This window comes from Heyndrickxia camelliae, assembly GCF_002844575.1.
Taxonomy (GTDB): Bacteria; Bacillota; Bacilli; order Bacillales; family Bacillaceae_C; genus Margalitia; species Margalitia camelliae.
Map to the genome: position 1 here is coordinate 1 of NZ_PIQO01000015.1, position 57,671 is coordinate 57,671.

The following is a 57,671-nucleotide window of genomic DNA, read 5'->3' on the forward strand; positions in this document are numbered from 1 at the left end:
TCTTCTTTAGTATTTAGTTTTGAGGGAATAAACCTCACAACAAATGAAAGTTATTTTGCCCTTGGCAAAAAACTCAGGTCTGGTAATAATGGCGAGAAGGTCACACCCGTTCCCATCCCGAACACGGAAGTTAAGCTTCTCAGCGCCGATGGTAGTTGGGGGCTGTCCCCCTGCAAGAGTAGGACGTTGCCAGGCACGTATGGAAGAGGCATCCCATTTGGATGCCTCTTTTTGTCTTTTGAAATCTATGGGTGTTTTTTCCTGAATCGTTGATAAAATAATAGAATGGAAAATGACAAAAAAGTAATAGGGGGATTATAAAATTGAGAAACAATTCGAATGAAGCTATTCCGCTGATCCTTGATTTTTGCCATTGGTTAAAAGAACAAAAGAAATCTCCAGGAACTATTACAACATACAAGCGGGAAATAGAAAGATTTCAAGAATGGCTTCAACAGAAACAAAGTAATCTGGAGGACCTAACAAAGAGCGATATTCAAGACTATATTCTTTTTTTAGAACAACAGCAAAAAAGCTTAGCAACGATTGATAAAACAATGGGTGCAATACGTACGTTTGCAAAATTTTTAGAAAAACCAGACTTAACTTTTGGCATAAAATTGGAGCCTGTTGTAAAAGAAGATATTGAGACGTTGTCAGACGAGCAATACGAATTATTACTGAGGGAAGTAAAAGAGGACGGTAATCTACGGGATATAGCTATTGTTTACATGCTATTGCACACAGGAATACGCGTCTCGGAGCTATGTAGTTTAAATCGCAACAATGTTGACTTTTTAAAAAATCAGTTAATCATTGAAAAGGCTGAAAATAAGCGAAGTATTCCTCTTTCAAAAGAGTTAAGCATGCACCTAGAAAATTATCTAACTTTTCACTCATCGGAAGATGCTATTTTTATTACAAAATCAGGTGAACGCATCACGGAACGAGCTGTTCAATACATGCTGAAGAAATACAATGTCAATCCGAATAAGTTACGACATACCTTTTGTCAACGACTTGTCGATGCTAGGGTTGATTTAGATATTGTTTCTAGACTTGCTGGGATTAAAGACCTTAATGTAATTAAAAGATATGTAAAAAGGTCGTCATTAAACAGAAGTAGGTTGGAAGAGGTAATAAATAATACGTTTATAAACGATACACTAGGATAGGTTGCCTATCCTTTTTCACTATTGTATATTAAACGAAAGAATTATGTTCCTCCGTCTACGCCAATAATACTCTGTAAATGGAATGTAAAAGTAAGCAAATTCATTAATCCATCCCAATCAAGGAAGAGCAAAAAATGTAAATAAGTATATGATTTTTAATGTAAATACTTAAGTGGAGGGATGAACAATGCAGAAGCTTACACCAATTCATTTCACATCTAAGAGCTTAAGTTCCAATGCTCCTTTACCTCTATAGAAATGCAAAGCTTTGGGCTACCTATATGGGAAATAGTTTGTCAAAGCAAACTCTGTTAAACATGTTGAAGATCCGAATATTAAATATTACTTGGAAATGCATTAAACTTGTCTCTGGGATTTTTGCAAATGATGGTGGATTTTTTTAAAATGGAAACTCCCCATCCTTATTGGCATTACGGAAGAAGATGTAAATTTAGTTACCCCATTTGAAAAGGCAGATATGTGTTCCATGAAAATTCTAAAGCGGTAAATGGCAGAAGGGATATAGGTTTAATGTACGGAAAATGTTTTCTTATTAAATTGATGACGGTGTTAGTCTCGAATTAAAAATGGTTGGATGCAGCAGCCTCTAAATGCAGTTGATAGGGAATAGCAAGCTTCACGTAAAAAGGGGACTAACTAATTAAATCAAGTGTTAACCGTTTGCAGGAAAAAAGGGCCTTCTTGTTGAAATAATTGATTCACAGCGAATGGTGAATGAATATTGGAGGCTCTGTATGAATTATATTATGGATTTAAGAAAAGTAGTTGGAACTCGACCCCTAATAATGGCTGGAGCATGTGTTATTGTGGCGGATAAGAATAGAAGAATTTTATTGCAACTGCGTAAGGATAATAATTGCTGGGCTATTGCCGGCGGGGCTTTGGAGTTAGGAGAGTCATTAGAACAAGCGGCAAAACGAGAATTATTTGAAGAGACTGGGTTAGTTGCAAAGAATTTAACTCTGTTTAATGTTTATTCCGGAGAAGATTTTTACTATAAATATCCGCATGGAGATGAGGTATATAATGTTGTGACTGCTTACATATGTACTGAATATGAAGGGGAATTGAGGAAACAGGAAAGCGAGGTTCAGGATCTACAGTTTTTTAGTTTGAAAGAACTGCCTTTGAACCTTAGCCCTGTTGACAGGCCAATTATTAGAGAATATATTCAATCTGTTAAATCAAATAATAAAGCCCCCTTCTAAGCTAGAGGAGGCTTCCTGCCTATTAAATGGTACCCCAAATACTTTCAGCAATTTCAATCACGTGTTTAATCTTATTCCATTGATTCTCTTCCGTTAATTTATTGCCTTCCTCGGTACTGGCAAAACCGCATTGAGGACTTAGCGCTAGATTTTCTAAAGGAATAGATTGGCTTGCTTCTTTTATTCTTTTTCGTATTTTATCTGCTTCTTCAAGTTCTGGAAACTTAGATGTTATGAGCCCTAATACAACAGTTAGATGATCCCGTTTGAAGCTTTTCAAAGGCTCAAAATCACCTGAGCGATCATCATCGTATTCAAGAAAAAGGCCGTCAACATTTAAATTGGCAAATATAGCATCGGATATCGTATCATATCCGCCACTTGTGATATAAGTTGACCGGAAGTTTCCCCTGCAAATATGCATGGTAATTAACATATCATCAGGCTTTTTAGAAATGGCATCATTTAAACATCGAACCCTGCTATCGATTATGTCATGTACATCCTTGCCGTGTTTTTCAACTACTGCTTTTATACGCTCTTCCGAAACAAAATCAATCCATGAAGTATCATCTAATTGAAGATAACGGCAGCCTGCATCATAGAAAGCTTGAATGGCCTTTTGGTATGCGGAAACTGTATCATGATAGAACTGCTCTTGGTTATCTTGATAATATTCATCTCCCTGAATTCTAGTAAAAAGCATATTCGGGCTAGGAATCGAGAACTTAGCAACCTGGCTTCCATCGCCGTATTTGTCTACTGCTTGTTTTAAAAACGTAAAATGTTCTAACATATAGTGACCATTAAAATCTACTTTGCCCACAACTTTAATGGCATGATTTTTGGGCTTGTCGCCTTTAAAATTATTGATATATTCCGCTTCAAACTGATCTACGCCATCTAATCCTGCCAAAAAGTCCAGATGCCAATACGAGCGTCTAAACTCACCATCTGTGATAGATTTTAGCCCAACTTCAATTTCCTTTTGAACAAGCTTTTCGATTTCAGCATCTTCTACGTTTTTAAGAGTATCTTTATCAATCTCTCCATTTAAAAAAGCCTTTCTTGCCTCTTTGATGGGTTTTGTTCGCAGAAAACTACCTACGTGATCTGCTCTGAATGGTGCTTTAACAATTGTTTTAGTCATATTTTTTCCCTCTTTCCTATAAAAAATAAAAAACTCTTCTTACCAATAAGAAGAGGGTCAATAAATAATCCGTTCTCTTCTTATCTTCAAGCGTTCGCTACTGGAATTGGCACAGTACTAATTTAGTCTGTTGCCGAGGCTTCAAAGGGCCAGTCCCTCCACCTCTCTGGATAAGAATATTCAAAAATATTTAACTATAAGTTAAGTTACACCTGATCTGATATTCTGTCAACTATTAATCATTTACTTATATGTCTTAGTTTCGTATAATTTTAAATGTTATAAAAATTTTGCGAGGAGGGGATTAATAATGACATCCTTGAATTGTATATCAAGAAAGTATTACGATGGTGAGTGCCCCTCGGGATTAAGTTAAGAAGTATAGAAAAGATGTATAAATCTAAGGCCTTCGTAGTTTGCAAAGGTCTTATTTAGTTTAATTAATTATGGGAAGAGGAGCAAAATTATGAAGATTAGACCATATGAAATATGCGATGAAATTGGATGGGTTAGATGCAGAGTCCTGTCCTTTTTGGATACTGCCTACTTTGACAATGTATTAAAGGAAAAGGAAATTTATAGTAATCCAGCAATCGAATTAGTCGCTGAGGAAGAGGGACAAATTGTAGGATTAATAGATGTGGAGTTTGAAATAGAAGAAGGGACTGTATGCTCGAGAGGAACAGGACTTGGTGGAATGATTTGGCATATTGCGGTGCATCCTGATTTTAGAAGAAAGGGGATTGGTACAGAACTTTTATTAGCAGCAGAAAAGCAAGCAAAATCAAAAGGACTTAATCGTTTGGAAGCGTGGACAAGGGATGATAGATGGGTGAATGCTTGGTATGAGAATAGCGGATTTACGAAAGTAGAATCCTATTTTCATGTATATATAGATGGCGGACAGGAATTAGCAGGTGCAATCAAGAGTGAGGTTCCTAATCTTTACCCTGTCCAAGCATTTGCTCATTACGTAGGAAATGAGTTAGGAGCAGTAAAAGGTAAATTTAAAAGGGTGCACGAATGTATTTGTTATGAAAAAGCTTTGGATTAATTTTTATAGGGGTGCGTTTTATGGAAAAGCCATTTCACCATTTAGTAAGAGGAATATTGTTGCAGGATGGCAAGGTATTACTGGCAAAAGCAAAGGGAAATAGGAACTCATTCCTGCCGGGGGGCCATATTGAATTCAGAGAAAGTGCAAAGGATGCATTAAGCAGAGAGATGGCTGAGGAATTAGGGATAGCTTGTGAGGTCAGCAACTTTATTGGTATCGTAGAGCACAAATGGGAGAAAAAAGGGGCAGTAAATTGTGAGGTGAATCAATTATTTGAGGTAACAACCAATGAATTAAACTGCGTTCTAAATCCTAAATCAAAAGAAACCCATATCGAATTTTTTTGGTGTCATATTGACTGCATAGAGGAAAGTAGTTTACAGCCATATCCACTAAAGAAAATCATAAGAAGTTATTGGACGAATAGGAATATGACTTTTTGGGAATCCACTCTCCACGAGGAGATTGACGAATTTAATAGGAATTAAGGATTTCTTGGCAAAATAGAATTCTTGTAAGCAAGTGTAAAAATTTTATGACAAGGAGGGTGACGATACATGAACATAGAAGCAGTGTTTACTGACTTCCCAGTATTAAAGTCAGATCGTATAACGCTAGGTAAAATTAATGAAGGTCATCTGGACGAAGTTTTCGACATTTATCATAACGACCGAGTATTTGAATTCTGTGGAATTATACCTAAGCATAAAAAAGAAACAGTTAGGAAGATGATTGGACATTTTGAACGGGATTTTCATAAAAGATCGAGAGTCAAATGGGGAATATTGAATAATGAGGATCAAAAATTAATTGGAATAATCGAAGCTCTAGACTTTAACCAAAAAGTAAATATGATCACCATCGGATATTTTTTAGCCGAAGCTTTTTGGGGCAGAGGATTTGCAACAGAGTCGGTTAAAGTATTGCTAGAATTTCTTTTCGAGAAAGTTCATATAAATAGGGTTCAGGCAGAGGTAATGCCATCAAATAACCATTCAAAGAAAGTTCTGTTGAAAAATGGTTTTATTAAAGAGGGCACTTTACGACAAGCAACTCTTTGGTCCGGGAAGGGAATAGTAGATTTAGAAATCTATGGGCTTCTAAAGAAGGATTATGCAAAAGGATGAAGGGTAAATAGATTTTTGAAAAACTAATTTTTGGAGGGTGTTCATGAGAAGCGAAAAAGAGATGTTCGAGCTAATCCTAGGAATAGCGAAGGAAGATGAAAGAATCCGTGCTGTATATATGAATGGTTCTAGAACAAATCCCAATGTTCCGAAAGATGTTTTTCAAGATTACGATATTGTTTACGTAGTGACCGAAACGGCCTCATTTATAAAGGATGAAAACTGGATTGGAATTTTTGGAGAATTATTAATACTTCAAGAGCCTGACAAAGTTGACAAGAGCCTTGGAATGGATATGAATTATGAACGGTCCTACGGATATTTAATGCTTTTCACAGACGGAAATCGTATCGATCTTCATATAGAAACGAAGGAGAGTATGGTGGAAGGGTACACCAAAGATAAGCTCACAATTCCTCTTTTAGATAAAGATAACATATTGCCGCCTATCCCTGCTCCTACAGATAAAGACTATCATGTGAAAAGGCCAACAGAACCAATGTTTATGGGGTGCTGTAATGATTTTTGGTGGTGTTTACAAAATGTTGCAAAAGGGATATGGAGAGATGAATTGCCATACGCAAAGCAAATGTTTGAGTATGTCATAAGGGGAAGATTGGATGAGATGGTATCATGGTGGATAGGAATCAAAAATGATTTTCAAATTTCTGCTGGAAAAATGGGAAAGTATTTTAAAAAGTATCTTCCTGAATCCTATTGGAAGAAGTATGAAATGACTTATTCAGATTATCACTATAATAACTTCTGGAATTCTATTTTTGTTACATGTGATTTATTTAGAATACTAGCGAAGGAAGTTGCAAATACTCTCTCTTTTGCATATCCATTCAAAGACGATGAAAATATGACAAAATATCTAGAGCACGTTCAAAAATTGCCTTCTGACGTTAATGAAATATTTTGAACCTTGTAAAGGTGGTTCCCATTGGAAGATAAAATGCACATGATATTAAGAGAAATTGCAAGAATTGAAGCAGGGCAACGGTATATTCTCGGAGTAGATGGCTTAAGCCGTTCAGGGAAAACAACTTTGGTAACAAAGCTCAAACAATGCTTCCTGGAGGAAAATATAGCTGTCTTTGTTTTTCATATAGATGATTATATTGTAGAAAGAAAAAGGCGATATAACACTGATTATGAACAATGGCACGAATATTACCATTTGCAATGGGATGTTGAGTGGTTAAAGGAAAATTTCTTCAAACAACTAAGCTGTGGAGAAATATTATCTCTTTCAACCTATGATGATCTTTCTGATACGCATGATTTACAGGAGATTAAAACCCCTAAAACTGGTCTTATTATAGTAGAAGGAGTATTCCTGCAAAGAAAAGAGTGGAGAAGCTACTTCGACTATATAATTTATTTTGATTGCCCAAGGGAAACGAGATTTAAGCGAGAAAAGGAAGAAACTCAACAAGATATTGAAAAGTTTAGACACCGATATTGGAAGGCGGAAGATTATTATTTGGAGACTGAACTACCTTTGGAAAAGGCCGACCTTATTATACAATGCTAGAGCAGTCGATAAGTAAATCAAAGATTGCAATAGAAGTATAACTTATTGGACATACATTCCGCTAATAGTGAAAAGCGGGTCCATTTTCCGTAAACTTTGGCAAATAGCAGACACATGGTCTGAAAACACCTTGAAATTTATGATTTTGATTATTATATTTCGGGTCCCCAGAGTGATATACTGGTGAAAGCTGTAGAATGAAAGACAAATTTTAAATATAAAATATACGAAAGAGAGGGAGACGAATGTGAAAATCGAATGGAAAGAAATACTTTCTAAAAAAATCCTGACGGAAGCAAAAGGATATTTAGATGTTGGATTTACACATTCATTGAATCCTTACAGTGGTTGTGCATTTTCTTGCAAGTACTGTTATGTAAGGGAAATGCCGATTCAAAGATTTAAAGATACTCCTTGGGGAGAATGGTTAGAGATAAAAACAAATGCAGCGGAAAATTACCGAAATGAAATGATAAAACTGCGTAAGAAAAACAAGCCCGTAAATATCTTTATGTCCTCCGCAACAGATCCATACCAGCCAATGGAGCGGAAGGCAGCCATAACTAGAAGGATATTAGAAGAAATGATGGAGCATCCCCCTGATTTTCTGCAAATTCAAACGCGGAGCCCACTTATTACACGAGATATCGATTTAATAAATCAATTGAAAGCTAAATGTGATGTCCTAGTATCGATGACCATTGAAACGGATAGAGAAGATGTAAAAAGAATATTTGCTCCATATGCACCAGGTATTAAAATCCGTCTAAAAGCTTTAAAGGAAGTTCATGATAAAGGAATATCTACCCAGGCATCTATTTCTCCTGTATTGCCATTTACCCCTGATTTTCCAAATGTATTAAATGGAATAGTGGATCATATTTGGATAGATACTCTAAGTATTGGGGATGGTGCCATGGGGAAACGCTCCGAAAGATTAGGGATGCCTAAATTGTTTCAGGAACACGAACTATCGAAATGGTATCAACAAGAAATCCATGTAAAGGTCGAAAAATATTTTAAACAATATTTTCCAAGTGACATGATTCGAGTATCTAAAAACGAGGCTTTTCTAAAATAAATGATTCATCTTAAGTTTCTTCATATGCCGAGCTATAACAATACGGAAAAATGAATAAAGCATTTGAAATGATATTAAAAGTTGACTTTTAAATGCAATTGGAGATATTATAGATATATTAAATCTATAATAGAAGGTGAAAAAGTGAAATATACTAAAGCAACAAATTATGCCCTTCATACAATTGTTTATTTAGCTGTTTTACCTGCCGGAAAAACGATAGGTGTAAAACCTTTGGCTGAAATTCAAAAGGTGTCACCAACGTATCTTTCTAAAGTTTTAACGAATTTAGTTAAATCTGGCTTTATTGAATCAGTTACGGGGGTGAATGGCGGATATAAATTAATAAAAGCGCCAAAGGAAATAACGTTCTTAGAAATCATTCATGCCATTGAAGGGACGACTTCACTGTTTCATTGTAGTTTAGATAATGATATCCATGACAGACAAAATTGCTTAATCGAAAAAGTAATGAACGAGGCCGAAGAAAAAATGGAAGACTATTTAAGGACACAGACAATTGAACAGGTAGTGGAAAAAGTCCATGACAATATGGTACAACATATCAATTCTGTAGCAAATTAAATTTTTTTAATTTAATTATAGACTATAAATATCTTTAATATCTATAATACAGCAACACAAAAAAATATAATGAGGTGAAAAAAATGATGTTAGATTGCGCAATAATAGGTGGGGGTCCTGCAGGATTAAATGCTGCTCTTGTTCTAGGCAGAGCTAGAAGAAAAATTATCCTTTTTGACAATAACCAGCCGAGAAACGCTGTTACACATGAGTCTCACGGATTTATTACAAGAGATGGTGTTTCACCGCGAGAGTTCCGAGCCTTAGCTCATCAAGATATTAGGAAATATCCCTCCGTACAAATAAATGAAAATAAAATTGTAAAAATAAAACAAGCTAGCAATTCTACCTTTGAATTAATTACACATGAAGGGGAAACATATTTAACAAAGAAGATTATTTTGGCCATAGGCCTGAAAGAAAGCCTACCCAAGGTGAATGGAATATGGGACTTTTATGGAAAGAGTTTATTTAGTTGTCCATATTGCGATGGTTGGGAATTAAAAGATCAGCCACTAGTATTAATCTCTGAAAACAAACACGTAATTCATATGGCAAAAATAATCTATCAATGGAGCAGAGACCTAGTTATTTGTACAAACGGAAATAAAATTATTTCCGAAGCAGATGCGCAGTTACTTTGCAGTAAAGGAATTAGAATAAAAGAAGAAAGAATATTAAATTTAATTGGCACACAAGGAAAATTAGAAAAAGTGATACTGGAAGATGGAACAGAGATTTGGCGCTCAGGTGGATTTGTTATGACGGAACTTGAACAGCCAAATAATTTTGCTAAGATATTGGGATGTTCCATGAAAACAAATGGTGGAATTGTGGTGGACGATTTAGGCAGAACGAATGTTGAAGGCATATATGCAGCAGGGGATACATCGATAGTTGGACCGTCACAGTTAATTATCGCTGCTGCTCACGGATCTCGTGTTGCAATGGGAATAAACTATGATCTAACAATGGAAGAATTTTAATCCGATCGTTTATAAAATCAGGTGTGGAGAAGTCTTTCCATGCCTTTTATATTTCTTTAATAGATTTTATGACGAGCGGAAATTTGCTATCTCGAAGCCTTTAAAAAGTATAATGCCTTCGCTTGAAAAATTAATTTAATAATGGTTACTGTATTTTGCCCGTGTAAGATAATTAGAGTACTTTTTAGGGAAGAAAGTGAGAGTATCTGGAAAGTAGAAGCAATTATAAAGAGGCAGTAAAGTGTGAAAGGTCCGGGCGGATGTATTGATCGCTGCTCTTTTTTATTTTGCTTTAGTAGGTACAGACTGTCTCAATAGAAAGATTCTAATTTTAATTTTATTGTTCTGGCCAACGATAAACCTCCTCATATCTCGTATTATGAATACTAGAATAAATATAATATTGATAGCTATTAGAAAACGTATTACATACTCTGACAAAAAGTTACTTTTCTACTATTGTGACTCAAATTTAATATTGTTATATTGGAAATATCTGAAAGAAATATACTTTTCGTACGACAATAGCAAACCCACTGAAAAGTGGCGACGCAAAGCTACAGGGGCTAAAGTGGATATAAAACAATTAATCACTATGCTTGCCAGCTGCCGAATACGACGGGAAACCTCCGTCTTTTAACTCAAAATACGGGGGGTTTTTATTTTTGTTTAATTTGTTATCGGTAAATTATCCTTCAGTATTCAGAATAGTCGTAATTTAAGTACTCGTTTCTGATATTTGCTCTTCATGCATTAAATCAAAAATTTCCTTTTTAGAGCAATGAAACCAACTAGAGAAGGTGAATTACAATGGAAAAACTATTATTTGTAACTGATTTATATTATAAGGCCAAAGGAGCACGGCTTTATTATGAGGAGGATTTGTATCTTACATCCCAACTAAGAAAAGAGTTTCAAATAGCGATTTGTCATCCTGAGGATACAGAAGTATTTGAAAAGGATGTCGATTTAATCCTAGTTAGAAATATTGGTTCCGTAATGAAGTTCAAAGAGAAATATCAGGCATTTCGCCGCAGAGTGGTTGCTAATAGTTTGAAAACTTATAATTCCTTCAACGGAAACGGAGATATGAATGGAAAAGAATACTTAATTGAGTTAACAAAAGCTGACTTTCCTGTTATTCCAACTATTGACTCTCTTGATTTATTAGACAGATTGCCAAATTCAGACATGTATACGATAAAACCAAAATACGGAGCAGATTCGATAGGTCTAGAGTTTGTTTCTAAAAATGAACTCACTGCTAAAATAGATTCAAATACAAACAGTATTTTAGTACAGCCTTTTATTGACTTTGAATATGAGGTCTCCTTCTATTTTATTGATAAAGAGTTTCAATACGCCCTTTATACACCGGATAAAACGAAAAGGTGGGAACTAGAGGAATATGTTCCTACTAAACAAGACTTATCGTTCGCCAAGCAGTTTATTGATTGGAACAATCTTGATTGGGGAATTGAACGGGTGGACGCTTGTCGAACGAAAGATGGAAATCTTTTACTGGTCGAACACGAAGATCTAAATCCTTATTTGTCTCTTGCAATGCTATCACCTGAAAAACGTGATAACTTTGTGGGGACACTGAAAAAAGCATTACATAAAGCACTTCAAACAAATCTTAACCAAAATCTTTATATAACTTTATGATGTTGCTTTCTTTTTTCTATTTTGAACATGTCATGGAGACTCGCTAAAAAAGGAGTCTCCCAATGAATCATTTTTCCTATTAGGAAAAAGATGAGATGTTTTACATAATACATTCCAACCTGAAAGGCAGAAGCAACGGCATCGGCTGGTGCTGAGCCTGTACAAATCTTATGTAGTTAAGCTAGCTATTTTTAGGTTGACCATTTTTTATAATGATATACGAAAACGGTAGCCAAGGTAGAACGTAAGCCCTTGTGAATCTGCGAGCGTAAAGAACAATCGGAATCTTATAAATAGCGAGAAATATAATTGTTAAACTTACGTCATCTTAGTAAAAAATATGGTTACGAGAATTTTATGATAAAAAATGTGAAGAAGGAAAACCCTTCACAATAAACTCTTACATTAGATCTATGTACTTTTAAAAAGTATAGAAACTATTAATATAAAAGTTTATCTAAACAAGCAAAATGTTGACATACTATTAGCTGGTTTAAGATGAAAATTTGATTTCACCAGTTGCAACTCCTACAATGATAGTCGCAATAAGAATAGCTAATATTGAAAATAATATCTTATTGACTAAGCGAACAGGTTTTAGCCTTTTTTTTGCCTTATCGTTTAGATTTAAAACAATAATATATACTACTACGCCAATGATTATTGCTACTAAATCTTTTAAAGTAAATGGTTTGCTAATATAGCTGTCCAAGTAGAAAACAGTTAGGATTATTACACCAAATAGCATTAACTGTAAAATGAAATATTTAATAAGATTCATTTGTATAATCTTCCTTGGATTTCTCTATATTTCCCAAATGCAACTTTTTCAAAAAACCTGGCCTTTACTTGAATAAGACAAACGCATCCTTTATTAAGAATCGCTGCCTATCAGTTAAAGAAGGTTTTACTTTTTTCATTTATTGAGATTACTGTCATAAGGATCAGTATACAAGTCTATATCAAATTCAGCTACAATACTTGAAGCAAATTCTATAATTTCTTTATCTATATATAAACTAGCGGTATTTTCCTCTTCAATGTTAATAACGACAAAGAATTTACACTCCAATGAATAATCCTTTTTATTTCGTTAATGACTGATATTTTATTATGTAATTTACCTATTATTCGCTTTAGTTGATCATCTACATCTAGTGAATCTTGATAGCCTCTCTTTCCTATATCCCAACTTGTCTCCTTTCTATAACAAACTGTCGATCGGCTTGGAATTAAATCACCTTTTTTATATCTCAGTAGGTATTACTTTTAACTTTTGGGTAACCACATTGAATGGACAGTTATCCCCAAGCTGAAATAAACATTTACCTGAGTTTTATTCAAATATATTGCATCTCCTATCAATGCTCATTTTAACATATTCCAAATATTATCTTTCCTTCTTCTACTAATCTTGTTGGTCGAATAAGAAAAAAGAGTTGCAGATGCACACTGAATATACCATTCTAGCCCCCTTTCATTACCTATATTTCGTTCATTTTTTCGCGAAAAGTAATAACATAATACCCGTATCTTTTTGTCTATATAATTCGTTTATTATTAGAAAGACAGTTCATTTCAAGTCTGCTGATAAACAATAGATACCTTTTATTAATCAGGAGGGTGTAGCATGAAAATTGCAGCGCTTTATGATATTCACGGAAATTTGCCAGCTCTGAATGCAATACTAAAGGATTTAGAAAAGGTCAAACCAGACTTAATTATTTTTGGAGGAGATATCGTCTCTGGGCCTATGCCTAGGCAGACATTGGAACGAATTTTCTCTTTGACCGATAATATACGCTTCATTCGTGGAAATGGAGACAGGGAAGTGGTGACAGCTTTTGACAACTATCCCCTTCCACCGACTATGTCCGAAAAAGGTCGCCAAAAGACTCAATGGGTTGCAGAACAGTTGACTAGGCCACATCGAGATTTTTTATCTGAATTACCAGAAACTCTAACAATCGAAGTTGATGGTTTGGGAGATATTCTATTTTGTCATGCTACACCAAGAAGCGATGATGAGATTTTTACACCTGTTACTTCGGAGGAACGGCTTAGCAAGATTTTTGCAGATGTTAAGCAAGAGGTTGTTATTTGTGGACACACCCATATACAATTTGAACGACAATTAGGTAATATTCGTATTCTTAATGCTGGGAGCGTAGGGATGCCGTTTGCGGAACAGCCAGGAGCTTACTGGCTCCTAATTTATCCAAAAGGTTATAAATTTTGTCGGACAACATACGATTTGAAGTCAGCTGCAAAAGAAATTATAAAAAGCGGAGACCCGCAAGTAAATGAGTTTGTTGAAAGGAACTTGCTTAATATACCAACCGTGACGCAAGCCACTGAATTTTTAGAACGTATGTCAAGGAGAAAATAATAAAGGCAGCAAATACGAAGCCGTTATTTTAAAATGGAAGGGACAAGGTCCCAAGTCGGAGGAAAGTTATCAATATTGTTGAGGGAAAAAATAATACTAGAAAATTATACAACCAATGAATGGATCCAAAAATAAAGAGTACTTTATCCCAATTTGTAGGAATGACACAGATCAAATAGTGTTATTTGAAGGGGAAGAAATAGGCGTCTACTTTCTAAGAAGCTCATGTAATAATTTTTTTCATCCTACCCATCAAACCAATGAACTTTCATGAGTGTATGATGGAACCAGATATAAAATACGCACCGGAACTATAATTGATTGTTGTGATTTGTTATAACTAATCCGCAATGAAACAATGGTATATAACTTGGTTTAAACTGCTTTATTATACGTAGACAAAAAACAATTAACTTAAAGTCACAAAGCTTTGTAAAAGGCGATAAAAGGGAGGACATTTTATGTCTTTATAATAAAGATTGATAAAGACTTTCTTCAATCCCATATACAACGACAAATGGAAAACCGTTATTTCGCGAAAATCATGGTTTTCCATTTAAATAAAAATTGTTTATATATAAAGTTTGAACAAATCTTATTGAGCTAAAGTCTTCACTAGTTTAAGTGCACAGATAGCAGAAGAGCATCAATTTAATCTTATTGAAGTCAGGCAATCTATTAGCTAGAGTAAACCCTTATGATGTTAAAATTCCAAAAAGTTTTATCACCATTGGAGCAGTTTGTATGTAAAAGCAATTCCTTTCTATAAAAAAGTTAAAAATCTATTATTCCAGAGATTCTCATGATGCTCAATGATGGTTTTAGCCCCTAGAAGGTCACTATTAAGGGTGGTAGTTAATCCTTTTTTCATAAATAATTTATATCCTAATCCGTGAGCCATTCTAATAGTTGTATCTACACAATATTCCGTCTGTGCGCCACAGATTTCAAGTGAATTTATATTTAATTTCATTAGTTGATCATTTAAGTCAGTCTTGAAAAATGAGTTTGCATGTGTTTTGTTGACATAGATATCTGTATCTTTATTATCTAGTTCACGAAACAGTTGCCATTTTGGAGAATTAAGGACCAGATCACCATCATTATGTTGAATAAAAATTATAGGATTGTTTTTTTCTCTATATAAACGAATTCTTTGATTAACCCCATCTAGTACATTCGCTAAGTTATAAAGTGGAACATTTTCAGGCTGAACACCAATTTGCAAGTCAATAATTATTAATGCTGTATTTTCCATAATTATTATTCTCCTCAATCATAAAATTTCCTTATGTTTATTTTCTTATCGCAATTTCTCTTTAACATAAGGGAACAGCTCAATTTTTCAGTAGAATTGATTTGTTATTCTAGATATGCACCTCAATCTTTTAAAGCTAGTTGAATATGTGCAAAATGGTGGTTACCATGCCATGCGTAAAGTGCGATACTTTGTTCAATTCTCATTTTATTACCATCAGGATATTGATATGTACGCTTTAATTGGGTATCTGTTAAATTTTCAAGTAAATATGTCCAGCGTTCATGGAGACTTTTCAAAAGCTGTAATGAAACTTTAACAGGCAGATTATAATCTGTTAACCCTGCCCATTCACTTTCTTCATACGTTTTAACTACTGGATTTTCTTCCGTCAAAGCTAAATTTATTCGCATATATCCATTTAGATGGCTATCGACAATATGATGAATAAGCTGACGTACATTCCAGCTATTTTCCCTATATGTTTTTGTTAATTTTATTTCATCAAGGGATACAGTTAGTGCATTCAAACGACTAGGAAGTGTGGAAATTTCCTTAATCCACATTTGAATATCTTTTTTTTGTACTTCATTAGGACACTCGAATTGACCGATTGGGTATCTATTATCCATTAAAAATCCTCCACTTTTCTGACCTCTATCATAATTATTTCAAACTACTATTATTTTCACAATATGTTACTCAGTTAAATTGCCCGAATGTTGTTAAACATATATTTTCAACAAAACTGCTCCTGTTGTTCAATAAGAAAAGCTGCCGAACTGGCAGCTGGATCTTAAACTATTGTCCCTGTAGTAGGAGAAGAAATTTTTATGATACGAGGAAAAGAAGTAAAATCCAGTTTGACTTGCTCGAATGTCTCACTCATCCGGCCAACTACCTAATAGCTCTTCGAAAAAGAGTCTCGGTGCAGATTGCTGGTCATTTTGTAGATGACTTTTTGTCACAGCCATAATATTTAACTTTGGAACAATAAAAATATATTGTCCAAATATGCCATTAGCATAGTAGTAATCAATCGGGGTGTTAGTGTTAGTATTAGTTTTTTCATAAGTCCATAGCTGAAAACCATATCCAAATGTTCCTTCTGCTGTGGTTTTAACTTCTTTATATGTTTTTTTTGCCTGAAGGAGCCAGTTGGATGAAATCACCTGATGGGAATTGAATCGCCCTTCATTTAAGAATAGTAATCCAATCTTCACCATATCCTCTAGATTCAATGACATACTGAATCCACCGCCATGAATTCCTTGTGGGTCCATATGCCAAACGTATTTATTTATCCCTAATGGACGGAATAGATATTTTTCAGCAAATGAAGCGGTAGGAATTCCAGAAATTTTTTGTATTATCGCACTTAGTAAATGGGAGTCTCCCGAATTATACTGAAAGGTTGAACCTGGTTTATGTATAATAGGTTGTCCTAGTATGAATTTAACCCAATTTTTTGATCCTTGGAAATTTCCTACTTGTAACCCTGAAGTCATGGTCAGCAAATGAAATATTGTAATTTCTTTCTTTTGCGGATCGTTAGACTCTAATATTTCTGGAAAATAGTTTTGAATGGGTTCGTGAATATTTTTAATTAACCCTTTGTCGGCCATAATTCCAATTAATATAGAAACAATGGTCTTAGTAATGGAATTAACCTTTAAGGGCTTTTTTACCACCTTTTTATTCTTCACGTATTCGAAGATTTGGGTATTCCCCTTGTAAATGAGAAAAGCTTCAATTCTAATACTTTTAAGTTTCTTTTCTAACTCATTAAAAGATATTTTACTCATGTCTCTAATCTCCTTTCAAAACAAATTCTTCATTTACAACTTATTTCCTTCTTAATTATGCTAACCCAGCCCATTAGTAGAATAACTTTGTACCCTTCGCTCACTTAATAGGTTTCAATTTAATCAATGTATCGTAGATATGGTGCACTCGGTATTTCATCAATTGTTTAAAAGTGAACCGCTCCTGATTGACATACACCCACACTTGTTTGCTTTTCTCACTAGTTAGGTGGTTCAAAATGAGTTGCATACTTAAGACCGCCGCTCGCTTCTTCGTTATGGATCCCAAAAACAACTGCATCATGTTTCCTTATCCAGTTATTCATTGTTCTTCGCAAAATATATTTTCGCGAAAAAGGAGTACTATATCTCTTGGAGAATATAAATCTTATGGATAATCATAAGCGGAAATTTCATAAAATGAGGTGATTGGATGGAGAAAGAAACACAACTGTACTTTACATCCCAAATCGGCAAACAAAAGCCTGTAACGGTAACGAATAAAACTGCATCATGTCCATTTTGTAATGTAGCGGAACTAGAGAATATTATAGATCAAGAGGATTCCATAATCCTCTTGAAAAATAAATACCCAACCTTACAAAATACACTCCAAACCGTTCTGATTGAAACGGAAGAGTGTAAGAGTGAGCTGTCAGAGTATTCAAGAGAACATCTACATAAAGTAATGAGATTTGCGGTTCGTCATTGGTTTGAACTCGAAACTAGCGGCGAATTCACATCTGTTATTTTTTATAAAAATCATGGTCCGCTATCAGGTGGGACGATTCGGCATCCGCATATGCAAATAGTAGGATTAAAAGATGTAGATTATAAGGACACAATTAAATTAGAGAATTTTAAAGGAGTGACCATCTATAGAGATAAATCGCTGGATTTTAATATTTCAACAAGACCAATTATGGGGTTTCGCGAAATGAATGTAAATTTGTATGATGGGAAGGAAATCAATCGAATGGCTGATTTTATTCAAGCTGCTGTTCAATATTTGCTGTATCATGCCTCATATCGGTGTGAGAGCTATAATTTATTTTTCTATCATATGGAAGATACCATTAGTTGTAAAATTATTCCTCGATTTGCAGTGTCACCTTTGTTTGTTGGTTATGTCATCCCGCAAGTATCGGATGATCTACAATTCGTAGCCAAGCACGTGAGAGAACTCTGTGATTCGAAGGGTTTAACTATATAAAAAGGTGGGGGGATTTCTATAGATAAGCTAACGGTTTTATTAATTTGGTTATTTCCTATTATATTTGCTGTTCATGATTTTGAGGAAATTATTGTTGTGGAGAAATGGATTGCTACTAACAAGCAGGATCTCAAAAATAAATTACCTAAAAGAGCCGCGCATTTTTTCGAAAATAATTTTGCGATGAAAACACATCAATTTTCTATCGTTGTGTACGTGGAATTTATTATTATTTCATGCGCAACACTTTTAGTCTATCTTAATGGATTTATTGGTTTGTATAAATGGCTTTATTTAGGCTTGTTTGCTGTTCTATTTCTTCACTCTTTTACACATATTGGTCAGGCCATTTTGCTAAATAGATATACTCCTGGTGTTTTAACCTCTGTTTTGCTTTTAATTCCATATGGTATTTGGTTTTATTATGTTTTATTGCAAAAAAATATTATAGATTACAGTGCTATTTTAATAAGCGTACCTGTTGGTATTATTATATTTGCCTTGTTTTTTCCTGCTTTGATGAAGGCTGCATCAAAATATTAGGATTAGCGGACACACATTCCGCTATGCTATCGAAAGCGCTGCTATATTTTTATTTTCTCCATCAACTATATGTTAGGATTTGAGGCTATTTCCAAAAAGGAAAAATTAATATATATTCTGGATTCAAAAAAGTTTATGGAGAAAATTGGACTTAAATGATAGTCTAGGTATTATCTAGTATAATCATAAGTTGGGTGATAAATTTGAAAAATATTTTAGTGGTGGATGATGAGAAGGAAATTGTAAACTTGGTCTCCATTTATTTGCAGAATGATGGATTTACCGTTTTTAAAGCATATGATGGTCAGGAAGCATTGGAATTGTTTGCAGAAAAGAAAATTGATTTAATTATTTTAGATATAATGATGCCAAAAATGGATGGGATGGAGGTTTGCAGAAGGTTAAGAGAAACAAATACCGTACCAATCTTAATGTTAAGTGCAAAGGCAGAGGACATGGACAAAGTGCTTGGCTTGATGACGGGTGCGGATGATTATATGATTAAGCCTTTTAATCCATTGGAACTAATTGCGCGGGTAAAATCCTTGCTTCGCCGCTCCTATCAGTTCAAACAAATGGAGCAGGAGGAACAAACGGACCTTTTATCTGTTAACTCTTTGGAAATTAACAGGGCATCCCATACGGTATTGCATAAGGGGAAGCCAATCGTTCTTACTTCGAAGGAATTTGAAATTCTCTACTTACTCGCAAGTAATCGCAGCAGGGTGTTTAGTACAGAAGAAATCTTTGAAAGAGTTTGGGAGGAAAAATATTTTGCCTCTAACAATACGGTAATGGTGCATATAAGTAATTTGCGAGAGAAATTGGAAAAGGAATTAGGGTATAAGCTGATCAAAACAGTTTGGGGAGTAGGATATAAAATTGAAGAATAGACTACTATCTAAAATTCAGTTAAAAATATTAGCATTAATTGCTTTAAGTGCTCTTTTATCCGCAGCAGTTACCTTTGGACTTTTGTTCCTTGCCTACATCTTAAGAGCTACGCATTTTCTCCCTTACTCTGTTTTATTAAAACTGTACTATTTAAATAATTTTCTTGGACTTCATACAATTTTATACATGGTAATTGGTATCTTATTTTTTGTTTTTATATTGGCGTTAAGCAGGCGATGGGCGAAGAATTTTGACCAAATTCTCGATGGCACATCGAAGATTTCACAAGGGGATTTTCAATTTCATGTACCTGTGTATTCGAAAAATGAGCTGGGGGATATTGCCCAGAACCTGAATAGTATTTCGTCTCAATTACAGAAGTCCATAAAGGAAGAGCGCAAAGCTGTACAAGCTAAAAATGAGTTGATTACGAATGTTTCCCATGATTTACGAACACCTTTGACATCTATAATGGGTTATTTAAGACTTATCGAAGAGGACCGTTATAATGACGAAGTCGAACTGCGCTATTATGTGTCCGTTGCATTTGAAAAGGCCAGAAGTCTTGAGCGAATGGTAAGTGATTTGTTTGAGTATACCCGTGTAAACTTTGGGACCATTGAGTTGGAGTATTCCAGAATTGATTTAGTTCAACTCTTATCACAGGTTTCTGCTCAATTTTTGCCGCAGTTAGAAGAACGAAAAATGGAAATTAAATTAAAAAATGAATTTGAGAGTATTTTTATTGAAGCAGATGGAGATAAATTGGTAAGAGTGTTTGAAAATTTAATTTCAAATGGATTGAAGTACGGAAAAGAAGGAAAATGTATTGATATCAGAGTGGATATAGTAGAAAACCTGGCAATGGTAGAAGTCGTAAATTATGGGGAACCCATCCCTGAAGAAGATTTGCCGTTTATCTTTGAACGATTCTACAGGGTGGAAAAATCACGTTCTGTGGATACAGGTGGATCTGGGCTTGGACTAGCTATCACGAAAAGTATCGTAGAGCTTCACAATGGGACGATTGAGGCAGCCAGCAACAAGAATGAAACAAATTTTAAAATTATGCTACCAATGGAGAGATTGCCGAATAACAGGTAATCTCTTTCTGTCTATAGGAATGTATACACTCTAGTGAAAAATTTCCATAATTAGCTTTTATTAAGAATTTCTTTAGAAATCCTTACAAGGTATTTAAGCATTTTCCTTTAAAGTTATGATAGGAAATGTTTCAGGGGAGTGAACGATACTTGAAGAAAATCATCATACTTTTAGTTATTTTAGGTGGTATCTATCTATATCAACATTTTGATGTGTTTCATAACACAGGTGGGAACGATATCCATGCTAACCCGGTAAATTTGTCCATACAGGGAGAAGCGGGAGTTCTAATGGATGAGGATAACGGAAGCATATTATATGCCAAAAATGAAAATAAACGGCTATATCCAGCAAGCACTACGAAAATAGTAACAGCAGTTGTTGCCCTTGATAAAGGTAATCTGAATGATCAAGTACAAGTAGGGAATGAAGTGAACTTAAAAACTAGGGACGAAAGCACTGCAGGCTTAAAACAAGGAGACGTGATTCCTTTAAAGATTCTTCTGAGGGCGATGCTATTGCCATCCGGAAATGATGCGGCAAGAACAATTGCTATTTATATAGCTAAAAAAGATAGCGGGAACTCCAATATGAGCCCTGAGGAAGGAATTCGCTATTTTGCGGGGCTAATGAATCAAAAGGCAAAGGAATTAGGGGCAACTCATTCACACTTTGTCAATCCTCATGGACTTCATGATCCTAGACATTACTCTACTGCCAAGGATCTTGCTATAATAGCGCGAGAAGCAAGAAAAAATCCCGTATTTCGGGAAATTGTGAGCGAAGAAACATACAAGGATGCATCATTCACCTTTTACAATCGGAATGAACTTGTAAATAGGAGCAGTAGCAACTTTTTTCAAGGTGCAGACGGGATAAAAACAGGTTTTACCGATCAAGCAGGGCATTGTTTAGTATCATCTGCGACAAGAGATGGAAAAAACCTTATCTCAGTTGTACTGCATTCGAGCAAGGAAGGAGTCTATACAGATTCAACAGCTCTCCTTAATTATGGATTTCATCGTGAATATGCTAGTAAATAGAAATGGAACACTATAGCTAGATTTAGGAACAGCTTATTTAGTAAGATTTTAAACTGTTCCTATACATTTTCTAGAGAGTAGGTAAGTTCAATGCCGTATTAATATTGCCTAAATTTATATTCAATTGTTCGTTTGTATCCCATGCGTGGTACCAGCCTTTTTCGGCCATATAACTAGAAATTTGTTCGTGCATATCTAATGCTGCCTCTAAATGACGAGTTAACATCTCCTTAATTTCAGGCGTGCCTGCTTCCGTAACTGCCATGGCATAATTTCTAACTCCGCTTTTTGCTGAGATTAATAAATCCATTGCAACGATTTGATCCGACAGTGCATCCATACCAGTAAATTTTTCAATGATTGGATTCATGCTGTTTACTCAACTCCTCATTATTGCTTGTCTTAGATAAGATGGAGGCATATTCCTGTAACTGTCTAGTAGTTAAATCAACATCTTGTTGCATAATATCTTTTAACTTTTCGTCGGTAACTAGGGCCTTCATAGTTTTAGATTTAGTTAAACAAACTGTCTTAAATGCTGCCAATTCTTGAACCTCAAGAACTTCATGTAATGCATATTCCACTTTTTTCACCTCCGTCTACTAAGGTTTCAATACGACTTTTATACAATTATCCATTTTTGTGTCAAAAATCTCATAACCATGCCTTGCTTCACTAAGGGGAAGTACATGACTCACAACATCACCAGGATCAATTTTTCCAGTAGAAACCAATTCAAACATATACGGCATATAGTGAATAACAGGTGCTTGTCCTGTACGGATGTTCACATTGCGATTCATAATATCTCCCATTGGAAATGCATTATATCTTCCGCCATAAATGCCAGTAACTTGGATGGTGCCGCCTTTTCGCACTGCTTGTGAAGCGACAATAAACGCACTAAAGGCTCCACTTTGAAGCTTTAATCCACTGGCAAGGAACTCCATGTCTGTCATCTTTCCATCCATCCCCACCGCATCGATGACTACATCAGCCCCGCCTTTAGTCATTTCCTTCAAGAAATTCCCTACGTTCTCATGGTTTTCAAAGTTCACAATCTCTACTTTATTTGTTCGTTTAGCATGCCGCAAACGATACTCGACATAATCTACAGCAATTACTCGTTTTGCCCCTTTTAACCAACAAAATTTTTGAGCAAAAAGACCAACAGGACCGCAGCCCAAAACAATTACTGTATCGCCGTCCTTAACACCTGCATTATCAACACTCCAAAATCCAGTAGTCATTGCATCCGCAATAACTGTCAACTTTTCATCAGGTTCCTCACAAGACTCTGGGATTTTAAAATGAGTAAAATTAGCAAACGGCACTCTCAAATATTCAGCTTGTCCGCCTGGATATCCCCCTGTTGTACCCGAGTATCCGAAATAGGCTCCCATCTCTCCATTGTCGTTTGCATTATCACATTGACTTTCCAAATGGTTTTTGCAATAAAAGCATTCTCCGCAAGCAATATTAAACGGGATAATAACACGATCTCCCTTTTTTAGTTTCGTTACACCTGAGCCGACCTCTTCGACGATTCCCATTGGCTCATGCCCAATTACATAGTTTTCTTGCAGGTTAGGAATCATACCGTGAATTAAATGTAAATCGGAACCGCAAATAGCCGTACTTGTTACTTTTATGATCATGTCATCGGGTTTTTCAATCCTTGGATCTGGCACTTCCTTTACTGCCACATTTTTTATACCTTGATAGGTGACTGCTTTCATCCTATACAACCTCCATCTTTAGTGTTCATCCGGCGCTCGGTCGAACATCCCTTTTCTGTTGGTGTCAACAGGAAATAGATTCATTTTGCCAATCATCAATGTATTGTTGGCAGAGAGTTGATCAAGCTTATACTGCTCACTTAGTTCATAAGGATGGAACCATTTTTTTTCAATCATTAGTTCCGTAATTTCTTGGTGCATAGCAATGCCTTGCATTAATTGTTTTCTTAAGGCCGCTCTAACATCAGGTGATGCCGATTCTGTTAATGCAACAGCAAGATTTCGAACACCTTCTTTGGCGCGTAGGAGAAAATCCATTGCAAATGTGGTATCTGCTAGCTCCGGCATGTGTAATGAATTTATAGGGTCTAAATAGTCATTATTCAATGGGGTTTTCTTCCTTTCAATTTATGATTGGTGTTGGCCGGTTTTGTGGAACAGGAGCTTCAAAAGGAGCACGTTCATAGATTATCTGTAGTTCTTCTAGTGCTTTCATGGATTGTTCAACATCTTTTTGCATTAATGCTTTTAAGTCTTGATCAAAAACTAAGCCTTGCATTAGTTTTGATTTTGCTATGCAAAGCGTCTTAAAATTTATAATTTCATGTAAATCTAAAGACTCATGATGGGCTAATATTTGATTATCCATTTTCTGTTAACCTCCTTTTTACCTAAATACAATGGTATTGTTCCAAATTTTTAATGAATCATTCTTTTTTCGTCTATCTAAAAACATAAATATCTACTTTATGGAAAAATCATATGTGATTGATGTATGATTCTCTAGATTTGTTCATATATAAAAAATAATTCTTGACTTATTGTAAAAATGGCAATATTATTAGTCTTACAAGTTCAAAAATTTAATAAAAACAGCTATTACTTATCCAGAGAGGTGGAGGGACTGGCCCAATGAAACCTCGGCAACGGGTTTGCTTTATGCAAATACCGTGCTAATTCCTGCAAATCGAGTGAACGATTTGAAAGATAAGAAGTAGAACGGCTTATATATAAACCCTTCTTCTTATCTTTGCATGGATAAGAGGAAGGGTTTTTTTGATTTTTGATAGAAATCTCACGAAATGAGGCAATTGAATTCAAAAAGCCGAGTTTACTTATCAGTTTACTAAAATAAAGATTAAGGAGGTATGGTTGTATGATTAAAATAAAAAATGTTTCCAAGGTTTACCCTGGAAAACCGCCAATACATGCATTAAAAAATATAAATTTAACAATCGAAAAGGGAACGATCTTTGGAATCATTGGTTTTTCTGGGGCAGGGAAAAGTACTTTAATCAGATGTTTAAATAGATTAGAAGAACCGACCGAAGGAACGATACATCTTAACGGATTGGACTTAATGGCTTTGAATGAAAAGGAATTGCGAAAAACACGCAGGAAAATTGGAATGATCTTTCAGCATTTTAACTTACTATCGGCGAAAACAGTCTTCGATAATATTGCAATGCCGCTATATCTCGAAGGTAAAAAGAAAAAAGATGTTGAGGAAAAAGTAAGGGAACTAACTGATTTTGTGGGATTAACTGGTAAAGAAAATGTATATCCCGGTCATCTTTCCGGCGGACAAAAGCAACGCGTCGGTATTGCAAGGGCATTGGTTACCGATCCAGATATATTGCTTTGTGATGAGGCAACATCCGCTTTGGACCCCGAAACAACGAAAAATGTGTTAGAGCTTTTGCGAAAGGTAAACAAAGCATATAACCTTACGATTGTTTTGATAACACACGAAATGAGTGTTATCCGGGACTTATGTGACAAGGTAGCTGTAATTGATAATGGTGAAATTGCAGAAGAGGGCTCTGTTTACGAAGTCTTTACCAACCCGCAAAAAACGATTACTCGAAATTTTGTAAATACGGTATTGCAAAATGAAGTTCCATCTAATCTTTCAAAAGCTCTTACAAACGGAAAGTTTTATCGACTTATCTTTTTGGGTGAGCGGGCAGCAAACCCATTATTATCTGAGGTATCTAAGAGATTTGATATTCATTTAAATATTTTATATGGGTCCATAACAGAGTTGCAGGATAAACCATATGGAAACCTGTTTGTTGCTCTGGATGGGTCACAGGAAGAAAGTAGAAAGGCCATTCAATATATATTAGAAAATGGTGTGGATGTGAAGGAGGTTATCCCACATGGAGCTTAATTGGGAGTTTTTCTGGCCGCAATTTTGGCAGGCATGTCAAGAGACGTTTCTAACGGTTCTAGGTTCTTTCATTTTTGGAACCATTATCGGCTTGCCATTGGGCATTATTCTGGTGGTGACAAGGCCAGGGCATATTATGGAAAATAAAGCGGTATTTACAGTGCTGAATACGATTATTAATATCGTTCGTTCTGTACCATTTATTATTTTACTGGTTGCAATTATACCATTTACGAGGATTGTAACAGGAACATCCATCGGAGTAGCTGCTGCGATTGTCCCGCTATCTGTATTTGTAGGTCCTTATTTAGCAAGATTAATAGAAAACTCTATGCTTGAGGTAGATAAGGGAGTACTCGAAACGGCATATGCAATGGGGGCAACAAAATTTCAGATTATCACAAAGTTTATTTTGCCTGAGGCCATTCCCTCTTTAATTCTATCCTTTACCACTGCGACAATCGGTTTAATTGGGTCGAGTGCAGCAGCAGGTGCTGTTGGGGCTGGAGGGCTTGGTGATTTAGCCATTACATATGGATACCAACGCTTTATTACCATCGTAATTGTAATAACAGTTGTATTGTTAATCGTTCTTGTTCAAATAATTCAAAGTTTAGGAAATGCATGGTCAAGACATGTGAGGAGGAAAAGAGGATGAAAAAGTTTTTTGTTATTTTTGCAGCACTTGTTTTAACGGTTTCAGTTTTATCAGCTTGTGGATCTAGTTCCGCATCTTCAGAAAATGGAAAAACACGTACGATTAAAATTGGTATTAATGGCGACGACAATGATTTATGGAGAATCATTCAAAACCAAGTGAAAGATGATGGTATCAAGTTAAAAATTATTTCTTTCTCGGATTATGTGCAGCCAAATACAGCATTAAATGACGGGAGCCTTGATTTAAATGCGTTTCAAACGATCACATATATGAATCAGTTTAAGAAAGAACATAATCTGGATATTACGGCTATTGGTTCAACCGTAATTGCACCGATGGGATTATACTCTCATAAATACAAAAAGTTAAGTGATATTCCAAATGGTGCTACCATTACTATTCCAAACGATGTTACAAACGCTGGTCGTGCTCTTAAACTATTACAATCGGCTGGGCTTATTAAGCTAGTAGATAATTTCGATCCAAAAGGAACAATTGACCAAATTAAAGAAAATCCAAAACATTTAGTGATTAAACCAATTGCAGCTGGACAGACCGCTAGATCATTAGATGATGTTGCTGGAGCAATTATCAACAATGGTTTCGCCGTACAGGCAGGACTAGATCCATCTAAAGATCCGCTTTACAAAGAAGATCCAAATGATAAAGCTGCAATGCCTTATATCAATGTTATTGCATCACGCACAAAGGATAAAGACGATAAAGACTTTTTGAAAATTGTGAAGGCATACCAATCAAAAGAAGTACATGATTACATTATTAAACGTGATAAAGGTGCTACCGTACCAGTTAATATTTCAATCGATAAAATTAAGAATCTATAATTTTTCATTAATCGCTAAATAATTGAAGGGAGAGTTTGAGATGACAGTTCAAGTAGAAACACAAAGAGAACAAATTGTGAGGAATATAGAGGATTCCAAGGAATTATATATAAGAGCAAGTCATCAAATTCATGAAAAACCGGAGATTGGAAATCAAGAGTTTTTTGCTTCTGAAACCTTGACGGAAATACTGGAAAAGGCTGGATTTAATGTTACGCGAAATGTGGCAGGACATGAAACAGGGTTTATCGCTAGAAAATCTGCATCCAAACCAGGTTCTAAAATTGCCTTTTTAGCAGAATATGATGCTCTTCCTGGTTTAGGTCATGCATGTGGCCATAATATCATTGGAACAACGAGTGTTGCAGCAGGTATTGCGCTGGCTGACGTAATAGAAGAAACAGGTGGAGAGGTCGTTGTGTTTGGGACCCCAGCTGAAGAAGGCGGTCCAAATGGCAGTGCAAAAGGCAGCTTCGTTAAACACGGGTTATTAGAGGGAATTGACGCAGCGTTAATGGCACATCCAAGCGGGAAAACAGGATTGTCCAGTCCGTCATTAGCGGTAGATCCTTTGGATTTCCATTTTTACGGAAAAGCTGCCCATGCTGCAGGGGCTCCGGAAAAGGGAATAAATGCTCTAGATGCTGTAATCCAATTATTCAATGGAATTAATGCCCTTCGCCAGCAGTTATCGCCAGAGGTTCGTATCCACGGAATTATTACTCATGGCGGAGATGCGCCAAATATTATTCCTGAATATGCATCCGCAAGATTTTTCATACGGGCAACTACTTGGAAACATACAGAGGAGGTTTCAGGTAAAGTTCGCAATATTGCTGAAGGCGCAGCATTAGCAACTGGTTGTACCGTTAAAATTGAAAGGTTCCAAAATGAAGTCCATGATTTCATCATTAATCACACACTAGATGAAATAGTAGAGGAAGAATTAACCTTGCTAGGAGAAATTGTGGAAGGAAAAGATAGCGGCATTGGTTCAACGGATGCAGGGAATGTCAGCCATGTTGTTCCGACTACACATGCTTATATCAAAATTGGACCAGATGATCTCGTTCCGCATACAAATGAATTTCGCGAAGCGGCTGGCTCTGAGCAAGGAGAGCATGCTTTAGTAACAGCTGCAAAGGCATTAGCATTAACAGGTTATCGTTTATTAACAGATAAGGAATTATTAGAAAAGGTTCAGAAGGAATTTCAAGAAACAGATAAATAAGTTAGGTTGGAATACTCATTTAATAAGAGGCAGATTTTTGCACAAATGGTTTCATATATGAAATCTTTGTGCCTTTTTTATGAGGAGAAATGTGTCTAACTGGCATAAATTCGATAACTATATTTAGGAATTATACCAATAACAGTAACAAATTTGCATGACTGACATTTGTGATTAATTGGTTAAAGGGAGATTTTGCCACTATAAATATTAGGATGATTCCATTTATTAATAGAATAACTTTATGGAAAAAAAGCGGTCATATTAATCATGATTGCTTTTTTATTTTTCAACTTCCCGATGCAGAAATGAAGTAGCTAACCAGGGCAATGTTCCTATTACTCAATGCTCTTATTCAATAAAAAATATGCTTAAGGCAAAAATATCATTTCTTGCACTACCTTCATTGAACTTTACTATAATATAAAGAATTTAAAATATGACGAAATGGATGGGGAAATTTGGCGGTAAAAATATTCTCGTAGCTAATTGTAAAAGGAGTTGATGCATGTGGGAATAAATCATCTTTTTAATCTAGCTGGCAAAACAGCTATTGTTACAGGTGGAGGAAAGGGTTTAGGTGTAGAAATGGCTAGTGCACTTGCTTCCGCCGGAGCAGATGTGGTTGTATGTTCAAGAGATCTAGAAGCGTGTCAAATAGTCGCTAACCAATTAAAAAAATATGGTGTAGACACTCTAGCCTTTAAATGTGATGTAACTAACCAAAAGGAAATTGAAAATGTAGTGAAAAAAACGATCAAAGAGTTTGGAAGCATAGATATTTTAATTAATAATAGCGGAACATCGTGGATGGGACCTGCTTTAGAATTGCCTGAGGAAAAATGGGACAAAGTCATGGGGGTAAATGTAAAAGGGGTATTTCTTTTTAGTCAGGCCGTAGCAAAGGAAATGATAAAGCAAGGTAGCGGAAAAATTATTAATATCTCATCTGTTACTGGGTTTGGTGGCACACAACCGGAATTATTGGATACGATAGCCTACAATACGAGTAAAGGTGCCGTTATGACATTCACAAAAGATTTGGCCATTAAATTAGCACGTCATAATATTCAAGTGAATTCCATTGCACCTGGATTCTTTCCTACTGAAATAAGTAAAAAGGTAATAGATAACGCTAATTCCTATATTCTAAGTCAAATACCTTCAAGAAGATTTGGGAAGGTGGAAGACTTACACGGGGCGACTGTCTTCTTGGCCTCAAGAGCGTCAGATTATATGATAGGGCATGTTTTAGTAATAGATGGTGGAATAAGTAGTTTAGTCTAAGATGAAAGGATGAAGATATAGTGGAGAAGAATGAGCAAGTGGAACTTTATAAGGCTATAAAATTAACTGGCTTTAAAGTTGAGCAAGAACTAAATAATTGGATTAAGGATCAGATTAACCACACGAAATTTGTGCAAGGAACAAACATTGCCGGCAAGTACTATGTTCACGTAATGAAATGCGTTCAAAATAGCATGGGGCATTTGTTCTCTAATTTAAATATACCATCGAAACAAGACGTTACTAATATAGGTAAATTGGTTTTGCAAGTGGAGGAAAAAATAGATAAGGTAGAAGATCAAGTATTATTACTTCAGCAAAAAGTGGAAGGGTTAGAAAACGGATAGGTCACAACTTGTCTTTATGAAAAAGGAGATGGATTAACTAGTGGATAAAAAGGATGAGCATCCAAATAGCTTGGAAGCGAAGCCAACTGATTTAGTAATTGCAAATATAAATGTAACTAAAGAATATGTAAGGTGGAATGGCTTTTTCAGCCATTGGACAGAAAGTGAACTAATGCAAGAAAACACACCAAGGGAAGCAATCTGGAAGAAAAACAAGGCTACATTATGGTACTATCCTACCTCACAGAAGAAATATAAAACTCCATTATTTTTAATCTATTCTCTAGTTAACAAGCCATTTATATTAGATTTATTACCTGGTGAGAGTGTTATACAATCATTTGTTAAAAATGGCTTCGATGTTTATCTATTAGATTTCGGGATTCCTAGAGATGAAGATAGTGATATCACTGTCGATCATTATATAGTAGATTATATCCAGCGAGGAGTAACTAGGGCGCTTCATCATTCTAGTGCCGAAAAAATAAGTATTGTTGGTTATTGTCTTGGAGGAACTTTAGCTTCGGTATATACGGCAATATCTAACGAACCCATCGAAAATTTAATTTTAATGGTTGCTCCTATTGATTTTCAGTATTTTCCTTCGTACGACCAATGGGTTGCAGCGTTAAGAGCTGAGTTAATAAATGTAGATGATTTAATCGATTACTATGGAGTAATCCCAGCAGAATTTGTAAAGTTTGGAGTAAGGTTACTTACATCACCAGTTTACTTAAGTCATTACCTATCTTTATTAAATAGAGCTGATGATCCAAATTATGTACTTAGATGGAGACTTTTTAATAAGTGGACAAAAGAACATATTCCATTTGCAGGGGGGGCAATGAAACAATTAATCAATGACTTTGTAAAGGAAAATAAATTGATCAAAGGAGAGCTTATGATACGTGAGAAAAAGGTTAATTTAAGCAACATTAAGGCTAACCTTCTCGTTGTTTCCTCCAATCTAGATCATCTTGCCCCTAAAGAACAAAGCATACCTATTATAGATCTCGTCTCAAGTCAGGATAAAACGTATAAGCTCCTCCAAGGCGGTCACACTCATTTAATTGTAAAAGATAATAAACTTCCAGATTATCTGGAAGAATGGTTGCCTCAACGTTCAGATCCACTTTAATAACGTAGTTCGATACTACTACAGTCCACCAAACTAATCCATACAAGCATCAGTGAATAAAGAAGTTATATCTCTCATGAGGGAAAATAACGACGATAGGAGAGAATTATATGTATATACTTTATTCAAGTAAGTGGAGAAATGTTGAACCGTATATCGATTATTTGGGGTTTGCTAGCATTGTCTATCATGATTTTCTTATAATTCAACACTCAATAATAAATTAATCTTATATCAACTCCATTCCCATCAGCGGATTGGAGTTTTTTTATTAAAAATAATAATTTTTATTAAATAGATTATATTGATGATAATGTAAACATAATTGCACAGTCTTTTCACCAAAGCGAAATTTCATTATTAAAAAAGATGAATGGAGTACAATTCCCTTTGCCTCTGCGTAGGATTGGTATGTAATATATCAACTAATATCAAATTAGATGCATAAGTATTTCTGCTATTTATGGTGCTAAACGTACTGTGTTTTAGTATGTTTAGCACACCTGTTATTAATTTTGCCACCACAGTACCAGAACTTCTTACTTGGAAAAGAAAGGACCCTTTAGCTTAAATAATACCTTCTTCTAGTTTAATTCGGTAATACTGTATTTAAATATTGCTTAGCAATTCAAAAATCTCTTCATCAACTTAATCGTTTCCGTATGCATTCCTTCATGATAAATGGTGCGAACGAGAACCTGTGCAATGGTATGCATTCCAAGCTCTGTAGGAGAAAATTCTTCTTCTAAGCGATTTCCGTAAAGCTTCCTAATCATTTTTGGCTGTTCCGCTAATAATTTTTTTAGCTCTTCTAATCGAGGTGGTGGAGTTACCCAGTCTGCAGGTTTTGTACCAAAGCCAAACCAATCTTGAAATCCTTCTGGAACAGGGATAGATTCTTTCGTAACAGCCTTAATCCAAAGATATTGATCAAAATAAATATGCCCTAGATTCCAGCGAATATTATTATGGAAGCCTTCTGGTACAATGTCTACTTGCTCGTCTGTTAAGTTTGTAATTAAATGAAGCGTTTCTTGCCTAAAAGATTCTAATTGATTAAATAAGATTTCATGTCTTTTTAACATTCTCCAACCACCCACCTTTAATAATTCTGAACTTTCACATTAATATACTATCATTTTAAATATAAAACTTCATGTGTTTTTTTTCTTCTTTATAGTAAGATAATCGGTCTTCCAATGTACCTGTATGAAGTTCAAACTTATGCCCATCCGGATCGGTAAAATAAATAGATTTGTGATCTTTTTCGTCGCGAGTTCTACCTGGGAGAATAGTAACCTTTAATTTTCGAAATTTCGACAAATATTGTTCGATTTCGTGTTCTTCAATAGAAAAGGCTATGTGTGTATAGGAATAATGAATTTCATCCCGGGGGATATCCTTTTCCTCATTCAGTGCTAACCACAGCCCGTTTAAGTTAAAATAAGCGGTAGTATGCCCTTTTACAAGCAGTTTTGCATTAAAAACTTTTTCGTAAAAATCAATAGATTTCTCCAAATTTGATACTGAAAATAGAAGGTGATTTATCCCTTTCATTTCAAACACATCCTCTAAAGGTAACTTTCCCCTATTATATCAACAGAAATTGGAGGGATGACAAATTTCCATTTTTCATTAATAATAAAAAGGTCATGAAAAATTTATCGGTATTCAAATTTCTATTATAAAAAGTTGAGGGATACTATGGTTACAAGACTTGATAAAAAAACAAGAAGGAAAAAGAGAAGAAGAAGAATTCTCCTCTTATTTATATTTTTGATTATTATAGCATTGGCGGGATGTGCCGTTTTTCAATATTATTCAGGTACCAAACAAGCAGGCGAAGATGGATTTAAAAAAGAGAATTATGAGTTTCATGGCAAAAAGGACGCTAATGGAAAGATAAACTTCTTATTACTAGGAGTCGATCAGCGTAAAAATGAAAAGTCTCGTACAGATTCCATGATAGTTGCACAATACGATCCAAAAAATAAAAAAGTGAAGCTTATATCCTTAATGAGGGATATGTTTGTTGAAATCCCGGGTTACAAAAACTATAAATTAAATACTGCATTCTTCCTAGGTGGACCGGAATTACTGCGTCAGACTATTAAGCAAAATTTCAACCTAGATGTACAGTATTATGTAATGGTCAACTTTAAAGGCTTTGAAAAAATTGTCGACACGCTCGCACCGAATGGAATTGAAATAAATGTAAAAGAGGAAATGTCAAAGAACATTGGGGTTACATTGCATCCGGGTCTCCAAAGACTAAATGGTAAAGAGTTATTAGGTTATGCAAGGTACCGACATGATGCTAAAGGAGACTTTGGCCGTGTGGAACGACAACAAGAAGTTATTCAAGCATTAAAGGATGAAGTATTGAGCGTAAATGGATTTGCTAAGGCGCCGAAGCTATTAGGAACAATTGAGCCATATATTCAAACAAATATGGATACTAGTGATGCCATTGCGTTGGTAAGTGAATTTTTACTAAAACGTCCAAAAGATATAGAAACCTTGACCGTTCCTGTTCAAGGTGCTTATCAAAACGGATATGTATCCTATGACGGTGCTGTTCTAGAAATTGATAAAGAGAAAAATCAGCAAGCCATCGAAGACTTTTTAAATGGCAATAGCAGTACAGCAAATAGCTCAAATCCTTAAAAAAAAGCTAGTCTTCTTTAAAAAGAGGACTAGCTTTTTACGTTTGGAATCAGAATTTAAAAGCACCATAATTTAGGAATAAATTTTTTCAAGGCAAATAATAAAGATATTCGCTGAAATCTCTATTTTGTTAAATTCCTTGAATCCAAAAGTACCATACAACTTTATTGCTGGAACATTTTGTTCTCCGGTAGAAACCACGAATCTATGAATATGCTTATAGGTTTCAAAAATAAACTGCACTAGTTGTTTGCCAATACCTTGGCGGAAGTAGGCGGGATGAACCACGAGTCTGCATATTTGCAGATGTTGTTTGTTTTCCTCCACCGAAATAACTCCTGCTAATTTTCCTTCCTTCCAATAGCCATAAAATGTTTCTTCACTCCCCAAAATAGAATCGACGGTATCATGCAAGGGAGGTATATCGTGAAAGTTCATTAAATTTGCCTCTACCCCATAAGCAGGAAGTTGTACATGTAAGATTTCCTCAGCTATTTTTTGATTATCGATTTTCAATAATGCAATCAATTAACCCACTTCCTTTAATAATTCTATTCCCATATAAATCGCAACACCCCAAATTATCAGAGCAGAGATTTTATTTAAAATGGTTAGGGTCTTCCCGGTTTGGTCCAATCTTTGCAATAGTTTTCCTGCAATCGCTAAACCAGAAAACCAAATCCAAGAGACAAATATCGTGGCTATAGTAAATGCCCATTTATCGATACCATGGTAATGAAGTGAATTGGTCCCAATAACCCCAATTGTATCTAGTATAGCATGGGGATTTAATAGGGAAACCGAAGCAGCATAAGCAATCTGCTGTTTCGCTGACAACCGTCCTTGGTTATTTTGTTCGACAGTACCTTCGCTTCTCCAGATTACCCAGCCCATATATAGAAGAAACAAAAAGCCGACTGTAAAAATGGTTATCTTTAGCCATCCAAAGGTCAAAACGACTACGGATACACCTAAGACGGCAGCACTTATTAAAAGGGTATCGCATAAGGAAGCGGTAAGAATCACTGGAAGAGTTCTTACTAATGTCTTCTGACTTGCCCCTTGATTAAAAACAAATACATTTTGGACACCTAAAGGCAAGATGAGGCCAAAGGCAAGAAGAACCCCATGTATTATTGCTTCAGTCATCATTATTTCCTCCACGTTTAGCTAATAGAACAATATTGTAAGATGGGAAAAATCATTTCTTAATCTTGTTTTATTCATACAATATTTACAATATGGCGAAAAAACTTATGTAAAACTTCTTCGTAAATAAAGTCATGAATGCAACCTTTTCTCCGCTTTACACTATTTACATTCTCTATGAAGTTATGTTTTTCCTTGTCATTTATGATATGAAATCATCTATATGATAATTTCCGAATATTTTCGACAAACAATATAAAAACACCGTCTAATCTTATAGAATCGCTTAATTTGCAGTGGATTTAAAGGTGAATTCATATTTGAGATTACTTGAAGTGGAGTGATCGTTATAACCATGACAATCAAAAGCAACATCCAGATACTGCTCATATGAAAGAGGGGATGAAATAAAACGAGCTGCCTTGAAGTGTTTTCCCGCAAAGGGTTGGATAGCACAAAAAAGAGTATGATTGTAGGCGAAACACTGTTATTCAAGGCTTATATTATCGCCAGTTCACACCAAGGAAAGGGCTCCACCTTACATTTACAAGAAGCAGTGGAAGAAGATAAAACTGCGATTACAAGCCTCGTAAACTGTCTAGGAACGCCACGCATTTTTTCCGCCGGATACTTGATAAGCATTCAACAGGAAGAACTACCGTCTCGGAAAGTTCTCTCGAAAAAGGGAAACAACGTCTGTACAATATTCAGTACAAGAGCAAATACTCCGATTTTCACTAAGAGGTCAAGAATGGGTGAATTATGTAAAGGAGATTCATATCATTTACTCTCTATATTTCCATAATTAATGGTCTGATGCCACAAGACCTTTATACTGTTGAGAACCAATGGGAACGGAAATATCGATCCCTTAATGAAAATTATAACTAAATAATTGATATTGCTATGTCGAGGGCAAAGAGGAGAACCAGGAAAGCAGTGCCCGGTTCTTATTTTTTTAAAAAAGCTTCAATCGATTTAGAATCATGACCACTCCCATTTGCAGGAAGAGGAGGACTAAATAAATATCCTTGTGCTTCATCACAATGATTGTCTTCCAAGAATTGCAATTGTTCTGTTGTTTCCACGCCTTCTGCAATCACCCTCAATCCTAAATGATGAGCCATATCAATGATAGTAGTGACGATATTACTGTCACTGTGGCTTGTCGTAATGTCCTGTATAAAGGACTTGTCAATTTTCAATCCGTCAATGGGAAACTTTTTTAAGTAATAAAGGGAACTATATCCGGTACCGAAATCATCAATAGAAACTTTCACCCCAAGTTCTTTCAATTCATGAAGAATATTAGAAGCTAGATCCACGTCCATCGTCATACTCTCAGTAATTTCTAATTCCAAATATTTTGCAGACATCCCTGTTTCAGCTAAGATGCTTGATACCATGGAAATTAAATTCTGTTGATAAAATTGGCGGGTTGATAGGTTTACAGAAATAGATATTGGAGGATACCCTTGATCCTGCCAGCTTTTATTTTGCCGGCATGCCTCGCGCAATATCCACTCACCAATAGGAATAATTAAGCCTGTTTCCTCTAAAATGGAGATAAATTTCATTGGAGGTACCATACCTTTTGGGTGCTGCCAACGTAATAACGCTTCGACACCAACTAGCTGTTTCGAAGCAATGTCTATCTTAGGCTGATAATATAGAATAAATTGTTCTGCCTCCAGTGCTTTATACAACTCATTTTGAATCTTTAGTTTTTCATATGATTCTTTTTCAAGCATAGGATTATATAGATAATAATTATTTTTTCCGAGCTCCTTTGCTTTGTACATGGCAATATCCGCTTTTAACAATAATTCTTCTGCAGATTTACTATGCCATGGAAAAAAGGAGATTCCGATGCTGGGAGTTATATAAAGTTCATTTTGGTCCACTTTGAAGGGGTATCTTAAAGAATCGATAATTGTTTCCGCGATATTTTGTGCTTCTAAATTTGTCACATTTTCGAGCAATATCGTGAATTCATCACCGCCTTGTCTTGATAGAGTATCTTGCTCCCGAAGACATTTTTTTAAGCGCCTTGTTACTTCGATTAACAAATGGTCTCCGGTAGAATGGCCTAAAGTGTCATTAATCAGTTTAAATCGGTCAAGATCTAAATAAATAACTCCAACAGTAAAATTTCCTTTCTCCGCTTTTTGTAGTGCTTCGTTTAGACGTTTTTTGAAAAGTCTACGATTTGGCAGACTTGTGAGTGGGTCATGAAAAGCCATAAATTCAATTTGGTCCTCAGCCAACTTTTGCTTTGTAATATCCTTGATAATGCCGTAAACACCGACAATTTTGTTTTCTACACGGATCGGGATATTTGTTGCTTGCAGGAATACTACGTGACCATCCTTATGATAAATAGAGCTTTCATATGTCTGAGGATCCCCATTTGCGGCTTTTTGGAAAGAGATAGCGGTTTTTTCAAAATCTTCTGTTGTGATAATTTCTGAAAAATTCATTTTAGAAAGCTCTTCATTGGAATACCCGGAAATAACTGAACAGATTGGATTTAAACTAACAAAGTTCCCATCCATGTCAAGAGAAAGAATGGCATCCGGATTATATTGAAATAGGGAGCGATAGCGTTGCTCGCTTTTGGATAATTTTCTTTCCATTTCTTTTCGTGCTGTTATATCTTTTGCAATTCCTATTAATCCAATAATTTCACCGTTCATAATGGGAACAGTGGAAATTAGGACCTCTATACATTTATTGTTTTTTGAATGAATTTTAGCTTCAAATTTTTGAGGAGTCCCGTGTAAGCATTTATTTATATACAGTTGCGCTTTCTCCTTATCCTCTTTTACGAGCCAAAAGTCAAAATAAGAAAGGACTATTTCTTCTTTTGAAAAACCAGTTATTTGCTCTCCAATTGGATTAATACTTGTAAAGCAACCTCTTGAATCTAAGGAAAAAATAATATCGAGACTATATTTAAAAAGTGACTCATATTGTAAAATAGTTTGGTTTAAATTTTTTTCTAATTCAAAATCTACACGTTTATTACGAATATGAAGAAAAATGCAGATACCATACACGCCATTGATGATAATGCTGATAAAAAGATGTATCTCTGCCAGTTTCCCTTTTATGAAAAAAAACATAATCGATAATATGAAATTTATCACGAGTAAAATGAATAGTAAAAAACTCATTTTTGATATTTTCATGTATATTCCCCTTTGTATAATGACAATTCATTTCTTTTTACTATTGGCATTTACAGGTTGGACTATGCCGCTGAGTAGTTACTTTCTACTCGAATCGTTTAAATTTTTTCTTGCCTTATGGATTTTATTATTGTAAATTGTTAAGTAAGTTAGGAAATTTCTAAATTATAACTAAATACGAAATCTTATCCAGAGAGGTAGAGGGACTGGCCCGATGATGCCTCAGCAACCGTCAATTTTTATTGAAATGGTGCTAATTCCAGCAGGTATATTTGCCTGAAAGATAAGAAGAATGTGATGCATTTTTGAGGACTTCTTCTTATGAAGTCCTTTTTATTTTTGTATATAGGAGGCTTTTTCATGACAAATCAGCATATTGAAACAGAGCTTGTACAGATTGGCAATCGCAGTGAGCAGCAAACGGGTGCGGTAAATCCGCCAGTATACTTTTCAACAGCCTATCGTCATGAAGGAATAGGGATTTCCACAGGCTTCGAGTATTCACGTACAAAAAATCCGACACGTGCGTTATTGGAGGATGGTTTTGCCAAACTGGAGGTGGGGGAGCAAGGTTTTGCCTGTAGTTCGGGGATGGCAGCGATCCAACTTGTGCTATCCCTTTTTCGTCAAAATGAAGAGATTATTGCATCGGATGATTTATACGGAGGAACCTATCGATTACTTCAGCAATATTCGGAAAGCTATGGCATTCATACGCAATTTATTGATTTAAATAATGTTGAAAAGTTGGAGTCTGCTATATCAAGAAAGACAAGGGCGATTTTAGTAGAAACACCAACCAATCCTTTGATGATTGAAACAGATATTCAGGCAATTGCCGCTATTGCCAGAAAACATCATCTGCTTCTCGTAGTAGACAATACCTTTTTGACACCATATTTGCAAAAACCATTAACACTTGGAGCAGACATTGTCGTTCATAGTGCAACTAAATATATAGGCGGTCATAACGATGTTCTAGCCGGACTTGTAGTGGCAAAAGGTGCCGATATTTGCGAAAAGTTAAGCGCCTACCATAATGGAGCCGGTGCAGTATTATCACCTTTTGATTCATGGCTGTTGATTCGCGGATTAAAGACATTATCCCTCAGAATGGAGCGCCACCAGGAAAATGCGAAGAAATTAGCGGAGTTTTTACGCGATCGGCCTGAGGTTGAGAATGTTCTTTATCCAAATAAAGGTGGAATGCTTTCTTTCCGATTACAGAAGCCGGAATGGGTGCCGTTATTTTTGAAGAATCTACAGTTAATCACTTTTGCAGAAAGCTTAGGTGGAGTAGAGAGTTTTATAACCTATCCGGCTACACAAACACATGCGGATATTCCAGAGGAAGTACGTGTTAGTCGCGGTGTTTGCAACAAATTACTGCGATTTTCAGTGGGGCTTGAACATGTTGATGATTTGATAGGTGATTTAAAGCAAGCATTTGCAAAAATTGTGCAGGAGGAGCTGGTGTGAAAAATGGCAAGTCTCCGTGAGTTTGATACAAAACTTGTACATCAAAACACATATGTGGATAAAGTAACTGGTGCAGTAAATCCGCCTATCCATTATTCGTCCACCTTTCATCAAACAGCCTTTGATCAATTTGGAGCATTTGATTATAGTCGGTCAGGCAATCCGACCAGAAAAGTGCTGGAGGACACTATTGCTGATTTAGAGGGTGGAACAAATGGGTTTGCATTTTCATCCGGAATGGCTGCAATTTCATCTGTATTTATGCTCCTTTCGGCAGGTGACCATGTTTTAATCTCACAAGATGTATATGGCGGAACATATAGAATCGTTACTGAAGTTTTAACGAGATTCCAAATAGAGCATACTTTTGTCGATATGACAAATTTAGATGAGGTGACAAAAGGGATTCAGTCGAACACCAAGGTTTTATATGTAGAAACTCCATCCAATCCGCTATTGCATATTACGGACCTTAAAGGAGTTATCGAAATAGCAAGAGCAAATGGATGTTTAGTCTTTGTGGATAATACCTTTATGACTCCTTACCTGCAGAGGCCATTAGAACTTGGTGCGGATATTGTTCTACATAGTGCAACGAAATTTTTATCAGGGCACAGCGATGTTGTAGCAGGTCTTGCGGTCGTGAAAGATGCTGAACTTGCTCAAAAGGTTGGATTTTTACAAAATGCATTTGGCTCTATTTTGGGGGTGCAGGATTGCTGGCTGTTATTAAGAGGAATGAAAACATTAAGTGTCAGGCTGCAGCAATCCGCAAAGACTGCCGAGAAACTGACGGATTATTTAGTTAAACATCCACTTGTTGAGGAAGTTTATTACCCAGGATTAACATCTCATCCCGGATACGCTACCCACCATTCACAGGCAAAAGGAGCCGGTGCCGTCCTTTCCTTTCGCTTGCCAGATAGAGAATGCACAAAAGCATTTGTCGAGAATGTGCGGATTCCTGTTTTTGCTGTTAGTTTAGGTGCTGTGGAGTCAATTCTCTCTTATCCTGCCACGATGTCTCACGCTGCAATGCCTAAGGAAGAACGTGAAAGAAGAGGGATTACAGACGGAGTCCTACGTTTATCAGTTGGTCTTGAACATGTAGATGATTTATTGTTGGATTTTGAACAGGCACTTGGAAAAGCATTGCTTGTAAAAAAGGAGACTGTCAACCATTCATAAAAGGAGTGATTGCATGAATTTACTAGATAGGCTAAAAGACTCGATATTAGTTGCCGATGGTGCAATGGGAACGCTTCTTTACTCGTACGGAAAAGATACATGCTATGAAGAATTTAATTTATCTCATAGCGATGATATCTATAATATTCATCAAGCTTATATTCAAGCGGGGGCACAGGTTATTCAGACCAATACTTATGGCGCCAATTATTATAAATTAAGTCAATACGGATTGGAGGAGCAGGTAAAAGCTATCAATATAGAGGCAGTGCGAATTGCGAAGCAGGCAGCAAACAAAGGTACTTATATACTCGGTTCCATGGGTGGGTACCGCGGTTTTCGAAAGGCGGACATTACGCTGGCTGAAATTAAGCGGAGCTTCCGGGAACAGCTTTTTCATCTTCTTCATGAAGGGATAGATGGGATATTGCTGGAGACCTATTATGATGCAGAGGAGCTCTTTGCCGTTGTGGAGATTGCAAAGGATGAAGCGAATGTACCAGTTATTGCGCAATTTTCTTTGTTAGAACCGGAAGTTTTGCAAAATGGGTCCTTTGTTAAGGATGGATTGCAGCGATTAGAGGAACTTGGAGCGGATATTGTTGGATTGAATTGTCGATTAGGTCCACATCATATGATCCAATCCTTTGAACAAATACCATTGCCGAACAGGTCATTTTTATCCGCATATCCGAATGCAAGCTTGCTAGATTATGAGGATGGCAGATATGTTTTTACAAAAAATGCAGAGTACTTTAGAAGCTGTTCTGTACGGCTCGTAGAACAAGGAGTGAGGCTGATAGGGGGCTGTTGCGGTACGACACCTGAACATATTAAGGCCATTGCGGAAGGAGTTCGCGGACTACAGCCTGTGACAGAAAAACAAGTGAAGCCTGTGCGACCAACGGTAGAAGTACTCGCGTCCCGAATCGATAAAGAACCTCCACTTCATCAAATTGTTAAAGAACGGACCTCTATCATTGTAGAGCTGGATACTCCTAAGCATTTACAAACAGAATCCTTTTTTACTGGGGCTAACCGATTGAAAGAAGCAGGCATTGATGCACTAACAATGGCCGATAATTCATTAGCCTCACCGCGTATTAGCAATACTGCAATGGCTACCATTTTAAAGGAACAGCACGGCATACGCCCGCTTGTTCATATTACCTGCCGGGACCGAAACCTAATCGGGCTCCAGTCACATTTAATGGGGCTTGACGCATTGGGAATTAATCAGGTTTTGGCAGTGACAGGAGATCCTTCAAAAATTGGTGACTTCCCAGGGGCAACCTCTGTCTATGATCTGTCTTCTATGAATCTGATTTCAATGATGAAACAGTTTAACGAAGGAATTTCCTATTCCGGAAAAACGTTAGGCAGGAAAACCTCCTTTTCTGTAGCCGCAGCATTTAATCCAAATGTACGTAATTTAGATAGAGCTGTTTCCCGTTTGGAGAAGAAGGTTCAAAGTGGGGCAGATTACTTCATTACCCAGCCGCTTTTTAATGAGAAACAAATGGAAGAGGTCTATGAATCTACCAAACATATGAAAGTACCAATTTATATTGGCATCATGCCATTAACAAGCTATCGCAACGCAAGTTTCCTTCACCATGAGGTTCCTGGTATTACATTAACTGAGCAAATTCTAAGGGTGATGGAAAGAGTCCAGGATGACCCCATTCAGGCAACAAGAGAAAGTATAGCCATTTCAAAATCCTTGGTTGATACTGCCTTGAAATACTTTAAGGGAATTTATTTGATTACACCATTTACTCGTTATGATTTAACAGTCGATTGTGTAAATTATGTACACGCAAAGGAGAAGCTTGTCCATGGCACGAACGTTATTTGAACAGCAACTGGAACGAAAAATTCTTATATTGGATGGTGCGATGGGTACCATGATTCAAGGAAAGCAGTTGGAGGCGGAAGACTTTGGCGGTGAGGAGTATGAGGGATGTAATGAGTACTTATCGCTAACATCTCCTCGTGTTATTACTGATATTCATCGTGCGTATTTGCAGGCAGGCGCTGATATTATTGAGACAAATACATTCGGTGCGACTAATATTGTTCTGGATGAATACGGTCTTGGGCATTTAGCGGAGGAAATAAATTTACAGGCCGCCCAATTGGCGAAACAAGCAGCAGATGAGTTTTCTACAGAAGAATGGCCACGGTTTGTTGCTGGTTCAATGGGACCGACCACAAAGACATTATCCGTTACAGGTGGCGCGACTTTTGATCAGTTGAAGCATGCTTACTTGGAGCAAACGAAAGGATTGTTACGTGGGGGTGTAGATGTTCTTTTACTAGAAACGTCCCAGGATTTATTAAACGTAAAAGCTGCATATTTAGGGATTTGTGCTGCTTTTGAAGATGTCGGTGTGAAGGTACCGTTAATGATTTCCGGTACGATTGAGCCGATGGGTACGACACTAGCTGGGCAAAGCATTGAAGCGTTTTATATTTCCGTGGAACATATGAACCCTGTAGCGGTCGGATTGAACTGTGCAACTGGTCCTGAATTTATGTCTGATCATATTCGTGCTTTGGCTAGCTTAGCGACGACTGCTGTTAGTTGTTATCCGAATGCGGGACTTCCGGATGAAGAAGGTCATTATCATGAATCACCAGAAATGCTTTCTGCCAAAATCCGCGGATTTGCAGAGAAGGGCTGGTTGAATATTGCCGGCGGCTGCTGTGGGACGACACCAGAGCATATTAAAGCGCTGAAGGAGGCATTAAAGGATGTAGCTCCTAGAATTCCAAATAAAGCGCACCCACACGCCGTATCCGGAATTGAGCCCTTTATTTATGAAGATCAAAGCGTCCGACCACTTTTTGTAGGAGAAAGAACGAATGTGATTGGATCACGGAAATTTAAAGGACTGATTGCAGAAGGAAAGTACGAGGAAGCAAGTGAGATAGCACGTTCTCAGGTGAAAAATGGTGCCCATATCATAGATATTTGTTTAGCAGATCCGGACCGAGAAGAAATCGAGGACATGGAACAATTTATCCAACAGGTGGTGAAAAAGGTAAAAGTTCCGTTGATGATCGATTCCACGGATGAAGCAGTAATCGAAAAAGCCTTTACCTACTGCCAAGGAAAAAATATTATTAACTCTATTAATCTTGAAAATGGGGAAGAACGATTTGAAAAAGTAACCCCTCTTCTTCATCAATTCGGCGGAGCAGTAGTGGTTGGAACAATCGACGAGGTGGGGATGGGGGTAACTGCGGAGCGGAAATTAGAGATTGCCTTGCGTTCCCATGATTTGCTTGTCCGCAAATATGGGGTTCAGCCAAGTGATATTATTTTTGATCCGCTTGTTTTTCCAGCCGGTACAGGGGATGAGCAGTATTTTCGCGCAGCAAAGGAAACCGTGGATGGAATTCGCTTGATTAAAGAAAGGCTTCCTGAGTGTCAAACGATTCTAGGAGTCAGCAATGTCTCGTTTGGATTGCCTCCTGCAGGACGCGAGGTCTTGAACTCAGTTTTCTTATATCACTGTACAAAAGCTGGTTTGGATTATGCAATTGTAAATACCGAAAAGCTGGAGCGTTTTGCCTCAATACCAGTGGAAGAGGTTCAGATGGCCGAACGGCTATTATTTGAGACGAGCGATGAAGCGTTAGCGGTTTTTACAGAGTTTTACCGCGGGAAACAGAAAGAGAAGAAAGTAGCTGCTCAAACTCTAAGTCTAGCGGAACGGCTGGCTAATTATGTGGTGGAGGGAACGAAAGAGGGATTGCTGGATGATCTCAAGCAGGCGCTAGCAGAATATCCATCCCCTTTGGCAATAATTAATGGTCCATTGATGGATGGAATGTCCGAAGTTGGCAGGCTCTTTAATGATAATCAGCTGATCGTTGCGGAGGTGTTACAAAGTGCAGAAGTGATGAAAACATCTGTATCTTTCTTAGAGCCCTTTATGGAGAAAAGCGTGGAATCAAGTTCGAAGGGGAAAGTGCTGCTCGCAACGGTTAAAGGAGATGTTCATGATATCGGGAAAAACCTCGTCGATATTATCTTATCCAATAACGGCTTTAAAGTCGTCGACCTAGGGATTAAAGTGGCGCCGGCTGATTTAATTGCAGCTGTCAGAAGGGAAAAGCCGGATGTGGTTGGGTTGTCCGGGTTGCTTGTGAAATCCGCACAACAAATGGTTCTAACTGCACAAGATTTACGAGAAGCTGGCATTGACCTTCCCATTTTAGTTGGCGGAGCAGCACTTTCGAGGAAATTTACCATCAATAAAATTGTGCCTGAATATAATGGTCTTGTTGTATATGCAAAGGACGCAATGGATGGATTATCTTTAGCGAATCGTGTATTGGATACGGGAGAACGTGAGGCTTTATGGGAGGAACAAAGGGAGCGGCAAGTAAAACAGGCGGAAATTCAGCAAAAGCTGATTAGGCAAGAACGAAAACTAGCGGTTGGTTCACCAATTTCAAAGGATGTTCCTGTATTCGTGCCTACTGACTTAAAGGAGCATATTTTACGAAATTATTCAGTAGCACATATTGAGCCTTATGTGAATATGCAAATGCTTCTTGGTCACCATTTGGGTCTGAAGGGGAGAGTGGCAAGGCTTTTAGCAGAACAGGATGAAAAGGCTATAAAATTGAAAGAGCAGGTAGATGAATTGTTGATGCGTGCAAAATCGGATCGCTTGATAGAGCCTTCTGCCATATATCGTTTCTTTCCAGCCCAGTCCGACGGAAATGATGTAATAATATATGATCCTGAGAATCCTGGTAAGGAAATTGAGAGATTTATCTTTCCGCGTCAAGAACAGGCACCGTACCTATGCCTGGCTGATTACTTGAAATCAATGGATAGCGGCGAAATGGATTATGTCGGTATGTTTGCTGTTACGGCCGGTAAAAACATTCGTGAATTTGCATCTGCGTTGAAAAGGCAAGGTGATTACTTACAAAGTCATGCATTGCAAGCATTGGCACTAGAGCTGGCGGAAGGATTTGCTGAAAGAGTTCACCAGCTTCTGCGCGACCAATGGGGATTTCCAGATGCACCAGATTTTACGATGCAGCAGCGTTTTGCGGCAAAATACCAAGGGCAGCGCTTTTCGTTCGGGTACCCAGCATGCCCAAATTTAGAGGACCAAGCAAAATTATTCCGATTATTACAGCCAGAGAAGATTGGCTTGCAATTAACAGAAGGATTTATGATGGAACCAGAGGCATCGGTGACAGCTATTGTATTTGCTCATCCGGAGGCAAGGTATTTTAACGTTTTGTAGATGTTGGTTTGCCCCTTTTTTTAAAAAAAAGGGGTTATTTACGTTTGGCTGAATTGTTGCTATTTTTGGCTGAATTATGATATAAATTGGCCGAATTATTATCGAAAACGGCTGAATTATGTCTAAAAGTAGCTGAATTATTTTTTTATATGCAGGATTTTTACATCTGAGAAGAGAAATTACCTATAAAAACCAAAAGGGAGTGATATTTTGATTGTAAAAGCAAAGAAAATAGAAGCCGAGATATCAGCTTTGCAGGCATTATTAAGAAGGTTGCACAAAAGTCATCAAAAACGAACACAAATGGAGAAGGATTTGTCAAAAAGGCTGGCAGGATTTAAAGGTGAGCAATCAATGGAGTATTATTTATCGTTTCTCCCCAAAGATTATTACCTCATTTTTCATCATCTTAGACTGCAAGGTGATCAACATCATTTTCAAATGGATATTTTCATTCTTTCCCCAGCATTTTTTCTCATTCTTGAAATAAAACATATTTCTGGAAAAGTCATCTTTGATAAAGATTCTAGTCAATTAATCAGAGAGAACAATGAAGAAGTAGAGATTTACTCCGATCCAGTACTACAAGTTAACCACCAGAGGTTCCAACTAATTAAGTGGCTCGAACAAAGAAAGTTTCAACCAATTCCGATTGAAACATTAGTGGTCATGACAAACCCTTCATCCTTTATTCAATTCACACCCAATAGCTCTAGCTATAAACATACAGTTATTCGAAGCGCTAATTTCATAGCTAAAATGAATGCTTTAAGTCAAAAACATAAAGAAGAAAAATTAACTAAAAAAGAACTCCGTAAACTCTCCAAGCTATTAATAAGACACCATATTCCTAAACATATTAATGTTCTTCACCAATATAATATAGTAAAATCTGAAATTTCAACGGGAGTTCATTGTCCTGAATGCTTCTTTATACCGCTAGATAGAAAAGGAAGGAAGTGGTACTGTCCGAAATGCAAGATGTTCTCGAAAATTGCTTATATTGCGAGCTTAAAGGACTACTGTCTTTTGTTTCAACCTACCATTACTAATCTGGAGGCAAGAACATTCCTACAAATTACATCTGAGTCGACTACTCGTAAGCTTTTAATGGAAATGAACCTTCCGCATTCAGGCACAACAAAAGGACGAGTATATCATCTTTATTTTGATGATTGGGATTGATTAAATTTCCCCTTGACCCTCAAGGAGCTTTAAGGTGTAACTTATGATAAAAGGGGATGTGATGGAATGGATGTCAATCGATGCTTTCTCCAAAAGGAGCTTGCGATGTTATGAATCATCTGAAAAGGGATGAGATAAACGATTATCGCTATTAATCTCAGAATGATATAGAAACCGTTAGATTCAGACTAGCTTGTATTCGGATCAAGGATATTCAGCAATATCTACTGGAAACAGAATCATGATGGCTAACAACGTTGAAGAAGTAAATTCTAAATACCGGTATTCGTTATCTAGAAACAGCTTTTTCAAGGAACAAATATATTCTATAGAAAAAGAAGCTGCAAAAAATTATTTGGTTTAGGGAGGAATCGGCCATTGGGAGATTTGGAAGCTCTTCTCTGAAGAGAAAAGAAGAATTAGAGGAGCAAATGGTATTAATAAAAATCGGCTATTGAAAGTATTTAACAAGAAAGTTCAAAGCATTAGTAGGATTCGGTGTGCCGGAAAATATAGTTCTCAAAATGGATTTGATAGAGCATATGCCTTCATGCCTATGATTGCAATGCCATTCACATTCGAAATTTCTCAGATAAAGAAGGGCTATCATTTCGCATTTAGAATATAATTTTGTTCCAATTCGTTCTATATTAGAAGGGTAGCTGCTACAAAATGTTGATATATTATTACCTGTCATTCAGTTAAAAGAGGAGGGAAGTAGATGAGTCAAATACAGGAATTAGTCGTAAACGTATTAGATTTAAGGGGAAGCTTTTATCAAATTGGTTTAAAACAGGGTCAAGAAATATTGAATATTACGCCGCAAATAATGCTAGACAAAGATACCATTAATACAGCTGAATACCTTTTGAAAAAATTTTCGCCGCATCTATTGGAGGAACTGGAAGGCTTAGCGGAGGGAACAGGTTTGCCGCTTACTACAGTTATAAGTACATTTAGCGGTTACGATGTGCCTTTTCCTAACATGGGTTGTTCTACCTTAGTGAAGGATTCGTATTATGTACGCAATTATGATTTTAGTCCGGATTTATATGATGCAAGACTTGTGTTTGTACAGCCTGCTACGGGGTTTGCGAGTGTAGGATTTAGTCAGCAAATAATTGGCAGGTTGGATGGTATGAATGAAAAAGGGCTTGTTATTGGTCTGCATTTTGTAAATCAAGAGCATAAGCAACCGGGGTTTCTTGCAACCACAATCGTTAGAATGGTTTTAGACCAATGTAAAACTACCTCAGAAGCCATTGACCTTTTGCGGAAGATTCCTCACGGATATTGCTATAATTATTCACTTACCGATATACATGGACACAGCGTCATTATGGAAGCTTCTCCACAGCATCAGGAGGTGAGTCCATCTTCAGCTATTGCTTGTACTAACCATTTTGAAACGAACACCTTGCAATGTAAAAATCAAGAATATATTCAAAAGTCAATCGAACGAAAGAGATATTTACAAACATTAATAAAGGAGGATCTCTTACCCGAAGAAGTATTTTATCGTTTTAATCATCATCATTCCCCTTTATTCTTCCAAGATTATAAAGATTATTTTGGCACCCTTCACACAGTTCTTTATTCCCCACTGGATCTATCAGTCATGGTTAGTATTGGAGGCAAAAGTAATCCGTTGACTTTTTCCTTTAAGGAATGGCTTAACGGTACTCTAAATCTGCCTAGTAAAATAACCGGAATTCTTACCCACAATTAATTTTCTATATTCATCCATATTTCTGTATGGTAAACTAGTTTCAATTTATATATGGGAGGGCATGAACATGGAAAGTGAAGTAAGACTGGTTAGGCCAACTACTAGGTTAAGAAAAGAGTATCTATCTTTCTATCAGGAGTGGTTAGATAGCGGTGAAGATATGGTGCCTTGGGTGATTAGCAAAGACCCGAGTGATTTCGAAGCGATGGTCCGATCCTTATTAGATGCTGAAAAAGGTGAAAATATTCCAGAAAATTGGGTGCCGGACTCTACTTACTGGCTTGTTCATGAAGATAGTAGAGTAATAGGTGCAGTAAATATTCGCCATAGCTTAACAGAAAAGCTGTTGAATACAGGTGGTCATATTGGCTATGGGATTCGTTCATCGGAAAGAAGGAAAGGATATGCAACGAAACTGCTCGCCTTATCATTGGAAAAAGCAAAGGAACTGGGAATTTCCAAAGTTCTTGTAACATGTGATGAAAGTAATATTGGATCCGCGAAGACCATTATAAACAATGGCGGTGTAGAAGATGATAGATTTGTAGAAGAAGACGGGAATGTGGTTAGACGGTTTTGGATTGGAAACTAAAAGGCTCAGGTTCCAAGTACCTGAGCTTCAGCCTACAATTTTAAACTGTCCTCCATTGCTTTTATCGAGTATCTTCACGTTCAAAGATTGATTAAATTTCTTTGATAGCCCTTGGATAAGTCCATGGTTGAAAGCAGAAGAATAATTCGGAGTATGGCAAAATAAGACGGCTTCATTTTTAATGTCCATAAAAGGTAAATATTCGCCGATATAGTCGGGGCTTTTATGATTTAGGTGAAAAATAAAGTCTAGATGCTTTAAAGCTTCATGAACGCTTTGAATTTCTTTTGGAAAAACAGCATGTATAGGGGTAGATTCCCCAATAAATTCTTCTATTTCCGGGCCATAGTATTCTACCATTGCGTGTAACAGAGTATGGGCAAAGTCAAAGTTAATCCATTGAGCTTTTTTTAATACTTGTTTATTTAATTCAAATGGGAGATTAAGCTTTTCATCTGATATTAGCTGAAAAATATTAAGTAAGACATTAACATGAATTTTTGCCTGATTTGTTTGCATGTTATGAAGTGTACCGTTTATTTTAGCATGATAATTCATAAACCGCTCTAATTCCTGACTAATGGTAAGGGTTTCTTCCGCAGATAATCCTACAAGTCCGATGGTTTCATAAAGCTGGTTGCGTTTAAATTCAATGATATTTTTAATCATCCGTATCTTCCTTCTGTTCTTGCATCATCTTTCCCTATTATACAGTAAAATAAATTTTTTGAACATTTGATTTGGGACTAGAAACGGAACTGCCCTAAGAACTCGAGGAATTTCATTTCTTTTGGATGCTCGTATTTTAATACAGCATAGGTTTTTGAAACTGGCATGTTGATAAAATGGCATGGTGCCTCCAGTAGTCTCCCTTCTAATAACTCCCTGCGGACCGTAGAGGACGGCAAAAATGAGATGCCTAAACCTTCAATAATAAAACGTTTTGTTACATTAACTTGAGAAACAGCCATGGTTCGTAATTCAGGCACAACTGCACGAACGGAACGAAGTAACTGATCCCAATATTCGGGATGGTTGTGTGTTATTAGGTAATTTTTTTGAAGTAGCTCCTCTGCATCCAATGGCGGAGCAGTCTCACTGTCTTTTCCATCATGAGGGACTATTAAAACAACAGGATCATCGTACAAAGGACGGCATATCAAATCTGAATTCTTCGTATGCTGATTTGACAGCCCTAAATCAACGTCACCGTTTAAAACGGCGTCTGCAATAAATTCAGAATCTGCCACTTGCACATTAATTTCAATTTCTGGGTGTAAGGTCATATAGCGTTTTAAAACAAATGGCATAATCGTCTCTGCTATCAGAGGGGAAATGGATAATGTAAGCTTTTGATTAAATCCTTGCCGAAATCGATTTAAATCGGACATTCCAGATTCATAAACTCCTAGAAGCCTTTGCGCATATGGTAGGAATCTCCTTCCATCCTCTGTTAAGATAACTTTTCTGCCATCACGCTGAAACAATGCACTCCCGATTTCTTCTTCTAGCAGCTTTATTTGAACCGTGACAGTTGGCTGTGATATAAAGAGCTCTTCAGCTGTTTTTCGAAAGTTCTCATACTTGGCTGCAGCAATAAATGTGCGAATCCATTTTAGATCCATGCTTTCAGCTCCTAATTATAATTATTAATTGAATTGATAAAAATAATTTAATTTTTTTTATCAATTATACCACGTAAAATAAATGTATAAATACGAAGGTGGGAATGAAAATGATTCAACATGGATTAAAAGGGGTTATTGCTGCTGAGACAGCGATTAGTTATATTAATGGGGAAAAGGGACATTTAGTATACAGAGGTTATGAGGCGAGGGAAATTGCCATCCATTACAATTTCGTAGAGGCAGCCTATTTACTATGGCATGGAAAATTGCCATCATCCGAAGAAGCGAACCAATTAGATCAACAGTTGAAAAAGAATAGAGAACTGCCTCCTTATATAGAAACCATTATTCAACACCTTCCGAACAATATGGAACTAATGGGAGTCTTGAGAACAGCGATTTCTGCAATGGGGGATGAAAGCTACAACTGGAAACCGACCATTGAACAAGCAATCAAGCTGACGGCTATTATGCCGACAATTATTGCTTATTGGAAACGTAAAAAGAATGGGTTAGAGCCAATTAAACCAAATTCGGAATATGGTCATGTTGAGAATTACTTGTATATGCTGACAGGAGAAAGACCATCAGAGGTACATGTAAAAGCATTGGAAACCTATATGATATTAACATTAGAGCACGGTATGAATGCATCCACTTTTTCTGCAAGGGTTACAGCTTCTACTGAATCCGATATGGCCTCTGCAATAACATCGGCAATTGGAACCATGAAAGGGCCGCTACATGGCGGGGCTCCATCAGACGTAACTAAAATGTTGAATGAAATTGGCAAAAAGGAAAATGCAGAAAACTGGTTGCGCAACAAATTGGAACATGGTGATCGTATCATGGGATTTGGTCATCGAGTATATAAAACAAAGGACCCGAGAGCAATAGCTCTAAGGGAAAAGGCATTAGAAGTCGGAAAAAATGATCCTTGGCTTGCGTTAGCATTACATGTCGAGGAAACTGCTATTCGTTTATTAGAGGAATATAAACCAGGCAGGAAACTTTATACGAATGTAGAATTTTTTGCTGCCGCTGTTATGCGTTCTATTGCTATGGATGACGAGCTTTTTACACCAACCTTTACAGCAAGTAGGGTGGTTGGCTGGACTGCACATATATTAGAACAGGCAGAACATAATGTCTTATTCAGACCAGAATCGCAATACATTGGAAAACTTCCTGAAATGCAAGAGATTTAAACCTCAAGAAAAAGATTGCTGTCAGCAGTCTTTTTTTGATTACGCTCTGTTAAAAATATTGTTTATATATGAAAAAATTGATGAAAAGCAAGTTATTATAAGGCTTGACCCGTATTCAAAATCAGTAACTTTCATTCTCGGATAAAAGGTGTGCCACAAAATATTTCGACATTTACCCTTGGTTTTGGTTCCTAGATAGTCGCAGTAATGAAAGCACAAAGTAACATATTACTGAGCTTATGCTAAGATGGTGTGTATTGGAAATGACTGACACCTATGCACGTTTACTACTATCAAAACGTGTAGTTCTTATTCAGCCAATGGAATAATGGAATATTCTTTCTAAAACAGAGGGGAGATACTATGGGGAATAAACGAAAATTAGTACTATTTATTTCAACAAGTTTAGACGGGTATATAGCTACAAAAGATGAATCTCTTGATTGGCTTTTTAAAGTAGACGGTGAAGGAGACAACGGTTATTCTGAATTTTATGAAACGGTAGACACGATTTTATTTGGTAAAAGGACCTATGATTGGGTAATGAAACAAGGTATAAAAGAACTCCCATATAAACACAAAGAGTGTTATGTATTTACAAGTTCTCCTCTTGATGATAAGGAGGATGTAAAATTTGTTAATGAAGATGCGATTAGTTTCACCAATAAACTTATAAATCAAGAAGGGAGAAACATTTGGGTTGTTGGCGGGAGAGAATTGTTACATTCTTTTATAAAAGTTAAATTGGTTGATGAATTCATCATTAAGGTTGCTCCAATTTTACTTGGATCAGGAATTCCTCTGTTTAAAGAGGGAGGTTACCAATTAAACCTCTCATTGAAAGGTGTAAGGAACTTCAATCAATTTGTTGAACTACACTATGTAGTTAAAAAGTAAAGGCACACAAGAACGAGGGAAACCTAAAAAATGGTATCCCCTAATCGTAATTATCAGCATTAAAATTTAGCAGTTGACTAAAATATGACTGCCATTTTGCAGCTTCTTTAATAGTATCTATTCGACTCCAAGAATGTCGAAAGTTGCGATATTCTTTTTGTAACTTTTTAACGCATCAATGCGTCTTAAAGAGTGACTGGAAAAAAAGGGGATTGGGAGGTGAAAAAGCTAGGCGTTATTTTCATTAGCTGTACCCTCCTAATGATGGGGTGCAGTGTTCAATCAAATGCTGTCAGTGAGTCAAAGATATCTAGAGTGATTACCATTCCGGATAAAAAGATAAATTTAGAAGTATTTACAGTAACTAAAACTACAAAAACAAACGCCATCCACACTGTTGGAAATCCCACTTCCATGACTGTGATGGTGAATAAAACAAATGCTTTGCCAAAAGGCTACCGTCCAAAAGATTTGAAACGGCCAAAGGTAAAATTTCTATTCGGTAATCAGAATCTTGAAAAGGCATTATTAAGAAAACCGGCTGCAACCGCATTAGAGAAAATGTTCAAGGCAGCGGCCGCACAAAAAATAACGCTCTACGGGGCATCTGGATTTCGTTCTTATGAAACACAGGATGCCCTCTTTAAAAGAGAAGTGGCACAATATGGCCGCAAAAAGGCAGAAATGGCTGTAGCATTTCCGGGAACAAGTGAGCATCAAACCGGACTTGCAATCGACATTACTGCTGCAAGTGTACAATACCATACCGTAGAAAAGTTCGCTAAAACCAAAGAGGGAATATGGCTTGCCAAACATGCCCACGAATATGGATTTATATTGCGGTATCCGAAAGGAAAAGAGAAGATAACGAAGTATGAATTTGAACCATGGCATTTCCGTTATGTTGGAGTTAAAATAGCGACTACTATCTATAAAAAACATATTATGTTGGAAGAATATTATAGTAAATCAGGGGTCTAGCTTATACAAAAGGCTAACCCGCAGAGGTGATTCTAATGGGAGTCGCTTCTGCGGGTCAGCGTTTAGAGCAAGGTAACATCATACCTTAAGGCTAGACAAAGACTTCCCTAATTATCCTAATCTAAAAACGATAAAGGCCCTATCTAAAAGGTAGGGCTTTTATCATCGAGAGAGGAACTCTGGGATCTAGGCATTAGTTGAAGTGGTCGCGATAGTCGGCATTATTACCATTTTTACTAGAGGACGAAAGCGTAAATAAAGTTCCCGTTCTAGGTAGGCAAGGGTTCAATCGGTCACAATCGTACAAGTATTGTACCCATTTTCCTGCATTGTAAGCTAAAACAGGCACAATAAATCCATTAATTTTTTTCCCTTGAATCAAATCAAAAAGTTTTTAAAATATTCCCCTAATAAACTATTGATTTTTAAATATAATTTGATTATCATCTAATTAGATAAATATTAAAGTAGGTGCGCTTTTATATGCAATTAAACAAAATAGTGGAATTTCATAAGGCGTTGGGGGATCTTACTCGAATTAAAATCATTGCTCTTCTTCAGCAAGGTCCTTTGCACGGTCAGGCGATAGCCGGAAAGCTTGGACTAAAGCCTCCAACCATCACACATCATATTGCAAAGTTAAGAGAGGTTGGGTTAATAAAAGAACGGAGAGATAAAAACACCATTTATTTTTCATTAAACACGAAGATTTTAGAAACAAGTGCCAAAGCTATTTTAACAGTTGGAACAGGGGGGGAATCTAATATGGAAATGTCTGTAACGGAAGAGGAACGCGCATCGATAATTAATAACTTCTTCACGAAGGATGGTAAGCTAAAGAATTACCCTGCGCAACGCAAGAAAAAACTCGTTGTTCTTTCTTATATGGCAAAGGGGTTAGAATTTGGCAAGGTGTATCCGGAAAAGGAAATTAACGAGTATTTAAAACAGTTTCATGAGGATTATGCAACGTTGAGACGCGAGCTTATTATGTGTCAATATATGTACAGAGAAAATAACCAATATGAATTAAACCCTGTTGAATTATGGTGGCTAAAGTAAGTTAGGCTATCAACAGTATATTTGATGAAAAATACGTTCGAATTGAACTGTTATCTGACTTTATAGTGCCTGAGTTGTTATGTATTTCAACAGGAATTATTGTAATAATGAAAGGATGCTATTGCACTCGAAGAATTAAATAATAATTCATAGTTGTATTCCTGTCCATAACAAATTCATGAATGGGAATACCTTTTTTAGTTAAAAATTTTCCCCATTTCCTGTTTTTATTTGTTCAGCTAGAGTAATACCTCTTCTATCCGAGAATCAAGGCAGATGTTTCCCAATGTCATCTAAACAAATAGTGGAATACATCGCTGTTGAAAATCTGATAGAAAGCAATTCCTCTTCTTTGATTCCTACCTTTTTAATATCAGCCGGGTTTTGCTCCTCCCATCATGGATGAGGATGTAATACATATACTGCTTAGGGTGAAAAATACTTGACCTAATCCTGGTTGTTCCCATATTAATTCCCATTACTAACTTTCTTGCCGTGTTTTCGCTTCCGTTTTCCAAGTTTCCTTTTGTGATTTACCTTTTACTAATATTTGAGTCAATAGAATTTGTGCAGGATTCCAAGCATAGCCGTCTTATTTTATTTCTTTATCACTCAAGTCCTGTTATATTTATTTTGGAGTCAGGGGTGCGACCTGTGAACAAACTAACTAATAACATTAGTGCAACACTTAAGAGGGTGAATGGATAAATTGGTATCAAAGCGGCAAAAAGATATCGTGTTATCTTTAATGGAAGAAAAAGAACCTGTTACAGCTGAATGGATGGCAAAAGAGCTTGGTGTGAGTGACAGAACCATTCGCAATGAGATTAAAGAACTTCAATCACATAGCGCATCATTAGGACTTGAAATAATGTCGGTCCGTGGAAAAGGATATCTATTAGAAATCAAGGATTATGAAGTGTTTGAAAGAGAATTTAGTCCCAGAGCAAATGAAGCAATAAATGAAAATCAATCTGTTTTTACCGACCATGAAAATCGCGTTTTGTATATTTTAAAACGTTTCCTATTAGAAAAGGAACCAATAAAATTAGAAAGTCTTGAAGAGGAGCTATTTGTTTCCAAGCCGATCGTACAAAGTGAATTAAAAATGGTACGTGAAATACTGGATAATTATGATTTGAAGCTAGTTTCCAGACCGCATTATGGAACACAGGTCGAAGGAGACGAATATATGAAGCGGCTCTGTTTTTCAAATTATATTTTAAGTCGAAACGGCAACTTAAACATCGATAGCCAATCCTTTAAATTATTGGACCAAGTACTATTTAACAAAGTTAAGAAAATTATCATAAGAAAAGTGAAGGAATACAGAATTGAGATTTCTGACATTGCCCTTGAAAATTTAGCAACCCATATCACAATTGGCTGTAAGAGAATTGATGAAGGTTTTGTGATTGAAAATCTTCAGCACGATATAACAGGAAAATATCCCTTTGAAAGAATTGTTGCCAATGAAATTGTAAAAGAAGTAGAAGAAATAACCGGTTTAGCATTTCCTGAAGCAGAAATTGATTATATTGTTGTCCATCTTTTAGGGACAAAATTAATTCAAAAGAATACGCTAAATGAATTTAGTAAATTTGATGAATTAGGCACTATCATTCACTGTATGCTGGAAAGACTGAAAACCGAATTAAATTGGGATTTCTATAATGATCTTGAATTCATCCAGGCTTTGACTTTGCATATTCGGCCTGCCATGAACCGGTTACGTTATAACTTGAATATTCGCAATCCATTATTAGATGAGATTAAAAGGAAATATCCTAGTGCATTTGAGGGAGCTGCCATTGCAAGCAGATGCATGGAAGAATATTTGAATATTGAGGTAGGAGAACACGAAATAGCGTATATTGCCTTACATATCGGTGTGGCATTGGAAAGAATGAAGACAATGCAGAAGCAGACAAAACGGGTGATGGTAGTGTGTGCTTCCGGTGTTGGAAGTGCAAAGCTGTTGTATTATCGGTTGAAAAATGAATTTAAAGATGATATTGATATTGTGGCTACCACGAATTACTATCAATTAGATGAATATGACCTATCCTCGATAGATTTTATTATTAGTACGGTTCCAATCAAGGAGGATATTGGTGTTCCTGTACAGGTCGTCAATACATTTTTGGGGGAAAGAGATATTGCATTGA

Annotated in this window: 54 protein-coding genes, 1 rRNA gene, 1 pseudogene and 4 riboswitches (1 of these 60 running past the window's edge); of the genes and pseudogenes, 38 read left to right on the plus strand and 18 right to left on the minus strand. The window is 36.4% G+C overall.

Annotated features, from left to right (window positions below; translation table 11 throughout):
- Positions 1-78: 78 nt before the first annotated feature.
- The 3 genes from rrf to CWO92_RS17065 all read left to right on the plus strand — a co-directional run bounded on the left by rrf (position 79) and on the right by CWO92_RS17065 (position 2,404).
- Positions 79-195: ribosomal RNA gene (rrf, locus tag CWO92_RS17055) — 5S ribosomal RNA — on the plus strand.
- Between the two features lie 128 nt (positions 196-323).
- On the plus strand, positions 324-1,175 hold the full coding sequence (locus CWO92_RS17060) for a tyrosine-type recombinase/integrase (RefSeq protein ID WP_101355419.1): 852 nt from the start codon (positions 324-326) through the stop codon (positions 1,173-1,175).
- 755 nt (positions 1,176-1,930) lie between these two features.
- Positions 1,931-2,404, plus strand: coding sequence for an NUDIX hydrolase (locus tag CWO92_RS17065; protein ID WP_101355420.1), 474 nt, complete (start codon positions 1,931-1,933; stop codon positions 2,402-2,404).
- 22 nt (positions 2,405-2,426) lie between these two features.
- Here CWO92_RS17065 and CWO92_RS17070 read toward each other — a convergent pair whose 3' ends face one another.
- The gene (locus tag CWO92_RS17070) at positions 2,427-3,554 is read right to left on the minus strand and encodes a 5-methyltetrahydropteroyltriglutamate--homocysteine S-methyltransferase (protein ID WP_101355421.1); all 1,128 of its coding nucleotides are present in this window, start codon (positions 3,552-3,554) and stop codon (positions 2,427-2,429) included.
- A 77-nt stretch (positions 3,555-3,631) separates the two neighbouring features.
- Positions 3,632-3,731: riboswitch (SAM riboswitch) on the minus strand.
- A gap of 289 nt (positions 3,732-4,020) precedes the next feature.
- Between CWO92_RS17070 and CWO92_RS17075 the strand changes: the two genes are divergently transcribed.
- From CWO92_RS17075 to CWO92_RS17115, 9 genes are all read left to right on the plus strand, one after another.
- Positions 4,021-4,608, plus strand: a complete 588-nt coding sequence (locus CWO92_RS17075) for a GNAT family N-acetyltransferase (protein ID WP_101355422.1) — start codon at positions 4,021-4,023, stop codon at positions 4,606-4,608.
- A gap of 20 nt (positions 4,609-4,628) precedes the next feature.
- Complete coding sequence (locus tag CWO92_RS17080) at positions 4,629-5,099, plus strand: NUDIX domain-containing protein (RefSeq protein ID WP_101355423.1); 471 nt, start codon at positions 4,629-4,631, stop codon at positions 5,097-5,099.
- Between the two features lie 69 nt (positions 5,100-5,168).
- Complete coding sequence (locus tag CWO92_RS17085) at positions 5,169-5,738, plus strand: GNAT family N-acetyltransferase (protein WP_101355424.1); 570 nt, start codon at positions 5,169-5,171, stop codon at positions 5,736-5,738.
- A gap of 43 nt (positions 5,739-5,781) precedes the next feature.
- Positions 5,782-6,663 (plus strand): aminoglycoside 6-adenylyltransferase, encoded by an 882-nt coding sequence (locus tag CWO92_RS17090; RefSeq protein ID WP_101355425.1) that lies wholly within the window; start codon positions 5,782-5,784, stop codon positions 6,661-6,663.
- A gap of 33 nt (positions 6,664-6,696) precedes the next feature.
- Positions 6,697-7,278 (plus strand): kinase, encoded by a 582-nt coding sequence (locus CWO92_RS17095; RefSeq protein WP_101355528.1) that lies wholly within the window; start codon positions 6,697-6,699, stop codon positions 7,276-7,278.
- Positions 7,279-7,525: 247 nt separating this feature from the next.
- The gene (locus tag CWO92_RS17100) at positions 7,526-8,359 is read left to right on the plus strand and encodes an SPL family radical SAM protein (RefSeq protein WP_101355426.1); all 834 of its coding nucleotides are present in this window, start codon (positions 7,526-7,528) and stop codon (positions 8,357-8,359) included.
- Between the two features lie 144 nt (positions 8,360-8,503).
- The gene (locus CWO92_RS17105) at positions 8,504-8,944 is read left to right on the plus strand and encodes an Rrf2 family transcriptional regulator (protein WP_101355427.1); all 441 of its coding nucleotides are present in this window, start codon (positions 8,504-8,506) and stop codon (positions 8,942-8,944) included.
- An 83-nt stretch (positions 8,945-9,027) separates the two neighbouring features.
- Positions 9,028-9,930: an NAD(P)/FAD-dependent oxidoreductase gene (locus CWO92_RS17110; protein ID WP_101355428.1), complete on the plus strand. Its 903-nt coding sequence runs from the start codon at positions 9,028-9,030 to the stop codon at positions 9,928-9,930.
- Positions 9,931-10,446: 516 nt separating this feature from the next.
- Positions 10,447-10,544, plus strand: a riboswitch (cyclic di-GMP riboswitch).
- A gap of 196 nt (positions 10,545-10,740) precedes the next feature.
- Entirely contained in the window at positions 10,741-11,598 is an 858-nt protein-coding gene (locus CWO92_RS17115) for a hypothetical protein (protein ID WP_101355429.1), read from the plus strand.
- A 493-nt stretch (positions 11,599-12,091) separates the two neighbouring features.
- Here CWO92_RS17115 and CWO92_RS17120 read toward each other — a convergent pair whose 3' ends face one another.
- Entirely contained in the window at positions 12,092-12,379 is a 288-nt protein-coding gene (locus CWO92_RS17120; protein WP_101355430.1) for a hypothetical protein, read from the minus strand.
- A 135-nt stretch (positions 12,380-12,514) separates the two neighbouring features.
- A pseudogene (locus CWO92_RS26585) lies at positions 12,515-12,855 on the minus strand (DUF4279 domain-containing protein).
- A gap of 373 nt (positions 12,856-13,228) precedes the next feature.
- Here CWO92_RS26585 and CWO92_RS17130 point away from each other — a divergent pair.
- Positions 13,229-13,987 (plus strand): metallophosphoesterase family protein, encoded by a 759-nt coding sequence (locus tag CWO92_RS17130; protein ID WP_101355431.1) that lies wholly within the window; start codon positions 13,229-13,231, stop codon positions 13,985-13,987.
- Positions 13,988-14,750: 763 nt separating this feature from the next.
- Here the strand turns inward: CWO92_RS17130 and CWO92_RS17135 are convergent.
- From CWO92_RS17135 to CWO92_RS17145, 3 genes are all read right to left on the minus strand, one after another.
- Complete coding sequence (locus CWO92_RS17135; RefSeq protein WP_101355432.1) at positions 14,751-15,245, minus strand: cysteine hydrolase family protein; 495 nt, start codon at positions 15,243-15,245, stop codon at positions 14,751-14,753.
- A gap of 122 nt (positions 15,246-15,367) precedes the next feature.
- Positions 15,368-15,877, minus strand: coding sequence for a YfiT family bacillithiol transferase (locus CWO92_RS17140; protein WP_101355433.1), 510 nt, complete (start codon positions 15,875-15,877; stop codon positions 15,368-15,370).
- 249 nt (positions 15,878-16,126) lie between these two features.
- On the minus strand, positions 16,127-17,050 hold the full coding sequence (locus CWO92_RS17145) for a serine hydrolase domain-containing protein (RefSeq protein ID WP_101355434.1): 924 nt from the start codon (positions 17,048-17,050) through the stop codon (positions 16,127-16,129).
- Between the two features lie 433 nt (positions 17,051-17,483).
- Between CWO92_RS17145 and CWO92_RS17150 the strand changes: the two genes are divergently transcribed.
- The 5 genes from CWO92_RS17150 (at position 17,484) to CWO92_RS17170 (ending at position 21,847) form a co-directional block, all read left to right on the plus strand.
- Positions 17,484-18,263 (plus strand): DUF4931 domain-containing protein, encoded by a 780-nt coding sequence (locus CWO92_RS17150; RefSeq protein ID WP_101355435.1) that lies wholly within the window; start codon positions 17,484-17,486, stop codon positions 18,261-18,263.
- A gap of 57 nt (positions 18,264-18,320) precedes the next feature.
- Positions 18,321-18,806 (plus strand): HXXEE domain-containing protein, encoded by a 486-nt coding sequence (locus CWO92_RS17155; RefSeq protein WP_268877601.1) that lies wholly within the window; start codon positions 18,321-18,323, stop codon positions 18,804-18,806.
- Between the two features lie 203 nt (positions 18,807-19,009).
- Complete coding sequence (locus CWO92_RS17160; protein ID WP_437177561.1) at positions 19,010-19,699, plus strand: response regulator transcription factor; 690 nt, start codon at positions 19,010-19,012, stop codon at positions 19,697-19,699.
- Positions 19,689-20,804 carry a sensor histidine kinase gene (locus CWO92_RS17165; protein WP_101355437.1) on the plus strand — a complete coding sequence of 372 codons (1,116 nt, stop codon included), beginning with the start codon at positions 19,689-19,691 and terminating at the stop codon, positions 20,802-20,804. The genes CWO92_RS17160 and CWO92_RS17165 overlap by 11 nt, the downstream gene beginning before the upstream one ends.
- A gap of 149 nt (positions 20,805-20,953) precedes the next feature.
- Positions 20,954-21,847: a D-alanyl-D-alanine carboxypeptidase family protein gene (locus CWO92_RS17170; protein ID WP_233269736.1), complete on the plus strand. Its 894-nt coding sequence runs from the start codon at positions 20,954-20,956 to the stop codon at positions 21,845-21,847.
- Between the two features lie 70 nt (positions 21,848-21,917).
- Here CWO92_RS17170 and CWO92_RS17175 read toward each other — a convergent pair whose 3' ends face one another.
- Genes CWO92_RS17175 through CWO92_RS17195 form a run of 5 tightly spaced genes read right to left on the minus strand, consistent with a single transcriptional unit; the run spans position 21,918 to position 24,235 of the window.
- Positions 21,918-22,217, minus strand: coding sequence for a spore coat protein (locus CWO92_RS17175; RefSeq protein ID WP_101355439.1), 300 nt, complete (start codon positions 22,215-22,217; stop codon positions 21,918-21,920).
- Complete coding sequence (locus CWO92_RS17180; protein ID WP_101355440.1) at positions 22,201-22,431, minus strand: hypothetical protein; 231 nt, start codon at positions 22,429-22,431, stop codon at positions 22,201-22,203. The genes CWO92_RS17175 and CWO92_RS17180 overlap by 17 nt, the downstream gene beginning before the upstream one ends.
- 18 nt (positions 22,432-22,449) lie before the next feature.
- Complete coding sequence (locus tag CWO92_RS17185; RefSeq protein WP_101355441.1) at positions 22,450-23,586, minus strand: zinc-dependent alcohol dehydrogenase; 1,137 nt, start codon at positions 23,584-23,586, stop codon at positions 22,450-22,452.
- 18 nt (positions 23,587-23,604) lie between these two features.
- Positions 23,605-23,973 (minus strand): spore coat protein, encoded by a 369-nt coding sequence (locus CWO92_RS17190; protein ID WP_101355442.1) that lies wholly within the window; start codon positions 23,971-23,973, stop codon positions 23,605-23,607.
- 16 nt (positions 23,974-23,989) lie between these two features.
- The gene (locus CWO92_RS17195) at positions 23,990-24,235 is read right to left on the minus strand and encodes a spore gernimation protein GerQ (protein ID WP_101355443.1); all 246 of its coding nucleotides are present in this window, start codon (positions 24,233-24,235) and stop codon (positions 23,990-23,992) included.
- 231 nt (positions 24,236-24,466) lie between these two features.
- Positions 24,467-24,580, plus strand: a riboswitch (SAM riboswitch).
- 162 nt (positions 24,581-24,742) lie between these two features.
- Here CWO92_RS17195 and CWO92_RS17200 point away from each other — a divergent pair.
- The 7 genes from CWO92_RS17200 to CWO92_RS17230 all read left to right on the plus strand — a co-directional run bounded on the left by CWO92_RS17200 (position 24,743) and on the right by CWO92_RS17230 (position 31,268).
- Positions 24,743-25,759, plus strand: a complete 1,017-nt coding sequence (locus CWO92_RS17200; protein WP_101355444.1) for a methionine ABC transporter ATP-binding protein — start codon at positions 24,743-24,745, stop codon at positions 25,757-25,759.
- Positions 25,749-26,417: a methionine ABC transporter permease gene (locus CWO92_RS17205; protein WP_101355445.1), complete on the plus strand. Its 669-nt coding sequence runs from the start codon at positions 25,749-25,751 to the stop codon at positions 26,415-26,417. The genes CWO92_RS17200 and CWO92_RS17205 overlap by 11 nt, the downstream gene beginning before the upstream one ends.
- Positions 26,414-27,265 (plus strand): MetQ/NlpA family ABC transporter substrate-binding protein, encoded by an 852-nt coding sequence (locus CWO92_RS17210; protein ID WP_101355446.1) that lies wholly within the window; start codon positions 26,414-26,416, stop codon positions 27,263-27,265. Before CWO92_RS17205 ends, CWO92_RS17210 begins: the two co-directional genes overlap by 4 nt.
- A 40-nt stretch (positions 27,266-27,305) precedes the next feature.
- On the plus strand, positions 27,306-28,496 hold the full coding sequence (locus CWO92_RS17215) for a M20 family metallopeptidase (protein WP_101355447.1): 1,191 nt from the start codon (positions 27,306-27,308) through the stop codon (positions 28,494-28,496).
- Positions 28,497-29,006: 510 nt separating this feature from the next.
- Positions 29,007-29,783: an SDR family oxidoreductase gene (locus CWO92_RS17220; protein ID WP_101355448.1), complete on the plus strand. Its 777-nt coding sequence runs from the start codon at positions 29,007-29,009 to the stop codon at positions 29,781-29,783.
- Between the two features lie 20 nt (positions 29,784-29,803).
- Positions 29,804-30,130 carry a hypothetical protein gene (locus CWO92_RS17225; protein WP_101355449.1) on the plus strand — a complete coding sequence of 109 codons (327 nt, stop codon included), beginning with the start codon at positions 29,804-29,806 and terminating at the stop codon, positions 30,128-30,130.
- A gap of 40 nt (positions 30,131-30,170) precedes the next feature.
- Positions 30,171-31,268, plus strand: coding sequence for an alpha/beta fold hydrolase (locus CWO92_RS17230; RefSeq protein ID WP_235851628.1), 1,098 nt, complete (start codon positions 30,171-30,173; stop codon positions 31,266-31,268).
- A 620-nt stretch (positions 31,269-31,888) separates the two neighbouring features.
- Here the strand turns inward: CWO92_RS17230 and CWO92_RS17235 are convergent.
- Both CWO92_RS17235 and fosB read right to left on the minus strand, forming a co-directional pair.
- Positions 31,889-32,353, minus strand: coding sequence for a DinB family protein (locus CWO92_RS17235; protein ID WP_101355450.1), 465 nt, complete (start codon positions 32,351-32,353; stop codon positions 31,889-31,891).
- A 55-nt stretch (positions 32,354-32,408) separates the two neighbouring features.
- The gene (fosB, locus tag CWO92_RS17240) at positions 32,409-32,825 is read right to left on the minus strand and encodes a metallothiol transferase FosB (protein ID WP_101355451.1); all 417 of its coding nucleotides are present in this window, start codon (positions 32,823-32,825) and stop codon (positions 32,409-32,411) included.
- Between the two features lie 147 nt (positions 32,826-32,972).
- Here fosB and CWO92_RS17245 point away from each other — a divergent pair, with 147 nt between their 5' ends.
- Positions 32,973-33,935 (plus strand): LCP family protein, encoded by a 963-nt coding sequence (locus CWO92_RS17245; protein WP_101355452.1) that lies wholly within the window; start codon positions 32,973-32,975, stop codon positions 33,933-33,935.
- 72 nt (positions 33,936-34,007) lie between these two features.
- Here CWO92_RS17245 and CWO92_RS17250 read toward each other — a convergent pair whose 3' ends face one another.
- The 3 genes from CWO92_RS17250 to CWO92_RS17265 all read right to left on the minus strand — a co-directional run bounded on the left by CWO92_RS17250 (position 34,008) and on the right by CWO92_RS17265 (position 38,275).
- Complete coding sequence (locus tag CWO92_RS17250) at positions 34,008-34,463, minus strand: GNAT family N-acetyltransferase (RefSeq protein ID WP_101355453.1); 456 nt, start codon at positions 34,461-34,463, stop codon at positions 34,008-34,010.
- On the minus strand, positions 34,464-35,084 hold the full coding sequence (locus CWO92_RS17255) for a LysE/ArgO family amino acid transporter (protein WP_101355454.1): 621 nt from the start codon (positions 35,082-35,084) through the stop codon (positions 34,464-34,466). It lies immediately after the preceding gene.
- 950 nt (positions 35,085-36,034) lie between these two features.
- Positions 36,035-38,275, minus strand: a complete 2,241-nt coding sequence (locus tag CWO92_RS17265; RefSeq protein WP_101355456.1) for a sensor domain-containing protein — start codon at positions 38,273-38,275, stop codon at positions 36,035-36,037.
- Positions 38,276-38,457: 182 nt separating this feature from the next.
- A riboswitch (SAM riboswitch) is annotated at positions 38,458-38,565 on the plus strand.
- A gap of 70 nt (positions 38,566-38,635) precedes the next feature.
- Between CWO92_RS17265 and CWO92_RS17270 the strand changes: the two genes are divergently transcribed.
- The 7 genes from CWO92_RS17270 to CWO92_RS17300 all read left to right on the plus strand — a co-directional run bounded on the left by CWO92_RS17270 (position 38,636) and on the right by CWO92_RS17300 (position 49,727).
- Entirely contained in the window at positions 38,636-39,754 is a 1,119-nt protein-coding gene (locus tag CWO92_RS17270; protein ID WP_101355457.1) for a methionine biosynthesis PLP-dependent protein, read from the plus strand.
- A 3-nt stretch (positions 39,755-39,757) separates the two neighbouring features.
- On the plus strand, positions 39,758-40,942 hold the full coding sequence (gene metC / locus CWO92_RS17275; protein ID WP_101355458.1) for a cystathionine beta-lyase: 1,185 nt from the start codon (positions 39,758-39,760) through the stop codon (positions 40,940-40,942).
- Between the two features lie 13 nt (positions 40,943-40,955).
- The gene (locus CWO92_RS17280; RefSeq protein WP_101355459.1) at positions 40,956-42,800 is read left to right on the plus strand and encodes a bifunctional homocysteine S-methyltransferase/methylenetetrahydrofolate reductase; all 1,845 of its coding nucleotides are present in this window, start codon (positions 40,956-40,958) and stop codon (positions 42,798-42,800) included.
- On the plus strand, positions 42,781-46,221 hold the full coding sequence (gene metH, locus CWO92_RS17285; protein ID WP_101355460.1) for a methionine synthase: 3,441 nt from the start codon (positions 42,781-42,783) through the stop codon (positions 46,219-46,221). The genes CWO92_RS17280 and metH overlap by 20 nt, the downstream gene beginning before the upstream one ends.
- Before the next feature lie 210 nt (positions 46,222-46,431).
- Positions 46,432-47,406 carry a nuclease-related domain-containing protein gene (locus tag CWO92_RS17290; protein WP_101355461.1) on the plus strand — a complete coding sequence of 325 codons (975 nt, stop codon included), beginning with the start codon at positions 46,432-46,434 and terminating at the stop codon, positions 47,404-47,406.
- Between the two features lie 721 nt (positions 47,407-48,127).
- Positions 48,128-49,135 (plus strand): C45 family autoproteolytic acyltransferase/hydrolase, encoded by a 1,008-nt coding sequence (locus CWO92_RS17295; RefSeq protein WP_101355462.1) that lies wholly within the window; start codon positions 48,128-48,130, stop codon positions 49,133-49,135.
- Positions 49,136-49,202: 67 nt separating this feature from the next.
- A complete protein-coding gene (locus tag CWO92_RS17300; protein ID WP_101355463.1) occupies positions 49,203-49,727 on the plus strand; it encodes a GNAT family N-acetyltransferase in 525 nt (174 codons plus the stop codon).
- A 27-nt stretch (positions 49,728-49,754) separates the two neighbouring features.
- On the opposite strand, the gene CWO92_RS17305 is transcribed toward CWO92_RS17300, so the two are convergent.
- Together CWO92_RS17305 and CWO92_RS17310 are read right to left on the minus strand one after the other, a co-directional pair.
- Positions 49,755-50,396, minus strand: a complete 642-nt coding sequence (locus CWO92_RS17305; protein ID WP_101355464.1) for a Spo0E family sporulation regulatory protein-aspartic acid phosphatase — start codon at positions 50,394-50,396, stop codon at positions 49,755-49,757.
- 77 nt (positions 50,397-50,473) lie between these two features.
- Positions 50,474-51,352 (minus strand): LysR family transcriptional regulator, encoded by an 879-nt coding sequence (locus CWO92_RS17310; RefSeq protein WP_101355465.1) that lies wholly within the window; start codon positions 51,350-51,352, stop codon positions 50,474-50,476.
- Positions 51,353-51,462: 110 nt separating this feature from the next.
- On the opposite strand from CWO92_RS17310, the gene CWO92_RS17315 reads away from it, so the two are divergent.
- From CWO92_RS17315 to CWO92_RS17335, 5 genes are all read left to right on the plus strand, one after another.
- Complete coding sequence (locus CWO92_RS17315; protein ID WP_101355466.1) at positions 51,463-52,563, plus strand: citrate synthase/methylcitrate synthase; 1,101 nt, start codon at positions 51,463-51,465, stop codon at positions 52,561-52,563.
- Between the two features lie 363 nt (positions 52,564-52,926).
- Positions 52,927-53,460: a dihydrofolate reductase family protein gene (locus CWO92_RS17320; protein ID WP_101355467.1), complete on the plus strand. Its 534-nt coding sequence runs from the start codon at positions 52,927-52,929 to the stop codon at positions 53,458-53,460.
- 219 nt (positions 53,461-53,679) lie between these two features.
- Entirely contained in the window at positions 53,680-54,441 is a 762-nt protein-coding gene (locus tag CWO92_RS17325) for a M15 family metallopeptidase (RefSeq protein ID WP_158175516.1), read from the plus strand.
- Between the two features lie 483 nt (positions 54,442-54,924).
- Positions 54,925-55,503, plus strand: a complete 579-nt coding sequence (locus CWO92_RS17330) for a DUF2087 domain-containing protein (RefSeq protein ID WP_101355468.1) — start codon at positions 54,925-54,927, stop codon at positions 55,501-55,503.
- A gap of 700 nt (positions 55,504-56,203) precedes the next feature.
- On the plus strand, positions 56,204-57,671 hold the 5' portion of the coding sequence (locus tag CWO92_RS17335; RefSeq protein ID WP_101355469.1) for a BglG family transcription antiterminator. Its footprint extends 470 nt past the window's final position; 1,468 of the gene's 1,938 nt are visible here — the first part of the coding sequence; the start codon lies at positions 56,204-56,206; its stop codon lies off the right edge, out of view.

What these genes read in the sequence shown, in the direction of transcription:
- CWO92_RS17150 (WP_101355435.1), top strand. Translation starts at nt 17,484, where the DNA reads ATGGAGAAAGAAACACAACTGTACTTTACATCCCAAATCGGCAAACAA.
- CWO92_RS17270 (WP_101355457.1), top strand. Translation starts at nt 38,636, where the DNA reads ATGACAAATCAGCATATTGAAACAGAGCTTGTACAGATTGGCAATCGC.
- CWO92_RS17295 (WP_101355462.1), top strand. Translation starts at nt 48,128, where the DNA reads ATGAGTCAAATACAGGAATTAGTCGTAAACGTATTAGATTTAAGGGGA.
- CWO92_RS17110 (WP_101355428.1), top strand. Translation starts at nt 9,028, where the DNA reads ATGATGTTAGATTGCGCAATAATAGGTGGGGGTCCTGCAGGATTAAAT.
- CWO92_RS17120 (WP_101355430.1), bottom strand. Translation starts at nt 12,379, where the DNA reads ATGAATCTTATTAAATATTTCATTTTACAGTTAATGCTATTTGGTGTA.
- CWO92_RS17195 (WP_101355443.1), bottom strand. Translation starts at nt 24,235, where the DNA reads ATGGATAATCAAATATTAGCCCATCATGAGTCTTTAGATTTACATGAA.
- CWO92_RS17245 (WP_101355452.1), top strand. Translation starts at nt 32,973, where the DNA reads ATGGTTACAAGACTTGATAAAAAAACAAGAAGGAAAAAGAGAAGAAGA.
- CWO92_RS17215 (WP_101355447.1), top strand. Translation starts at nt 27,306, where the DNA reads ATGACAGTTCAAGTAGAAACACAAAGAGAACAAATTGTGAGGAATATA.
- CWO92_RS17115 (WP_101355429.1), top strand. Translation starts at nt 10,741, where the DNA reads ATGGAAAAACTATTATTTGTAACTGATTTATATTATAAGGCCAAAGGA.
- CWO92_RS17310 (WP_101355465.1), bottom strand. Translation starts at nt 51,352, where the DNA reads ATGGATCTAAAATGGATTCGCACATTTATTGCTGCAGCCAAGTATGAG.
- CWO92_RS17085 (WP_101355424.1), top strand. Translation starts at nt 5,169, where the DNA reads ATGAACATAGAAGCAGTGTTTACTGACTTCCCAGTATTAAAGTCAGAT.
- CWO92_RS17090 (WP_101355425.1), top strand. Translation starts at nt 5,782, where the DNA reads ATGAGAAGCGAAAAAGAGATGTTCGAGCTAATCCTAGGAATAGCGAAG.
- CWO92_RS17175 (WP_101355439.1), bottom strand. Translation starts at nt 22,217, where the DNA reads ATGAATCCAATCATTGAAAAATTTACTGGTATGGATGCACTGTCGGAT.
- CWO92_RS17065 (WP_101355420.1), top strand. Translation starts at nt 1,931, where the DNA reads ATGAATTATATTATGGATTTAAGAAAAGTAGTTGGAACTCGACCCCTA.
- CWO92_RS17080 (WP_101355423.1), top strand. Translation starts at nt 4,629, where the DNA reads ATGGAAAAGCCATTTCACCATTTAGTAAGAGGAATATTGTTGCAGGAT.
- CWO92_RS17135 (WP_101355432.1), bottom strand. Translation starts at nt 15,245, where the DNA reads ATGGAAAATACAGCATTAATAATTATTGACTTGCAAATTGGTGTTCAG.
- CWO92_RS17210 (WP_101355446.1), top strand. Translation starts at nt 26,414, where the DNA reads ATGAAAAAGTTTTTTGTTATTTTTGCAGCACTTGTTTTAACGGTTTCA.
- CWO92_RS17070 (WP_101355421.1), bottom strand. Translation starts at nt 3,554, where the DNA reads ATGACTAAAACAATTGTTAAAGCACCATTCAGAGCAGATCACGTAGGT.
- CWO92_RS17130 (WP_101355431.1), top strand. Translation starts at nt 13,229, where the DNA reads ATGAAAATTGCAGCGCTTTATGATATTCACGGAAATTTGCCAGCTCTG.
- CWO92_RS17305 (WP_101355464.1), bottom strand. Translation starts at nt 50,396, where the DNA reads ATGATTAAAAATATCATTGAATTTAAACGCAACCAGCTTTATGAAACC.
- fosB (WP_101355451.1), bottom strand. Translation starts at nt 32,825, where the DNA reads ATGAAAGGGATAAATCACCTTCTATTTTCAGTATCAAATTTGGAGAAA.
- CWO92_RS17235 (WP_101355450.1), bottom strand. Translation starts at nt 32,353, where the DNA reads ATGTTAAAAAGACATGAAATCTTATTTAATCAATTAGAATCTTTTAGG.
- CWO92_RS17140 (WP_101355433.1), bottom strand. Translation starts at nt 15,877, where the DNA reads ATGGATAATAGATACCCAATCGGTCAATTCGAGTGTCCTAATGAAGTA.
- CWO92_RS17320 (WP_101355467.1), top strand. Translation starts at nt 52,927, where the DNA reads ATGGGGAATAAACGAAAATTAGTACTATTTATTTCAACAAGTTTAGAC.
- CWO92_RS17205 (WP_101355445.1), top strand. Translation starts at nt 25,749, where the DNA reads ATGGAGCTTAATTGGGAGTTTTTCTGGCCGCAATTTTGGCAGGCATGT.
- CWO92_RS17315 (WP_101355466.1), top strand. Translation starts at nt 51,463, where the DNA reads ATGATTCAACATGGATTAAAAGGGGTTATTGCTGCTGAGACAGCGATT.
- CWO92_RS17075 (WP_101355422.1), top strand. Translation starts at nt 4,021, where the DNA reads ATGAAGATTAGACCATATGAAATATGCGATGAAATTGGATGGGTTAGA.
- CWO92_RS17265 (WP_101355456.1), bottom strand. Translation starts at nt 38,275, where the DNA reads ATGAAAATATCAAAAATGAGTTTTTTACTATTCATTTTACTCGTGATA.
- metC (WP_101355458.1), top strand. Translation starts at nt 39,758, where the DNA reads ATGGCAAGTCTCCGTGAGTTTGATACAAAACTTGTACATCAAAACACA.
- CWO92_RS17185 (WP_101355441.1), bottom strand. Translation starts at nt 23,586, where the DNA reads ATGAAAGCAGTCACCTATCAAGGTATAAAAAATGTGGCAGTAAAGGAA.
- CWO92_RS17145 (WP_101355434.1), bottom strand. Translation starts at nt 17,050, where the DNA reads ATGAGTAAAATATCTTTTAATGAGTTAGAAAAGAAACTTAAAAGTATT.
- CWO92_RS17200 (WP_101355444.1), top strand. Translation starts at nt 24,743, where the DNA reads ATGATTAAAATAAAAAATGTTTCCAAGGTTTACCCTGGAAAACCGCCA.
- metH (WP_101355460.1), top strand. Translation starts at nt 42,781, where the DNA reads ATGGCACGAACGTTATTTGAACAGCAACTGGAACGAAAAATTCTTATA.
- CWO92_RS17280 (WP_101355459.1), top strand. Translation starts at nt 40,956, where the DNA reads ATGAATTTACTAGATAGGCTAAAAGACTCGATATTAGTTGCCGATGGT.
- CWO92_RS17255 (WP_101355454.1), bottom strand. Translation starts at nt 35,084, where the DNA reads ATGACTGAAGCAATAATACATGGGGTTCTTCTTGCCTTTGGCCTCATC.
- CWO92_RS17300 (WP_101355463.1), top strand. Translation starts at nt 49,203, where the DNA reads ATGGAAAGTGAAGTAAGACTGGTTAGGCCAACTACTAGGTTAAGAAAA.
- CWO92_RS17095 (WP_101355528.1), top strand. Translation starts at nt 6,697, where the DNA reads ATGCACATGATATTAAGAGAAATTGCAAGAATTGAAGCAGGGCAACGG.
- CWO92_RS17330 (WP_101355468.1), top strand. Translation starts at nt 54,925, where the DNA reads ATGCAATTAAACAAAATAGTGGAATTTCATAAGGCGTTGGGGGATCTT.